This is a genomic window from Acidimicrobiia bacterium (assembly GCA_040902765.1).
GTDB lineage: Bacteria > Actinomycetota > Acidimicrobiia > Spongiisociales > UBA11373 > DATKBG01.
The window spans coordinates 1-43,544 of the sequence record JBBDWO010000005.1 but is presented as its reverse complement, the minus strand read 5'-3'; the positions used below and the strand labels follow the sequence as shown (position 1 = coordinate 43,544).

The 43,544-nt window shown below is 68.7% G+C and carries 43 protein-coding genes; 13 read left to right on the top strand and 30 right to left on the bottom strand.

Annotated features, from left to right (window positions below; translation table 11 throughout):
- Window positions 1-55: 55 nt before the first annotated feature.
- Window positions 56-298, bottom strand: coding sequence for a hypothetical protein (locus WEA29_02040; protein MEX2322536.1), 243 nt, complete (start codon window positions 296-298; stop codon window positions 56-58).
- An 85-nt stretch (window positions 299-383) separates the two neighbouring features.
- On the opposite strand from WEA29_02040, the gene WEA29_02035 reads away from it, so the two are divergent.
- Window positions 384-1,919, top strand: coding sequence for an LCP family protein (locus WEA29_02035; GenBank protein ID MEX2322535.1), 1,536 nt, complete (start codon window positions 384-386; stop codon window positions 1,917-1,919).
- Between the two features lie 102 nt (window positions 1,920-2,021).
- Here the strand turns inward: WEA29_02035 and pepN are convergent, their stop codons facing one another.
- The 9 genes from pepN to WEA29_01990 all read right to left on the bottom strand — a co-directional run bounded on the left by pepN (window position 2,022) and on the right by WEA29_01990 (window position 12,673).
- Complete coding sequence (pepN, locus tag WEA29_02030) at window positions 2,022-4,541, bottom strand: aminopeptidase N (GenBank protein MEX2322534.1); 2,520 nt, start codon at window positions 4,539-4,541, stop codon at window positions 2,022-2,024.
- A 126-nt stretch (window positions 4,542-4,667) separates the two neighbouring features.
- The gene (locus tag WEA29_02025) at window positions 4,668-5,645 is read right to left on the bottom strand and encodes an NAD-dependent epimerase/dehydratase family protein (protein ID MEX2322533.1); all 978 of its coding nucleotides are present in this window, start codon (window positions 5,643-5,645) and stop codon (window positions 4,668-4,670) included.
- Between the two features lie 84 nt (window positions 5,646-5,729).
- On the bottom strand, window positions 5,730-6,374 hold the full coding sequence (locus tag WEA29_02020) for an HAD family phosphatase (protein MEX2322532.1): 645 nt from the start codon (window positions 6,372-6,374) through the stop codon (window positions 5,730-5,732).
- Complete coding sequence (gene gatB / locus WEA29_02015; protein MEX2322531.1) at window positions 6,371-7,813, bottom strand: Asp-tRNA(Asn)/Glu-tRNA(Gln) amidotransferase subunit GatB; 1,443 nt, start codon at window positions 7,811-7,813, stop codon at window positions 6,371-6,373. The genes WEA29_02020 and gatB overlap by 4 nt, the downstream gene beginning before the upstream one ends.
- Entirely contained in the window at window positions 7,810-9,288 is a 1,479-nt protein-coding gene (gatA, locus tag WEA29_02010) for an Asp-tRNA(Asn)/Glu-tRNA(Gln) amidotransferase subunit GatA (GenBank protein ID MEX2322530.1), read from the bottom strand. The genes gatB and gatA overlap by 4 nt, the downstream gene beginning before the upstream one ends.
- Window positions 9,285-9,572, bottom strand: a complete 288-nt coding sequence (gatC, locus tag WEA29_02005; protein MEX2322529.1) for an Asp-tRNA(Asn)/Glu-tRNA(Gln) amidotransferase subunit GatC — start codon at window positions 9,570-9,572, stop codon at window positions 9,285-9,287. Before gatC ends, gatA begins: the two co-directional genes overlap by 4 nt.
- Window positions 9,573-9,705: 133 nt before the next feature.
- Entirely contained in the window at window positions 9,706-10,746 is a 1,041-nt protein-coding gene (dapE, locus tag WEA29_02000; GenBank protein ID MEX2322528.1) for a succinyl-diaminopimelate desuccinylase, read from the bottom strand.
- A complete protein-coding gene (locus tag WEA29_01995) occupies window positions 10,743-11,534 on the bottom strand; it encodes a 2,3,4,5-tetrahydropyridine-2,6-dicarboxylate N-succinyltransferase (GenBank protein MEX2322527.1) in 792 nt (263 codons plus the stop codon). The genes dapE and WEA29_01995 overlap by 4 nt, the downstream gene beginning before the upstream one ends.
- A complete protein-coding gene (locus tag WEA29_01990) occupies window positions 11,531-12,673 on the bottom strand; it encodes a pyridoxal phosphate-dependent aminotransferase (GenBank protein ID MEX2322526.1) in 1,143 nt (380 codons plus the stop codon). The genes WEA29_01995 and WEA29_01990 overlap by 4 nt, the downstream gene beginning before the upstream one ends.
- 232 nt (window positions 12,674-12,905) lie before the next feature.
- On the opposite strand from WEA29_01990, the gene WEA29_01985 reads away from it, so the two are divergent.
- Window positions 12,906-13,310 carry a hypothetical protein gene (locus WEA29_01985; GenBank protein MEX2322525.1) on the top strand — a complete coding sequence of 135 codons (405 nt, stop codon included), beginning with the start codon at window positions 12,906-12,908 and terminating at the stop codon, window positions 13,308-13,310.
- Here the strand turns inward: WEA29_01985 and WEA29_01980 are convergent.
- From WEA29_01980 to WEA29_01955, 6 genes are all read right to left on the bottom strand, one after another.
- Window positions 13,303-13,962, bottom strand: a complete 660-nt coding sequence (locus tag WEA29_01980) for a GNAT family protein (protein ID MEX2322524.1) — start codon at window positions 13,960-13,962, stop codon at window positions 13,303-13,305. The two genes, WEA29_01985 and WEA29_01980, sit on opposite strands and share 8 nt — an antisense overlap.
- A gap of 34 nt (window positions 13,963-13,996) precedes the next feature.
- Window positions 13,997-14,905: a CBS domain-containing protein gene (locus WEA29_01975; GenBank protein MEX2322523.1), complete on the bottom strand. Its 909-nt coding sequence runs from the start codon at window positions 14,903-14,905 to the stop codon at window positions 13,997-13,999.
- A 146-nt stretch (window positions 14,906-15,051) separates the two neighbouring features.
- Window positions 15,052-17,079: an NAD-dependent DNA ligase LigA gene (gene ligA, locus WEA29_01970; GenBank protein MEX2322522.1), complete on the bottom strand. Its 2,028-nt coding sequence runs from the start codon at window positions 17,077-17,079 to the stop codon at window positions 15,052-15,054.
- On the bottom strand, window positions 17,076-18,137 hold the full coding sequence (mnmA, locus tag WEA29_01965) for a tRNA 2-thiouridine(34) synthase MnmA (GenBank protein MEX2322521.1): 1,062 nt from the start codon (window positions 18,135-18,137) through the stop codon (window positions 17,076-17,078). The genes ligA and mnmA overlap by 4 nt, the downstream gene beginning before the upstream one ends.
- Window positions 18,134-19,270: a cysteine desulfurase family protein gene (locus tag WEA29_01960; GenBank protein ID MEX2322520.1), complete on the bottom strand. Its 1,137-nt coding sequence runs from the start codon at window positions 19,268-19,270 to the stop codon at window positions 18,134-18,136. Before WEA29_01960 ends, mnmA begins: the two co-directional genes overlap by 4 nt.
- 34 nt (window positions 19,271-19,304) lie before the next feature.
- The gene (locus tag WEA29_01955) at window positions 19,305-20,240 is read right to left on the bottom strand and encodes an alpha/beta hydrolase (GenBank protein MEX2322519.1); all 936 of its coding nucleotides are present in this window, start codon (window positions 20,238-20,240) and stop codon (window positions 19,305-19,307) included.
- Between the two features lie 59 nt (window positions 20,241-20,299).
- On the opposite strand from WEA29_01955, the gene WEA29_01950 reads away from it, so the two are divergent.
- The gene (locus tag WEA29_01950; GenBank protein ID MEX2322518.1) at window positions 20,300-20,746 is read left to right on the top strand and encodes an SRPBCC family protein; all 447 of its coding nucleotides are present in this window, start codon (window positions 20,300-20,302) and stop codon (window positions 20,744-20,746) included.
- Between the two features lie 19 nt (window positions 20,747-20,765).
- Window positions 20,766-21,536, top strand: coding sequence for an enoyl-CoA hydratase-related protein (locus tag WEA29_01945; protein ID MEX2322517.1), 771 nt, complete (start codon window positions 20,766-20,768; stop codon window positions 21,534-21,536).
- Window positions 21,537-21,547: 11 nt separating this feature from the next.
- Here the strand turns inward: WEA29_01945 and meaB are convergent, their stop codons facing one another.
- From meaB to murA, 3 genes are all read right to left on the bottom strand, one after another.
- A complete protein-coding gene (gene meaB / locus WEA29_01940) occupies window positions 21,548-22,483 on the bottom strand; it encodes a methylmalonyl Co-A mutase-associated GTPase MeaB (protein MEX2322516.1) in 936 nt (311 codons plus the stop codon).
- A gap of 241 nt (window positions 22,484-22,724) precedes the next feature.
- On the bottom strand, window positions 22,725-22,997 hold the full coding sequence (locus tag WEA29_01935) for a NifU family protein (GenBank protein ID MEX2322515.1): 273 nt from the start codon (window positions 22,995-22,997) through the stop codon (window positions 22,725-22,727).
- A gap of 140 nt (window positions 22,998-23,137) precedes the next feature.
- Window positions 23,138-24,397 (bottom strand): UDP-N-acetylglucosamine 1-carboxyvinyltransferase, encoded by a 1,260-nt coding sequence (gene murA, locus WEA29_01930; GenBank protein MEX2322514.1) that lies wholly within the window; start codon window positions 24,395-24,397, stop codon window positions 23,138-23,140.
- 103 nt (window positions 24,398-24,500) lie between these two features.
- Here murA and rpiB (WEA29_01925) point away from each other — a divergent pair, with 103 nt between their 5' ends.
- Together rpiB (WEA29_01925) and ppk1 are read left to right on the top strand one after the other, a co-directional pair.
- The gene (gene rpiB / locus WEA29_01925) at window positions 24,501-24,944 is read left to right on the top strand and encodes a ribose 5-phosphate isomerase B (protein ID MEX2322513.1); all 444 of its coding nucleotides are present in this window, start codon (window positions 24,501-24,503) and stop codon (window positions 24,942-24,944) included.
- Window positions 24,945-25,036: 92 nt separating this feature from the next.
- Window positions 25,037-27,514, top strand: a complete 2,478-nt coding sequence (gene ppk1 / locus WEA29_01920; protein MEX2322512.1) for a polyphosphate kinase 1 — start codon at window positions 25,037-25,039, stop codon at window positions 27,512-27,514.
- 70 nt (window positions 27,515-27,584) lie between these two features.
- Here ppk1 and WEA29_01915 read toward each other — a convergent pair whose 3' ends face one another.
- The gene (locus WEA29_01915; protein ID MEX2322511.1) at window positions 27,585-28,220 is read right to left on the bottom strand and encodes an alpha/beta family hydrolase; all 636 of its coding nucleotides are present in this window, start codon (window positions 28,218-28,220) and stop codon (window positions 27,585-27,587) included.
- A 165-nt stretch (window positions 28,221-28,385) separates the two neighbouring features.
- On the opposite strand from WEA29_01915, the gene pgl reads away from it, so the two are divergent.
- Window positions 28,386-29,078: a 6-phosphogluconolactonase gene (gene pgl, locus WEA29_01910; GenBank protein MEX2322510.1), complete on the top strand. Its 693-nt coding sequence runs from the start codon at window positions 28,386-28,388 to the stop codon at window positions 29,076-29,078.
- A 79-nt stretch (window positions 29,079-29,157) separates the two neighbouring features.
- Here the strand turns inward: pgl and WEA29_01905 are convergent, their stop codons facing one another.
- The 10 genes from WEA29_01905 to rpiB (WEA29_01860) form a co-directional block, all read right to left on the bottom strand.
- Window positions 29,158-29,550: a hypothetical protein gene (locus WEA29_01905; protein MEX2322509.1), complete on the bottom strand. Its 393-nt coding sequence runs from the start codon at window positions 29,548-29,550 to the stop codon at window positions 29,158-29,160.
- A gap of 42 nt (window positions 29,551-29,592) precedes the next feature.
- Complete coding sequence (locus WEA29_01900) at window positions 29,593-29,883, bottom strand: EutN/CcmL family microcompartment protein (protein MEX2322508.1); 291 nt, start codon at window positions 29,881-29,883, stop codon at window positions 29,593-29,595.
- Window positions 29,880-30,149: a EutN/CcmL family microcompartment protein gene (locus tag WEA29_01895; GenBank protein ID MEX2322507.1), complete on the bottom strand. Its 270-nt coding sequence runs from the start codon at window positions 30,147-30,149 to the stop codon at window positions 29,880-29,882. The genes WEA29_01900 and WEA29_01895 overlap by 4 nt, the downstream gene beginning before the upstream one ends.
- Window positions 30,136-30,726, bottom strand: a complete 591-nt coding sequence (locus WEA29_01890; protein MEX2322506.1) for a BMC domain-containing protein — start codon at window positions 30,724-30,726, stop codon at window positions 30,136-30,138. Before WEA29_01890 ends, WEA29_01895 begins: the two co-directional genes overlap by 14 nt.
- Window positions 30,727-30,805: 79 nt before the next feature.
- The gene (locus tag WEA29_01885) at window positions 30,806-32,263 is read right to left on the bottom strand and encodes an aldehyde dehydrogenase family protein (protein ID MEX2322505.1); all 1,458 of its coding nucleotides are present in this window, start codon (window positions 32,261-32,263) and stop codon (window positions 30,806-30,808) included.
- Complete coding sequence (locus WEA29_01880; protein MEX2322504.1) at window positions 32,260-32,547, bottom strand: EutN/CcmL family microcompartment protein; 288 nt, start codon at window positions 32,545-32,547, stop codon at window positions 32,260-32,262. The genes WEA29_01885 and WEA29_01880 overlap by 4 nt, the downstream gene beginning before the upstream one ends.
- A gap of 19 nt (window positions 32,548-32,566) precedes the next feature.
- A complete protein-coding gene (locus WEA29_01875; protein ID MEX2322503.1) occupies window positions 32,567-32,869 on the bottom strand; it encodes a BMC domain-containing protein in 303 nt (100 codons plus the stop codon).
- 51 nt (window positions 32,870-32,920) lie between these two features.
- Window positions 32,921-33,547, bottom strand: a complete 627-nt coding sequence (locus tag WEA29_01870; GenBank protein ID MEX2322502.1) for a hypothetical protein — start codon at window positions 33,545-33,547, stop codon at window positions 32,921-32,923.
- Entirely contained in the window at window positions 33,534-34,391 is an 858-nt protein-coding gene (gene deoC, locus WEA29_01865; GenBank protein ID MEX2322501.1) for a deoxyribose-phosphate aldolase, read from the bottom strand. The genes WEA29_01870 and deoC overlap by 14 nt, the downstream gene beginning before the upstream one ends.
- Entirely contained in the window at window positions 34,388-34,990 is a 603-nt protein-coding gene (gene rpiB / locus WEA29_01860; protein ID MEX2322500.1) for a ribose 5-phosphate isomerase B, read from the bottom strand. The genes deoC and rpiB (WEA29_01860) overlap by 4 nt, the downstream gene beginning before the upstream one ends.
- A gap of 186 nt (window positions 34,991-35,176) precedes the next feature.
- Here rpiB (WEA29_01860) and WEA29_01855 point away from each other — a divergent pair, with 186 nt between their 5' ends.
- The 6 genes from WEA29_01855 to WEA29_01830 all read left to right on the top strand — a co-directional run bounded on the left by WEA29_01855 (window position 35,177) and on the right by WEA29_01830 (window position 43,076).
- Window positions 35,177-35,827 (top strand): helix-turn-helix domain-containing protein, encoded by a 651-nt coding sequence (locus WEA29_01855; GenBank protein MEX2322499.1) that lies wholly within the window; start codon window positions 35,177-35,179, stop codon window positions 35,825-35,827.
- A gap of 205 nt (window positions 35,828-36,032) precedes the next feature.
- Window positions 36,033-37,598, top strand: coding sequence for a murein biosynthesis integral membrane protein MurJ (gene murJ / locus WEA29_01850; GenBank protein MEX2322498.1), 1,566 nt, complete (start codon window positions 36,033-36,035; stop codon window positions 37,596-37,598).
- A gap of 43 nt (window positions 37,599-37,641) precedes the next feature.
- Window positions 37,642-38,727 (top strand): DUF3048 domain-containing protein, encoded by a 1,086-nt coding sequence (locus tag WEA29_01845; protein MEX2322497.1) that lies wholly within the window; start codon window positions 37,642-37,644, stop codon window positions 38,725-38,727.
- Entirely contained in the window at window positions 38,724-40,070 is a 1,347-nt protein-coding gene (locus WEA29_01840) for an amidase (protein MEX2322496.1), read from the top strand. The genes WEA29_01845 and WEA29_01840 overlap by 4 nt, the downstream gene beginning before the upstream one ends.
- A 133-nt stretch (window positions 40,071-40,203) precedes the next feature.
- Window positions 40,204-42,069, top strand: a complete 1,866-nt coding sequence (locus WEA29_01835) for a 2-oxoacid:acceptor oxidoreductase subunit alpha (GenBank protein MEX2322495.1) — start codon at window positions 40,204-40,206, stop codon at window positions 42,067-42,069.
- Complete coding sequence (locus tag WEA29_01830; protein ID MEX2322494.1) at window positions 42,066-43,076, top strand: 2-oxoacid:ferredoxin oxidoreductase subunit beta; 1,011 nt, start codon at window positions 42,066-42,068, stop codon at window positions 43,074-43,076. Before WEA29_01835 ends, WEA29_01830 begins: the two co-directional genes overlap by 4 nt.
- Window positions 43,077-43,544 lie beyond the last annotated feature (468 nt).

Below are 43,544 nucleotides of genomic sequence, written 5' to 3'. Positions count from 1 at the left end.
CTTGCCACAAGCCGAAACCTGATCCCGGGGCGAGCCTATTCGCGCACCCCCTGAGTCAGCGGATGTTGAAGTACCAGAGCCAGACCACGACACACAGGATCCCGCCGATCACCGCCGCCCTGACGGCGTGCCTGAGGATGCCGAACACGAAGATGGCGGCGGTGACGACTCCGACACCGATCAGGAGTCGCTGGAGTTCCGGGTTGGCCCGTACCTGATCGGTGATCTCCCCGGCGCGCGACAACCCGGCGACGAGGAGTCCCGAGCCGGCTCCGATGGCGAGACGAATGGCGAGCACCGGCGCAGGCTAGGGCCGAGGCACCCGATTCGAGGGACTTTCGACCCTCATGCACAGTCCTGGCTCGACCGTATGCTGACCGGCGATGACCTCCCGCCTGGCACGGTTCGATCCGCCGCCGGCACGGCCAACCCCCCGCCCCCTCGTCGCCGCCATCCTCTCTGCCCTCATCCCCGGTGCGGGCCAGTGGTACGCAGGACACCGACGACGGGCATGGGGCTACCTGGCCGTGACCGCCCTGGTCGCCGTACCCGCCACCATCCTGCTCCTCCTCATCTTCTTCGTGGGCGGTCTCGGCCTCGCCCTCGACCTGTCGCGACCGTTCTTCCGCAGCCCGGACCTGCTGCTTGTACTCCTCGTCGTCAACATCGTGCTCCTCATGTTCCGAGCAGCGGCGGTGGTGGATGCGTACGTGCTGGCCCGCGAGCAGACACCTCGCCGCCCCGGAACCGCCAGCAGCGCGCTGATGGCCGGGGCCCTGGCCGCGATCCTGGTCCTCACCACGGTGCCGCACGCCTGGGCGGGCCAGCGCAACCTCGCGCTCCACGACCTGCTGACCTACGACTTTGTCACAGATCCCGATCAGCCGACGACCACATCGACGGCGCCTCCGACCACGGTTCCGGGAGCCTCGACCACGTCGACCACCCTCCCACCCGACACGACAACGACCCTGCCCGGCCCCTTCGCCGGGAAAGAACGAGTCAACATCCTGCTGCTGGGGAGCGACGCCGGCCTCGGCCGACGGGGCGATCGCACCGACACGATGATCGTGGTGTCGGTCGACCCCCAAACCGGCCACGCCGCCATGTTCGGGATCCCGCGCAACATCATCCACATCCCGATCCCCCCGGAGCACGCGGCAGCCTCGCAGTGGCCCGGTGGCCTGTTCGGTAACCCCAACTACCTGGTGTGGGCCGTCTACGCCTGGGGTAGGGACAACCCGGAGCTGTTCGACGCTCCGAACGCCGGGGGCGAGGCGTCGAAGGTGATCCTGGGGAACCTGCTCGGGCTCGAGATCGACTACTTCGCCTTCGTCAACCTGCAGGGGTTCGTCGACATCATCGATGCCCTCGGGGGCGTCGACATCACCGTCACCCGATCCATGCGCGACGAGCAGTACCCCCACCCGGACGGCACCTACGTCACCCTGGTCTTCAACCCAGGCACCTATCACATGGACGGACGGGAGGCGCTCGCCTTCGCCAGGACCCGCCGGGGATCGGACGACTACGACCGCATGGCCCGGCAGCGGTGCGTGCTCGAGGCGCTGGCTCGCACCGCCGACCCGGTGTCACTGCTGCGGGCGTTCCCGTCACTGGTTCCTGCCATCCAGCGGAGCGTCCTCACCGACATCCCGATGGCGATGATCCCCGACTTCATCGAGCTGGTGGGCAAGGTCGACACCTCCCGAATGGCCGCCCTCCGGATCATGCCCGGTGCGCCGGACCTGGCCGGCACGGGCCTGTCCTACATCTCACACACCATCGAGGGATACGGCGTTCCCAACGTCGAACTCATCCGAGCGCGAGTCGACATAGCGATCAATCAGCCCCCAGAGGTCTCGTTGCCGCTGCTCGGCCTGGATCCCCTGTCGAGTGTGTGTGGAGTCCAGGAGTAGCGATTCGCAATTCGCTATTCGCAATTCGCCCAGACAGCCAAGAAGCCCTACCGAGGTGATCGGCCCCCCCAGCCCATCTTGCGAATCGCGAATCGCGAATTGCTAATTGCGCTTGGCAAACTCCCGGCACTTGAGCGCCCGCGCCAGCTCGTCATCGGCCTCGGTGAGCATGCGCCGCAGCATCGATCCGAGATCGTGCCGACCCAGGACGCCGGCGATCAGGTCCCGCATGCCGTCGTCGACCCGGTGGCCGGGAAAAGTGGTCCGGAAGTAGGCGCGAGCTGCTTCGGGCTCCCGCTCGGCAATGACGCCGGGCAGGCCCTCGAAGAAGGGGCCCACGAACTCCTCGAGCAACTCGCGCTGCGAACGCTGCCAGAAGCCTCCCGCCGCGGCGCTCGCCAGCTGCAGCGAGGCGTATCCGTCACCGTGAAGCCGCTGCCAGACATCCGCCTTCACTCCAGCATCGGGCCGGGCCGCTTCCGCGGCAGCCATCGCCCGGTCACCGCGGTCCGACGGATCCCTCTCGCGCTCCGCGGCGAGGCGTTCGGCAGCGCCGGCGAGCCCCAAAGCCGACCAGCGCACCGCCACGGCCCATCGCATCTCCTGGTCGATGCTCAGCCCCTTCGGGGGGTCGTCCACGATCTCGGCGGCCCGACGGGCGTCAGCCTCCGAGTGCGCCAGCGAGATGAGGGCGCGTGCCCACAGAACGGCGCGGTCGGTGCCGAGGGAGTGCTGCATGGCATCGTCGGCAAAGGCCACGAACCGGGCAGCAGCCACATCGATCCGATCCTCGGGCAAGAACCGCCCGATCGTCGCCGCGGCCGTCGCCGTCACCATCTGCACGATGGCGAGCGACTCCTCGTCGCCGAGATGCTCGGTGATCAGATCCACGTAGTCGAGTGAGGACAACCGCTGGTCCCGCACGGAACCCCACAGCGTGGCCCACAGCTGATGCCGGAGCAGAGGCCTGTCGAACCCGCTCAGGTGTTCCTTGGCGTAGTCGATCGTCAGCGGGTCGAGCTGAAGACGGGCGTACGCGTGGTCGTCGGCGTTCGGGTAGGCGAAGACGGGTGTTGGCAGGCCGACGGCTTCGGCGATGTCGGCGGTCGGCCCGTCGATCTGGACGCGCAGGACGCGCTGGTTCCCGGCGGCGTCGATGAGCAGCAGCCCGGTGGTGTGGGGACGCAGGGTGGGATGGTCGTCCGGCGCCTCCTGGGTCATCATCATCGACGTGACGACCCCGTCCTCCTCCTCCCACGACACCGACAGCGTGTTCAGCGACGGAGTACGCAGCCAGGGCTCCGACCACGCCAGGAGATCCACACCACTCCCCTCCTGGAGGGCTCGCAGGAAGTCGGCGAGCGTGGCGTTGCCGAACCGGTGGCGGGCGAAGTAGGTGCGTAGCCCGTCGCGGAATGCGTCCTCCCCGATGGTGTAGACCAGCTGCCGGAGCACCGAGGCGCCCTTGCCGTAGGTGATTCCGTCGAAGTTGAGAAAGGTCTCATCGGTGGACGGCACGTCGTCGGCGATCCGATGGGTGGTGGGCAGGTGATCCTCGCGATACGCCCACACCTTCATCCGGAAGTTGAAGTCCAGCCAGATCGTCGAGTACTGCCCGTCGAACGAGTCGAGGGCCAGGTAAGCGACGTAAGAAGCGAACGACTCGTTGAGCCACAGGTCGTTCCACCACTTGAGGGTCACCAGGTCGCCGAACCACATGTGAGCGAGCTCGTGCATGAAGTACTCGGCACGACGCACCAGCTGGTCGTCGGTAGGCGGGTCACGGAACACTACGGTGTCGGTGTAGGTGATGTTGGCCACGTTCTCCATGCCGCCCCAGTTGAACTCGGGAACGAACACCTGGTCGTACTTGCCGAAGGGATAGGGCTCGGCGAACAACTCACCGAAGAAGTCGATGCCCCGCTTGCTCAGGGCGAACAGCGGATCCGAGTCGAGATGGGGCATCAGCGACTTGCGGGCGTGCAGACCGAGCTGGATGCCATCGTGCTCGTCGTACACCGACCCGTAATCGCCGGCCACCACCGAAAGCAGGTACGTCGAGAAGGGCACGGTCCGCTCGAACACGCGACGCGAGCGACCGTCGGGCATCGCCTCGCGCCCCAGCTCCTTGCCGGCGGTGGTCACCAGCCAGGCCGCGGGTGCGGTCACGGTCAGCTCGTAAGTGGCCTTGAGGTCGGGCTGGTCGAAGCACGGCAGGAGGCGATGAGCCGAGTAGGGCTCGAACTGCGTGTACAGGTACTCGGACCCGTCGGCGGGGTCGACGAACTGGTGGAATCCCTCGCCGGTGTGGTCGTAGGCCCGCTGGTAGGAGATGCGGAGGGTGGTGTCCTCCTGGAGGGCCGCCGCGGGAAGGGCGATCCGGGAGCCGTCCCAGTCGGGCTCTACCGGCTTCCCGTTGATCTCCATGAGATCGATCGTGCCGCCGACCCACTCGAGGAAGGTGTCGCCGCCGTGGTGACGAAAGGAGATGGTGACGTCACCGCGGAAGGTCTTCGCCCCGGCCTCGAGGTCGAGATCGAGCACGTAGGCGATGTTAGAGACCGTACCGGCGCGAGCTTCGTCCTCGGCCTGGGTGAGACGGTCGGGTGCGGCGTCAGACAACGATCCTCCAGGAGAACTAGCGGCTCGTCTTTTTACCAGAGAAGCGCAATTCGCAATTCGCAATTCGCAATCCAGATCTGGGTCGAGTCTCGCGAATCGCGAATTGCGCACCGCGAAGCGCGCCTCTCACGCCTCCACCATGTCGCGCAGCAGCGACTCCATCGCTTCGGGGAGGCCATCCTCGAGAGAGCGGGGATCCCACCCCAGTTCGCGCCGCGCCTTCTCGTCGCTTCCGAGGTAGGTGACGCCGGTTGCCAGCCGTATGCGCTCGGCGGTGGGTCGGAGGCGGGGAATCACCCGGGATAGCCCCCCGAGCACCGCTGCGGGCACCCGCGACACCCAGGCAGGGACCGACATCGGCGCACCGATCCGACCCACCAGCGCGCCGGCGAGGGCGAGGACGTCACGAACGCTCCGAGGCTCACCGCCCACGATGTAACTCTGCCCCGGGGTTGCCCGCTCCATGGCCACCACATGGATTCGCGCCATGTCCTCCACATGGGCCCAGCAGTAGGCGGTGTCCCCGTTGACAAACCGCACCCGGCCACGCAGGTAGCGACCCAGGACCGATGCCATGCGGCTCGAGTCACGCGGGCCGTAGACCGCTCCGGCGAGGAGCGCGATGACCGGCGCCCCCGACTCCATCTCCGGCCGCACCACCTCGTCGAAGGTGCGTGCCTTGATGCGGTCGTAGACAGTGAGGTGTCTCCCCGTGTGCCGGTACGCCTCGTCGACGAGGACTCCCCTCGTGTCGGAGAACACGGCGAGCGTGCCCGTGTAGACGACGCGGGGGACCCCCGCCCAGCGCGCGGCCGAGAGCACGTTTCGGGTGCCATCCACGTTGATCGTCTCGGCGGTGCGTCGGTCGTGGAATCCGATGCGGTGACCGGCGACATGGAACACACCATCGACACCGTGCATCGCCCGGCGCAACGAAGCCTCATCGGTGACCGACCCGATGGCCGGCCAGACGCCCATCGCCGCCAGTTCTACGGCATCCGACCGAGTCGGCACCAGGGCGGTCACATCGTGACCCAGCCGAAGGAGGTCGGCGGTCACGTACCCGCCCAGGTAGCCGGTCACTCCCGTGACGAGGTAGTGCATGTGGCGAGGTTACCGGTCACCGGCTACCGGCTACCGGCTACCGGCTTGCCGGGGCACTGCCCGGCGAGGGGCGAGGACAAGGCCTTAGAGTCCAACGGCCTCGCTCGTGACGCGGTCGACCACTACCGCTCCGGAGGACTCGAGCGCGTCGCGCAGAGCCTCGTCGCGGACGACGGCGACGACGCGGGCACCGGCGGCGAGTCCGGCGGCTACTCCCGTCGGGCTGTCCTCGACCACCACGCATGCTGCGGGGTCGACCCCGAGTCCTTCGGCGGCAAGTACGTAGGCGTCGGACGCCGGCTTGCCGTGCTGCACGTCGTCGCCGGAGACCAACACCGCGAACACTCCGTCGAGTCCGACATGCCGGAGGGTCAGATCGAGACGCTGGCGGGGACTCGCCGACACGACGGCGACGGGCACCGACTCGGCCAGGCACCGATTGAGCACGGCCGCAGCGTCGGGGAAGCGGTCGAGCCCGGGATCGATGAACCTCGCCTCGAGCGCCGCGATCAGCAGAGCCCACACCTCGGCCCGCGACGGGAGCGGTACGAGGTCGCTGAGGCGCTCCCAGGTCGGGCCGAATCCCAGACCGGTGCACGCCTCGACGTCCGACTCGGTCCCGGGATGTCCGAGGGCTCGGAGGACCACCAGCCAGGCGGCCACCGAGTGGGGTTCGGAGTCGGCGAGGACCCCGTCGCAGTCGAAGACGACCGCGGCTGGCCCGGTCACGACGCGGCGAATCGGCGGATCAGCTCGGAGGCGAGGGCCGGGTCAGCCTTCCCCCCCGAGGCCGCCATAACCTTGCCGACGAGGAACCCGACCAGCCGGTCCTCGCCGTCCCGCAGCCGAGCCACCTCCTCGGCGTGCTCGGCCAGGACCGCCTCCACCACCGCGCCGAGCGCTGCCTCATCGGACACCTGCATCAGGTCGCGCGCTTCGGCCACGGCACGCGGAGACCCCTCTCCGGCGAACACCCCGGCCAGCACCTCCTTGGCGGCGGTGGCCGAAAGCTCTGCGGCGGCGACCATGGCACACAGTTCGGCGAGGCCGGGCCCGTCGAGATGGAGCAACGTCGCATCGCCACCGTGCCGGTTGAGGTGGGCGATCACCTCGCCGGCGAGCCAGATGCCGGCGGCACGGGCATCGGCGCCGGCAGCGACCGCGTCGTCGAGGAGCCCGGTCAGGTCGCCGGACACGATGGTCTGCGCCGAGGCCGGATCCACCCCGAGTTCGGTGAGTCGGCCCCTACGGACGGTCGGGAGCTCCGGGAGGGCGCCCACCAATCCGTCGATCATCTCGTCCGGGATCTCGAGCGGGAGGAGGTCGGGCTCCTGGAAGTAGCGGTAGTCGCTCGACTCCTCTTTGCTGCGCCCCGGGTCGGTGCGGCCGTTGGCTTCGTCCCAGTGCCGGGTCTCCTGGGCGACACTCCCCCCGCTGTCGAGCAGCTTCGTCTGTCGGTCGATCTCATAGGCGAGGGCTCGCTGCAACGAGCGCATCGAGTTCATGTTCTTGACCTCGACCTTGGTCCCGAGGGCTTCGGCTCCTTGCGGCCGCAGCGACACGTTGGCGTCGAATCGCATGCTGCCCTCCTCCAGACGGGCGTCGGAAACGCCGAGGGCGATCACGATCGACTGCAACTCCTGGGCGTAGGCCCGCGCCACCTCCGGGGATCGGATGTCGGGCTCGCTCACCACCTCCATGAGGGGGATGCCACTGCGGTTGAAGTCGATACGGACCGCATCGGCGCCGTGAATGCGGCCGTCACCGCCGAGGTGGCTGCTCTTACCGGTGTCCTCCTCCAGATGCACCCGGGTGATCCCCACGCGGGCAGTGGTGCCGTCCACGTCGACATCCAGATGTCCTCCGACGCACAAGGGGACGTCGTACTGCGAGATCTGATAGTTCTTCGGCAGGTCGGCGTAGAAGTAGTTCTTGCGGTGGAACACCGAGTTGGTGGCGATGGTGGCACCGAGGGCGCTGCCCAGAGCGATTGTCCACTCGATTGCCTGGCGGTTCGGTACCGGCAGCGCGCCGGGAAGGCCCAGGCACACTGGGCACACGTTGGTGTTCGGCTCGGCTCCGAAGTCGACGGGGCACCGACAGAACATCTTCGAGCGGGTACGCAGTTCGACGTGCGTCTCGATCCCGATGACGGCCTCGTAGGTCACACCGCCCCCTCCGACGTCGCCAACGCGGGACGGGCTGCGAATCCGACCAGCGACTCGACGGTGCGCGCCACCCGAAACACCGTGTCGTCACCGAGCGCTGGCCCGAGCACCTGGAACCCGATGGGCAGACCAGACTCGTCGAGGCCCACCGGAACCGAGATGGCCGGGTCGCCAGAGAGGTTGGAGGGGATGGTGCACACGTCGCTCAGGTACATCGCCAGCGGGTCGTCGGCCCGGGCACCAACGGGAAAGGCGGTCGTCGGACTGGTCGGCGTCACCAGCGCGTCGAAGCGCTCGTAGGCAGCGGCGAACTCACGCACCACCAGCGTCCGCACCCGCTGCGCCTGCCCGTAGAAGGCGTCGTAGTAGCCGGCCGACAGCGCATAGGTGCCGAGCAGGATCCGTCGGGTCACTTCGGGGCCGAAGCCGTCGCGACGGGTCGCCGCCATCATCTGCTCCACATTGGGACCGTCGATACGGGGGCCGTAGCGCACGCCGTCGAAGCGAGCCAGGTTGGCGGAGCACTCGGCGGGAGCGATCAGGTAGTACGCGCTCAACGCGTGCTTGGTGGTCGGCAGCGACACCTCCTCGATGGTGGCCCCGGCGGCGCCGAGACGGTCGAGGGTGTCGTGGAAGGCGGCGGCGACCGAAGGCTCGACGCCCTCGCTCGCCAGCTCGGAGAGTACGCCGATGCGCAGACCGTCGACCCCTCCGTCGAGAGAGGCGCGAACCGCCGGGACCGGTCCGGGACTCGACGTGGCGTCGAACGGGTCGTACCCGGTGATGGCTTCGAACAGCATGGCCGCGTCCTCGACGGTTCGACCGAGTGGTCCGATCTGGTCGAGCGACGAGGCGAAGGCGATCAGCCCGTAGCGACTCACCAATCCGTAGGTGGGCTTCATCCCGACCACCCCGCACAGCGCGGCCGGCTGCCGGATCGAGCCGCCGGTGTCGGACCCGAGGGCGCCGAACGCCGACCCGACGGCGACGGCGGCCGCCGACCCGCCGCTGCTCCCTCCCGGAACGCGGTCCGGATCCCACGGGTTGCGGCTGGTCCCGTAAGCCGAGTTCTCGGTGGAGGACCCCATGGCGAACTCGTCCAGGTTGGTCTTGCCGTAAATCACGGCGCCCGCGGCCCGGAGCCGCTGGACCACGGTGGCGTCGTAGGGCGGCACCCACCCGGCGAGGATCCGCGACGACGCCGTCGTCTCCACCCCCCTGGTGACCATGTTGTCCTTCAACGCCACCGGGATGCCGTGCAGCGGGCCACGATCCTCGCCCCTCGCCAGCGCGGCGTCGGCCTCGGCGGCCGCCTCCGAGGCCCCGGCGTGGTCGATGGTCAGATAGGCGTGGAGGATCGCCTCGGTCATCGACGCCCGCCGACGAACGGCGTCGAGCAGGTCGACGGCGGTCAGCTCGCCAGCACGCAGGCGCGCCCCGGCGTCGGCGATAGTGAGATCGGCGGGATCGGTCATTCGTCGAGAAACGGCGGGACACGGAAGTACCCGTCCTCGTGGTCGGGAGCGGCGGCGAGCACCTCGTCGCGGTCCAGGGTCGCTCCGGGCTCGTCGTCGCGCCACCCGTTGACCATGCCCAGCGGGTGGGCGGTGGGTTCCACGCCCTCAGTGGGCAGACCCTGGACGGTGGAGGCATGCTCGAGGATCCCGGTCAGCTGAGCGCCGTAGTGCTCGAGTTCCTCGTCGGTGAGGGCGATCCGCGCCAGGCGCGCCACACGGGCGATGTCGATCTCGACGGGCATAGGGGGAGGTTACCTGTTGCCCGTTACCCGTTACCCGACTCTGATGAGCAATTGGCAATTGGCGATTAGCGATTAGCGATTAGCCAGACCGAAGAACTGCCAGACCCTCTGGCCAATGGCTAAGAGCCAATAGCTAATAGCTGAGGAACTGTCTCATCACCTCAAAGGCCTCATCCAGGGCGCCCACCGCAACCGACTCCTCCGCGGTGTGAGCGAGGGCTACCTCGCCGGGGCCGTAGTTGACCGCCGGTATGCCTCGTTCGGTGAGGCGGGCTACATCGGTCCAGGCGGTCTTTGCGGCGACCACATCCACCAGCCCCCGCAGCCGATCGAGATGCGGATTGCCGGCGGGGATCCCAGCGGCCGGAGCGCGGTCCATGATGGTCACCTCGTCGGCGCCGGCACACACGTCGAGCAGTCGCGCCTCGGCCTCGGCCATGGTGCGGTCGGGCGGGAATCGGTGGTTGACGTTGACTGCAAACCGGGCGGGCAGGACGTTGTTGGCGACGCCGCCCTCGGCCATGGTCACCGCATAGGTCTCGTTGAACTGCAGACCCTCGACCTCGACCGGCTGGTGCTGGAGCTCATGCATCGCCTCCAACCACGCCCCCGCCTTGGAGATGGCGTTCTCCCCCAGCCACGGGCGGGCGCTGTGAGCGGCACGGCCGTGGAACTCGACGCGTGCGTTGAGCATCCCCTGGCACCCGAGCTGCAGCTCGCCGTCCGTCGGTTCCATGACGACGGCGAATTCGGAGGTACTCAGGTCGTCCACCGCATCGAGGACCGCCTCCAGCCCGTTGCCGTCGGCGGGGCCTTCTTCGCCGTCGTAGAAGACACCGATCACGTCGAACGGTCCGCTCTGCACCTCGGGGTCCTCGAGCAGGGCCACCATCACCACCAGGCCCGCCTTCATGTCAGAGGCGCCCAGGCCGAACACCCGGTCCCCTTCGATCCGGGCCGGCAGATTGCCCTGGGCGGGGACCGTGTCGAGGTGCCCGTAGAGCGAGACAACAGGCTTGCCGCTCGCCGCCCCGACCACCACCGAACGCCCGATCGGTCGCACCGGCAGGTCCCCCGCTCCGAGTCGGTTGGCGATGGCGTCGCGAAGAGCGTCCTCGTGTCCGGTGGGCGACGAGATGTCGATGAGCCGGACGAGGTCGTCGGCGAGGCTCACACCGGTACCTCGAACACCCTCAGTGCGTCGTTGAGGCTGGTCTTCAGGTCGGTCGACTTGGACCGCTGGCCGATGATCAGAGCACACGGCAATTCGTAGGTCCCGGCCGGGAATGCCTTGGGGCGGGTTCCCGGGATGACCACCGACCTCGCCGGGACCCTGCCCCGGTACTCCACGGGCTCGGACCCGGTGACGTCGATGATGGGCGTGGACGCGGTGATCGTGGTGTTGGCCCCGAGTACCGCTCCCTCCTCGATGAGCACGCCTTCGACCAGGATCGACCTGCTGCCGATGAAGGCGCCGTCCTCCACGATCACGGGCCGCGCCGACGGCGGCTCGAGCACCCCGCCGATGCCGACGCCACCGGACAGGTGGACGTCCTTGCCGATCTGGGCGCACGATCCGACCGTCGCCCAGGTGTCGACCAGCGTGCCCGACCCGACACGAGCACCGATGTTGACGTAGCCGGGCATGACGACGACGCCCGGCTCGCAGAAGGCGCCGTACCGGACCGTCCCGGGCGGTACCACCCGTACTCCGGCCGCAGCGAGGCCGCTCTTGAGCGGGACCTTGTCGTGGAACTCGAACGGCCCCACCTGCCAGGTCTCGAGCCCGGCGACTCTGAAGTAAAGGAGGATCGCCCGTTTCACCCACTCGTTGACCGCCCACCCGTCGGGGCCCTTCTCGGCGACGCGCACCTCGCCACGGTCGAGGGCGGCGATGGTCGAGCGAACCGCCTCGGTCGCTTCACCGAGCCGATCGAGGTCGTCGAAGGCGGCGTCGATCAGCGCGCGGGCATCAGACACGACACCACCACCTTCGCAGCCTTGGCGCACTCGTCGGCCCCCGGCACCAGGGCGAACCGGAGGTAGCCCTCCCCACCTGGGCCAAACGCCCGACCGGGCGACACCAGGATGCCCGCTTCGAGCAGCTGCTTGGCGGCCACCTCGTCGTCCTCGACCCGAACCCACAGATAGATACCGGCCTCCGACCCGACGACCTCGATACCCGCGGCTTCGAGCGGCTCCCGGAGCGCTCGCCGCTTTGCATCGAAGATCGCCCGGCGTTCGGCGACGTGCCCGTCGTCGGACCACGCCGCGGTCGCCGCCGCCTGGATGAACTCCGCCGACCCGACACCGACCGACGACCGCATGACGGCGACAGCGGCGATCGCTTCGGCGTCGCCGACGATGGCCCCACTCCGATACCCGGTCATCCCCGACCGCTTGCTACACGAAAAGAAGGAGAGCACCCCTGGAGTGCCCGGACCGGTCACCTCAAGCATCGAATGGGGTACGTCGTCCCCGTATATGTCGGTGTACGGCTCGTCGGACAGCACCAGCACGCCGCGCTGGCGGCACGCCTCGTAGAGCGCCCGCAGGTCATCGAGACCGGCGACGGCGCCCGTGGGGTTGTGCGGTGAGCACGTCCACAGGAGCCGCATCCGATCCCATGTGGGCACGTCTCCGGGCCGCAGGACGAAATCGCCGGACAGCTCGATGCCGATGGGAACGGCTCCGGCGAACCGGAGGCCGCGGTCGTGGATCGGATAGCCCGGCGTCGCATACCCACCGGCATCACCGGCATCGCGGTCGATGAAGGCGAGGGGCGTCGTAAAGATCGCCTCCTTCGAGCCCGACGTCGGGATCACCTGGGTGTTCGGATCGATCTCGACACCAAAGCGACGCCCGACGTAGTCGGCGATCGCCGTTCGCAACGAGGCGAGACCGCGCACGGTCGGGTACTGGGACACCTCGGGAATGGCGGCTCGCGCCGTCTCCCTGATGAACTCGGGGGTCGGCTCGGTGGGATCCCCTATCGAGAAGTCGATGAGGGGCTCGCCTGCCTCCCGCATCTTCCGGGCGAGCGACTGCAACTCGGCGATCGGATAAGCACCGAGCGCGACCAGCACCGGGTTGGTGTGCATGGGGAGACGTTACCGGGCGCGCGGCGTGGGGAGTGCAGCGGTCGCGGTGGTGCGCGTCCAGCAAACGCCTAACGCTCAACGCAAGACCCGCACCGCACTTTCGCGTTGGGCGTGGAGCGTGCCGCAGACGTTCAACGCTTAACGCTCAACGCAAGACCGGCTCGATCCTTCTGGCGTTGAGCGTTGAGCGTTGAGCGTTAAGCGTCGCCCACAAACCAACTACCTTCCCCCTGTGTCTCCGGCTGCTTTTCGTCGCCTCATGATCGGGCTCGGCCTGGCGCTGGCCGCGCTGGTGGTGACGCTCGCCGTCCTCGACACCGACGGCGACCCGTTAGAACTGCCCGGTGCCCTGCGATCGGTGTATCCGCATCCGAACGACATGGTGTTGAGCCAGGTGGGACTCGAGATCAACCTGCCGGTCGGATACGAGATCACCCTCACCGTCGACGGCGTGGGGATTCCCGAGAGCGAGATCAGCGTCACTCCGGAGATCGGCCAATTCCGATGGCGGCCGGCCCCGGGGCGGGTCATCGAGGGGTGGGAGCCCGGCGAGCACACGATCGAGATCACCTGGGATCGGGTCGCAGGAGGACCGCCGGACCCGGGCGGGTTCTCGTGGGAATTCCGGGTCAGCTGAGCGAGGCGCGAACCTCGGCCAGCGACCGCGTCTGACGGCCGCGACGGTCCCGAGGCTCCTCGTAGAGCCACAGGCGCATTGCCTGCTCCACCCGTGGCCACTCGGCATCCGTGATCGAGTACCAGGCCGTGTCACGGTTTCGGCCCTTCACGATCATGTGATTCCGGAAGACTCCTTCGAAAGTGAACCCCAGGCGTTCGGCCGCCACGCGTGACGGCTCGTTGAGCGCGTCACACTTCCACTCGAGTCTCCGACATCCGAGCGTGGCGAAGGCGTGGGTGCCCATGAGCAGGATCGCCTCCGTGTTGGCGTGGGTCCGCTGCGCCGTCGGCGCGTACCAGATGTGGCCCACCTCGACCCGACGGTCGGGCTCACTGCGGTTGAGGAAGGCCGCCATCCCCAGCGGTTCGGTGGTCTCGCCGGTGATCGTGTACCACCACGGGTTGGTCGACGTCCGGCATCGGTCCATCCAGGCGGTCATCGCCTCCACCGTGGGCCAGGGGCCATAGCCCAGGTAGGTCCAGGTGGCCTCGGCCTCCGGTGAGCCGTGCGTCAGCGGATGGAGAGTGAGCGCGTCGATACCCGGGGTGGGTCTACGCAGCGTCGTCGTCGGCCCCACCAGCACCTCGGTGGGCGAGCCGGTGGCTGTCACCGAAGGGACCGGATCACCTACGGGCTGCGCCACCTCAGATCAGACCGACGAGTCTTCCGTCGTGGTCCACGACCGGGACCGGGCCATGATCGAGATGTTCGATCATCTCCGCGACTGCATCCACCGGATCGTCGACCGCCACGAACACCGGATCCTCCACGAGAGGGCCTACCGGTGACGCCGGATCGGCGCCGATGAGGGCGCGCTTGCGAACCACGCCGATCAGCACCCCATCGTCGACGACCGGCACAGAGGCAGCGGTCATCACCCCGAGGACGTCGCGCACCAGCATGTGAACCCCTACCGCCTCCGGCTCCGACATCCGCTGGAAGCACCGATCCGGTGCACTGCGGGCCACCACAGCCCCGCCGGGCGCTCCCACCACCAGTTGCTTCCCCGGCCCGAAGAACTGGCGTTGCAGCCACGACCCACCAGCGGCACCCACGACGACCAGCGCGGTCGGCGGCAGCGATGCCACCAGCGCCCGGGCCGACTCGACGCGCTCGACCCGGCCGGGGAGGTGGGGGACGACCAGGCCGAGGCCGGCGAGGGTCCGCTCGGCGGCGCCGTCACGGTCGTCGGTGGCCGACCCGTAGACCAGGGACCCGGGCACGTCGAGGACGGCGGCGAGCCGTTCGGCGATCCGCGCCGCGAACGCCGAGTGGGGGCCACCGCCCACCGCGGCGACCACCTCGGTGGCCCGCGTCGGGTCGAAGTCGACGGGTACCGCGGTGCCGACCAGGTCGAACGACGTCAGCCTCTTCGCCACCAGCAGGTCGGCTCGGGCACGGATGCACGCGTCCCGGAGATCCGAGTCGGCGGCCTTCGGCTCACCGGCGGCGAGGAGTTCCGCCAGTTCGGCGCACCCGTCCCCGCGGGTCCACACCACCGACCATCCGGTCGTCACGGCGCGGGGTCCGCGCCACCCGTCGGTCAGAGCCATGCGCGCCCGATCGGCGTCGCCCCAACTGTTGCTTCGAGCATCGCTCTCCTGCAGAAAACCTCCGGCAACGGTACACGCGTAGAGCCGAGATTGGGGGTGATGCGGTGAGTTCCACGCTCAACGCCAGAGCGTTCCTGCGTTGAGCGTTATGCGTTGAGCGTGGAAGGTCCCTCGTCCAGTAGCCGCCTCAGCCCGGCCTCGTCGATCACCGGCACACCGAGTTCTTCGGCCTTCGCCAGCTTCGAGCCGGGCGACTCCCCGGCCACGACCACCGTGGTCCGCGACGACACCGACCCGGTCACCTTGCCGCCACGATCCTCGATCGCCGCCTTCGCCTCGTCCCGACTGATACCGGGCAACGTGCCGGTCAGGACCGCCGTGACGCCGGCCAGCAACCCGGTGTCCACTCCTTCGGGCTCCGGGTCCTCCAGCCTCACCCCGGCTGCCGTCAGCTTCTCCACCAGCTGCCGGTTGGCGTCGTCGGCGAACCACTCGGTCAGCGATCGGACGATCTCCGGGCCGATCCCCTCCATATCGGCGAGTTCCTCGGGTCCGGCGCTCATCAACCGCTTGATCGAACGGAAGCGACGGGCAAGGACCCGGGCCACGGTTCCACCGACCAGCGGGATCCCGAGCGCGGTCAACACCCGCCCCAGCGGGCGGTCCCGGGCGGCGTCGATGGACCGCATCAGGTTGCCCACCGAAGTCTCCCCCCAACCCTCCCGGCCGAGGAGGGCGTCGGGTTCGAGGACGAACAGATCGGCAGCATCGGACACCAGGTCCTCGGTCAACAGGAGGTCGATGGTCATGAAGCCGAGACCCTCGATGTCCATCCCACTGCGACCGGCGAAATGGGCGAGATGCTCGCGGAGTCGGCTCGGACAGGAGAAGCCGCCGGTGCACCGGGCGACCGCCTGGCCGTCCTCTCGGACGATCGGATTCCGACAGAACGGACAGATGCTCGGCATCGACCACTTCTTCTCCCTGCCGGTCCGCACCGAGACCACCGGAGCCACCACCTCGGGGATGACGTCTCCGGCGCGCCGAACCACTACCAGATCCCCGACCCGCAGGTCCTTGCGGGCCACCTCGTCCTGGTTGTGCAGGGTGGCGTTGGTGACGGTGGCTCCCCCGACGAACACGGGCTCCATCACCGCATAGGGAGTGACCGCCCCGGTCCGCCCGACGTTGACCTCGATGCGCAGCAGCCGCGTGGTGCGCTCTTCCGGTGGGAACTTGTAGGCGATCGCCCAGCGTGGACTCCTCGCGGTGAACCCCAGCTCGGCCTGCTCGGCCAGAGCATCCACCTTCACGACGACGCCGTCGGTCTGGTAACCGAGGTCATGACGACCCGCCTCCGCTGCTTGCAGGTATTGGCGAACCTCGTCGAGCGACCCGACCGCCCGCGACTCTGGATTGACGGGGAATCCGTGCTCGGCCAACCAGGCGAGGCTGGCCGAGTGGGTCTCGGCGGCGGCGACACCGTCGACCAGTGCCAGCTGATACACCCACATCGACAGCTGGCGCGAGGCGGTGACCGCAGGGTCCTTCTGCCGGAGCGAACCGGCGGCGGCATTGCGCGGGTTCACGTAGAGGCGATCGCCGGCATCGGCCTGAGCGCGGTTGAGAGCGTCGAAGGCCTCCTGGGGCATATACACCTCGCCCCGGACCTCGAGGACCGAGGGGACGTCAGAGCCGGTGAGTCGGCGGGGCACGGCCCCTACGGTCTCGAGGTTGGCAGTGATCTCCTCGCCCACCACACCGTCACCGCGGGTCGCGCCACGCACGAACTCGCCGTCCTCGTAGGTGAGGTTGACCGCCAGCCCGTCCACCTTGAGCTCACAGGCGTACCCCGAGGCTGGACGGCCCAGCTGGCGCACCAGGCGGCTCTCCCAGGCCTCTACCTTCTCGATGGCGTCGGCGTTGTCCAGCGAGAACATGCGTACCCGATGCTCGACCGGGGCGAAGAGCGCCGACGGCGCCGCGCCGATGGCCAGGGAGGGTGAGTCGGCGACCGCCAGGTCCGGGTATTGCTCCTCGAGCGCCATGAGCTCGGCTACCAGGGCGTCGTAGTCGGCATCCGAGATCTCGGGCTCATCACGGGTGTGATAGGACTCGGCATGTCGGCTGATCTCCCGTCGCAGCTCGGCGATCCTCTCAGCCGGTCCGCTCATGCCGCTTCCTCGATGGTCCCGCCGCCGAGGACCTCGTCGCCGTCGTAGAACACCGCGGCCTGCCCGGGAGCGATGGCCAGCTGCGGCTGGTCGAAGCGGACCACCCAACCGTCACCGTCGCGCCGCAGTGTTGCCGGGGCAGCCGGCGATCGGTACCGCACCTTGACACCAGCAGTCGTGCCGTCGCCGGGTTCGCGGCCGGCCACGAAGGTGACGCCGCTCACCCTCGCCTCGACCGCCTCCAGGGAGCGGCGGGGGCCGATGGTCACCGTCGAGGTCGAAGGATCGGTCGCCACCACGTAGCGCGGCTCGCCGGCAGCGACGCCGAGCCCGCGACGCTGGCCGATGGTGAAGTCGGCGATACCGCGGTGCTCACCAACGACGGTTCCGTCGAGGTCGACGATGGCGCCGGGGCGAGCGGCACCCGGAAAGTGTGTCCGGAGGAAGTCGCGGTAGTCACCGCCGACGAAGCACAGGTCCTGGCTGTCCGGCTTGGCCGCCGTGCGCAGACCCAGGCGATCGGCATGCGCTCGGACCTCGGCCTTGGTGAGCTCGCCGATGGGGAGGCGGATCGATGCCAGCTCCGCCTGTCCGAGCATGTGAAGCACGTACGACTGGTCCTTGGCACCATCGCGACCACGCATCAGGGCGAATCGACCGTCGCGTTCGACGACGCGAGCGTGATGGCCGGTGGCGAGGAGGTCGCATCCGAGCTGTTCGACGCGATCGAGCAGGGCACCGAACCGCACCCGACGATTGCACTCGATGCACGGGTTCGGAGTCCTTCCCTCCAGGTAGGCGCGCCCGAACTCGTCGACCACCCGCTCGCGGAACACGTCGACGTAGTCGAGGACGTAGTACGGGATGTCCAGCAGCGAGGCAACCCGCCGGGCGTCCTCGGCGTCGCCGACGGTGCAGCACCCGGAGGTCGGGAGGCTCCCGTCCGCCTCCTCCCACTGCTTGAGGGTGACACCGACGACGTCGTGGCCGGCTTTGATCATCAGGGCGGCGGCGACGCTGGAGTCGACCCCACCCGACATCGCCACCAGGACCTTCATCGCAGCGCCTCGACCGCTTCGGCGACGACCGCAGCGGCGCGCCCACCGTCCCCGTCGGCGGTCGTGTGGCCGAACGTGAACCGGACGCACTGGCGCGCCGCCGGCTCCGACATACCCAGGGCCGTCAGCACGTGCGACGGCTTGGTCGCTCCGCTCTGACACGCCGAGCCGGACGAAGCAGCCACTCCGGAGGCATCGAGGCGGATGAGCAGGGTCTCTGCTGGAACCCCGGGAAAGCGCACATGACTGTGCTGGATGAGGCGCTCGGCGCCGACGCCGGTCACCTCGGCGTCGGGCACCCGCCCGGACAGGGCATGCTCGAATCGATCCCGCTCCGCCCCGATCCGACGACGAAACTCCGCGGCATCGGCGACGGCAGCGGCGAGGGCGGCGGCCAGACCAACGATGCCGGCCACGTGGTGGGTCCCCGATCGTCGGCCCAATTCCTGACCGCCGCCGTGGATGATGGGTCCCAATGTCACCCGGCGGGGCGCGATCAGCACCCCCACCCCCTTGGGTCCGCCGATCTTGTGGCCGGAGAGCGAGAGCATGTCCACCCCGAGCGACGCCAGATCCGCCTGAACGCCGACCACCGCCTGAACCGCATCGGTGTGAAGGAGCACGTTCTCGCGGACCGACCGCACGGCTTCGGCGATCTTCGCCACCGGCTGCACCACCCCGGTCTCGTTGTTCGCGGCCATCACCGACACGACCACGGTCCGAGAGTCCACCCCCGTCGCCACCTCCGAGGGCTCCACGACGCCGGGCCAGTCGACGCCGACCACCGTCGCTTCGAAGCCGAGGCGACGCATGGGACCGATTCCGGCGAGTACGGCCTCGTGCTCGATGGCGCTGGTGACCAGTCGATGGCCGGGGCCGGCGGCGAGCAGCGGCCCCCAGACGCCGAGGTTGACCGACTCGGTGCCGCCACCGGTGAAGACGACGTCGAGGGGATGCTCCGCGCCCAGGAGGTCCGCCACCTGCTCCCGAGCTGCCTCGACGGCGTCCTTGGCCCGCCGGCTGACGCCGTGGATCCCCGACGGGTTGCCGAAATCGGCGTCGAGGTACGGCTCCATCGCCCCGCGTGCTTCAGCACGCAGGGGGGTCGCCGCAGCATGGTCGAGGTACAGCATCACCCGCAGAGTATGGCGGTGGCGCGACCGGTGGTCACGGCTCGGAACCCGACGGAAGATCGCGCACGAACGCTCGCACCGTCGACTCATAGCCGAACCGACCCACGTTCCAGGCTTCGCCGTGCCCAGCCCCGTCCACGATGTGCAGTACCGCGTCGGGGAGAGCGTCGGCGAGAAGGCGGGTCGACGCGACCGGATGGCGATCGTCGGCCTCCCCGTGGATCAGAAGTACCGGCATGGTCAGGTGGTCGATGCGACCCAGCAGACTCGAGGAGGCGAGATCCACGCCGAATCGGAACGTCACCATGGCTCGAGCCCAGCGTGCCAGCAACGCTGGAACCCGGCGGCGGGCGGAGACCGCCAGAGCAGCGTCCGTGGCATCGACCAACGGACCATCGAACACAACCCCGGAGACCACACCGAGAGGGTCGTTGGCCAAGTAGGCGCCGATCACGGACGCCCCGGCTCCGAAGCCGTAGAGGACGACGTCGCCAGCGCCGTTCGCCACGGCGAACGACACCGCCAGATCGAGGTCCCGCCATTCGGTCGCACCGAGGGTGTGACGACCGCTGCCGTCGACGGGACCGTCGCCGTCGTTGCGATAGGACACGACCAGCGCGGGATGCCCCGCACCGACCAGCGATGGAAGGACTCGCAGCGCTTCGCGACGGTCACCGTCCAGCCCGTGGACGAACACCACCCACCGGTCGGACACGCCCTCGATCAACCAGGTCGGGTAGTCGCCGGCGGGGCCGCCCAGGATGATCTCGGTGTAGGCCACGTCGACCTCGCCGGGGGTCGCAGCGGGCCCGAACCGCTCCGGGGCGCCGTGGCCCGCGGGCAGTCGAAGCACCGACCGTTCGATCTCCCCGGCGTGGTACCAGACCCCGCCTCCGACGAGGGCGACGAGCACGAGGACGGCGACGACAGCCCCCCGGGAGATCCAGGTCCGTCCGCGCTTGGTGACCATTGGATCGGGATCGTACCGATGCGAGCGGCATGCGCCCGGCGGGCCCGTACCCTGAGCCCGTGCCCCGCATCACCCTCTCCATCGACCTCGCCCAGCCGCGTGATCGGGTGTGGCGGGAACTCGAAGCGGTGGAACGCCACGTCGAGTGGATGGCCGATGCCGAGTCGGCAGAGTTCACCGGCACCAGGACCCGCGGTGTTGGCACCATTCTCGCCGTCGCCACCCGGGTCGGACCGTTCCGCACCCGCGACGTGATCGAGTTCACGCAGTGGGATCCGCCACGACTCATGGGGGTCGCCCATCGCGGTCTGTTCACCGGAACCGGATCGTTTCGGCTCGAAGAGCACGAGGGCGGTACCAGGATGGTGTGGTCCGAGTCGATCAGGTTCCCCTGGTATCTCGGAGGTCCAATCGGCGTCATCGTCGCCGGCCCGGTGCTGCGGGCCATCTGGCGAGGCAACCTGCGACGCTTCCAGCAGAGCCTCGCCGGGGGCGGCGACGACTAGCCGGCGTACCATGGCCGCCATGACGCTCGCATCACTCGCACGCCATGACGCCGTCGCCGTCATCACCCTGGAACGCCCCCCGGTCAATGCCCTCTCCGGGGAGCTGATCGAAGACCTCCACACTGCGGTCGCCGAGGCGGCGGCGCCCGACGTGCGCGCCGTCGTGATCACCGGAGCGCCGCACTTCGCCGCCGGCGCCGACATCACCGCCTTCAAAGCGGCCATGGACGGCGGTGGATCGGCCGCCGACCTCGGGACCCACCTCTCCCGCCTCACCGTCGAGATCGAGTCGCTTCCCAAGCCGGTGATCGCCGCGGTGCGCGGCTTTGCCCTCGGTGGGGGCCTGGAGCTTGCTCTGGCCTGCGACTTCCGGTTCCTCGCCGACGATGCCAGGGTCGGCCAACCCGAGATCAAGCTGGGGATCATCCCCGGAGCGGGCGGGACGCAACGGCTCCCGCGCCTCATCGGGCTGGGGAAGGCGCGCGACCTCAACTACTCGGGCCGGATGGTCGAGGCCGACGAGGCCCTCGCCATCGGTTTGGCCGACCGCGTGGTGCCGGCAGCAGCCCTCCTCGAGGAGGCGTTGGCAGCGGCGGCGGCCTGGGCCGAGGGACCGACCCGTGCCCTCGGGATGGCCAAGCGGGTCATGAACGGGGGACTGGGCCTCCCGATCGCCGATGCTCTCGCCCTGGAGGCCGATGGATTCGCCGAGGTATTCGCCACCGAAGACGCCGCCGAGGGGGTCGCCGCCTTCCTCGAGAAGCGCCAGGCCCGCTTCTCCGGTTCGTAGCCTGCGCTCGATCAGTCGGCGGCGAGCAGACGGCGGGCGGCCGTCCACGGGTCCATCCGACCGGCTTCGACGTCGGCGACCACGTCCCCACCGGCGTCGATCATCGCCGCCGCCCGCTGCCTGAAGCCCTCGACGACGGCAGTGCTCAACTCCGCACGACGACGAGCGGAACGGCGCTCCTCCAGCCCTGCCTCACCGAGATGGTCCCGATGCGCCATGACCGCTTCCCACACTTCGACGACTCCGGTCCCCTCCGTGGCGACGGTCGTCACCACGGGTGGCACCCAGTCGCCACGGTGGCCCATCGCCAGCATCGCCTTGATGTCGGAGACGGTTTCGGCGGCGCCCGGACGGTCGGCCTTGTTGACCGCGAACACATCGCCGATCTCGAGGACCCCGGCCTTGGCCGCCTGAACGCCGTCGCCCCAGCCGGGTGTGAGCACCACGATCACAGTGTCGGCCTGGGCGGCGACCTCCACCTCATCCTGTCCGACACCCACCGTTTCCACCAGGATCGGGTCGAATCCCGCTGCCTCCAGGGCCACCAACGCCTGGGGAGCCGCCAGGGAGAGGCCACCGAGGTGGCCACGGCTCGCCATCGAACGCACGAACACTCCCTCGTCGAGCACATGGCGCTGCATGCGCACCCGGTCACCGAGGATGGCACCACCGCTGAACGGGCTGGTCGGGTCGACGGCGAGCACACCGACGTTCTTGCCCCGCCTCCTGGTTTCGGCCACCAGGGCGTCGGTCAGCGTGCTCTTGCCGGCCCCCGGGGCACCCGTGATCCCTATCCGGTGCGCCGGCACCGCGACGGCGAATGCCTCTGCGACGAGGCTGTCGACCCCCTCGCGTCGGTCCTCGAAAATGCTCAGCACCCGAGCCAGCGCACGCCGATCCCCGGAAACAACGGCAGGGATCAAATCAGCGCGGTCCGGTGAAGTCACGAGGGCGAGGATAGAACCAACGCTCAACGCTCAACGCATAACGCCAGAGGAAGTCGGTCCTGCGCTGAGCGTCAAGCGTTTGAGCGTCATCAGACCGCGGGAACGCATAACGCATAACGCATAACGCCAGAGGAAGTCGGTCCTGCGTTGAGCGTCATCAGACCGCGGGAACGCTTAACGCTTAACGCTCAACGCCAGAGATCCGCCCGTCTTGCGTTGAGCGTTGAGCGTTGTCGCGTTTCTATACCGCGTTCACCGCGGTGATGCCGGGGACCCGGTCGATCAGGATCCGTTCGATGCCGGCGGTGAGCGTCATCGTGGACATCGGGCATCCGCCGCAGGCCCCGACCAGCTGGAGGTTCACGGTGCCGTCGTCGACGCCGAGGAGCACGAGGTCGCCGCCATCTGCCTGGAGCGCCGGGCGGATGTACTCGAGCGTCTCGTTGAGCAGCGTGAGATCGACCTCGGCCGCAGCCGTGTCGTCGATCGTCGTGGTCGTGCTGTCGTCACTCATCGCTGATTGAAACCCCATCAGCTCGCGAAACCATTCCCGAGTGTAGAAGCCAGCCACCAGCCACCAGCCACCAGCTACCAGCCAGAACTGCGTCTGGCTGTGAGCTGTTAGCTGTTAGCTGTTAGCAGTGGCGGTGAGCTTCAGCTCACAGCCACTCTTTCGATCTTCGCCCCGAGCGACGCGAGTCTGCCCTCGAAGTCGGTGTAGCCGCGGTCGATGTGCCCCACTTCGGTCACGGTGGTCTCGCCGTCGGCGGCCAGGCCGGCCAGCACCAGGGCGGCACCGGCACGAATGTCACACGCATCCACCGGGCACCCACTGAGACGTTCGACGCCCCGAATGATCACGTGCTGACCCTCCAACTGGATGTCGGCACCCATCCGAACCAGCTCCCCCACATAACGGAACCGAGCGGCGTAGATGTTCTCGGTCATCACGGAGATCCCCGCCGCCAGCGACAGCAGCGCCACCATCTGAGGATGCATGTCGGTGTGGAATCCGGGGTACGGCAGCGTGGCGAAGTCGACGGCCGCGGGACGCTCGGGTCCGACCAGCCTGATCCAGTCCTTGCCCGTCTCGATCTCGCACCCGGCCTCTCCCAGCTTGCGCAGCTCCATCCGGAGATGCTCGGGGACACAATCGGTCACGGTCACGTCGCCCCCGGTGATGGCTCCGGCAACCAGGAACGTCCCGGCTTCCAGACGATCCGGGACGACACGATGCCGGCTCGGCCGCAGCTGTGCCACGCCGTCTATCTCGAGGGTGGAGGTGCCGGCCCCGCGGATCACCGCACCCATGGCGACGAGCGCCTCTGCCAGGTCACGGATCTCGGGCTCGCGGGCTGCGTTGATGATGGTCGTGGTTCCGCGGGCGAGAACTGCCGCCAGGAGCACGTTTTCGGTAGCACCCACGCTCGGGAAGTCGAGGCTGACCTCGGCGCCGACCAGGCCCCCCGGCGCCGAGGCGACGAGAACGCCGTGCTCCAATTCGAACGACGCCCCCATGGACCGCAGCCCGTCCAGGTGCATGTCGATGGGCCGCGACCCGAAGTCGTCACCGCCGGGGAAGGCAACCCGTGCCTCCCCACACCGAGCGAGCAGGGCACCGAGCACCAGGATGGAGGCTCGCATCTGACGCACCAGGTCGATGGGGGCCTCGGGCGTCAAGGATTCGGGCACGATCACCCGCACCGATGACCCTTCGGTGACGACCTCGGCGCCGATGTGACCAACGACCCGCGCCATCAAGCGGACGTCGACGATGGGTGGGACGTTGTCGAGGCGATGCTCCCCGGGCGCGAGCAGCGTCGCCACCAGGTGCTTGAGGGCTGCGTTCTTGGCACCGAACACGCCCACCGACCCTTCGAGGGGCGTCCCGCCGCTGACGAGGAACTGGTCCATCGTGCGTCGAGTGTAAGGCGGGCGTCGCGATCCGAAGCCACACGGCACCGCTCCCGAGGCTCCAGGCTCCAGGGCCGGTGGGCGGTCCCGCTAGCCTCGTGTCATGCGCGTCGCCATCGCCGCCGACCATGCCGGCTACGAGATGAAAGAGTTCCTGGCTCAGTTCGTCGCAGCCGCCGGCCATGCAGTGACCGATCTGGGAACCCACTCGACCGAGCCTGTCGACTACCCGGACTACGCCGCGGCGATTGGCAAGGCGATCGCTTCAGGCAAAGCCGAACGCGGCATCATCGTGTGCGGGTCCGGAGCGGGTGCCGCCATCGCCGCCAACAAGCTCGCCGGCATCCGATGCGCCCAGGCGCACGACACCTACACCGCCCACCAGGCGGTCGAGCACGATGACGCCAACGCCATCGCCTTGGGGAGTCGGGTGATCGGCACCCACCTGGCTCGCGAGATCGTCACCGCATTCTTAGAGGCAAGGTTCTCGGGCGACGAGCGCCACCGCAGGCGCGTCGCCAAGATCACCGCCCTCGAGAACCCCTAAAGCGGTCCGTCTGGGGCCTGGTGCCGGGCGGCTGGCCCCCGGCACCCGCATCTTCTATTGACTCCACACCCGTTCGCGCCGACCATCTAGTCGTGGCCCAGCGTCTCACCAACCGTGAGCTGTCGATCCTCGACTTCCAGCATCGGGTTCTCGCCGTGGCCGAGGACCCGAACGTGCCCCTGCTCGAGCGCGTCCGCTTCCTGGCGATCGTGGCCTCCAACCTGGACGAGTTCTTCCAGGTACGGGTCGCCAGCCTTCTCGACAAGGCGGCGGCGGGCGTGCCCCTCGTGACCGACGACGGGCTCGGAGTGGACGAGCAACAACTGATCGCCCGCGGGCGGGTCCAGGCGCTCGAGGCCCGCATGCAACGACTGTTCGACGCCGAGCTCAGGCCGGGGTTGCGGGCCCACGGCATCGTCATCGCCGACTGGGAGGAACTCGACGACGATGCCACCAAGGCGCTCGTGGAGACCTTCGAGACGTCGATCTACCCCATGCTCACGCCGCTCGCCGTGGACCCGTCCCACCCGTTCCCGTACATTTCAAACCTATCCCTCAACCTGGCCGTGACGGTCCTCGACTCCGCCGGCCGCAGCCCCCGGTTCGCCCGGGTGAAGGTTCCACCGCTGCTCCCCCGATATCTGCCCATCGACGACGGTTCCACGTTCGTGCCCACCGAACAGGTGATCGCTTCCCAGGTGGCCAGCCTGTTCCCGGGACGCACCGTGCTCAGCGCGCACCCGTTCCGCGTCACCCGGAGCGCCGAGCAGGCGATCGCCGAGACCGACGACCTGGTCTCGGCCATGGAGGAGCTGCTCGAGACCCGCCATCGGTTCAGCAACGTGGTCCGCCTCGAGGTCGACCCGACGATGCCCGAGCACGTCATCGAGTTGCTGCGCAGCGAGATGCGTATCCGCGACCAGGACGTGTACCTCACCGACGGGCAGCTTGCGCTGTCCGGTCTGGTGACCATCGCGGCGCTGCGCCGTCCCGACCTCCGCCACGAGCCTTCGGTGGCGGCCACCCAGCCGATCCTGATGCCGCGCCCCGACGAGACGATCTTCGATCGCATCCGCCAACGCGACATCCTGGTCCACCTCCCGTACGACTCCTTCGCCAACGCGGTGGGCGCCTTCATCGCTGCCGCCGCCCGCGATCCCGACGTCGTAGCCATCAAACAGACCCTCTATCGAACCTCGGACCCCGATGACCCTGCGCTCGGTGGCGAGCAGTCGATCGTGCACTCGCTCGTCTCCGCGGCGCGGGCCGGCAAACAGGTGGTGGTCATCGTCGAGCTGAAGGCACGGTTCGACGAGGAGGCCAACATCGCCTGGGCACGCATCCTGGAGGAGGCGGGTGCTCACGTGGTGTACGGCATGGTGGGACTCAAGACCCACGCCAAGGTGGCCCTCGTCGTCCGTCGGGAGGGCGACCGGCTGGTTCGGTACTCGCACATCGGGACCGGCAACTACAACCCGAAGACGGCGCGCCTCTATGAGGATCTGGGGCTGCTGACCGCCGACCAGGACATCGGGTCCGACCTCACCGAGCTCTTCAACGTTCTCACCGGACTAGGCCGCCGGGAGTCGTACCGGCGGTTACTGGTGGCTCCGGTCACTCTGCGGCACGAGATCGTCGAACGCATCCGCGCCCAGGCGGCGCTCGGTGCCGACGGGCACATCACGATGAAAGTCAACCACCTGGTGGATTCGGCAGTGATCGAAGAGCTGTACGCCGCATCTGCCGCCGGTACCCCGGTCGATCTCATCGTGCGGGGGACCTGCTGTCTGCGCCCGCAGGTGGCCGGAATGTCCGACACCATCACCGTCAGATCCATCATTGGTCGATACCTAGAGCACTCCCGCGCCTTCCGATTCGGCGTCGGTGACGCCGCCGAGTACCTGATCGGGTCCGCAGACATGATGCATCGGAACCTGGACGCACGGGTGGAAGCCCTCGTTCCCATCCAGCACCCACGGCTGCGGCGGCGGCTCGACGAGATACTGCGCGTCTACCTGGCGGACGATCGCCTCGCCTGGACCCTGGAGGGTGACCGGTGGACCAAGGTGCCGACCACAGTGGGGGTCGACTCCCACCGTCGATTCCAGACTCTCGCCGAAGCCCGGGCACACGGCGCGTACCCTGACCCCGACCATGCAGCCTCGAGCCCCAACGTGATCGTCGCCGCCGGAGGCATCGTGACCCGTACCTCGTTCGACGGGGTTCGTGAGGTGCTCGTCGTCCACCGACCCCACTACGACGATTGGTCGTTCCCGAAGGGCAAGACCGATCCCGATGAGACCGAAGCCGAAGCGGCGCTGCGCGAGGTGCGTGAAGAGACCGGCTACCTGTGCAGCCTCGGCGCATCCGTGGGAACCGTCGAGTACCGCATGTCGGCCGGACTCCCGAAGGTCGTGACCTACTGGGCGATGACCCCCGACGGTGGAGAGTTCGAGCCCAACGACGAGGTCGACCGGATCGAGTGGCTCCCGTTTCCGGCGGCCATCGACCGCCTCACCTACGAACGGGACCGGTCACTCCTGCGAACCCTCGCCGCCAACACCGAATAGCCGGAGGCGACAGAGCACCGCGCACCTGGCTCCTGACTCTTGCGAATCGCGAATTGCGAATTGCGAATTGCTACTGCCCTATCCACTCACTCGTCACCAAGACCAGCTCGTCGAGGACGTCCCCCTCGGTGCGACCGGTCCTCTTGGGAACCTTGAACGAGTGATCGGCATCGGGAACCACGTGTAGCGCGGCGCCGAGGCGCTCCACGACGGGCCGCAGCAGGTCGAGCGGAGCCATGCGATCACGCTCACCCTGGACGAACAGCAAAGCCCCGGTGAGTCGATCCAGGTGAGTCGTATCGCGTGGCTCGGTTTTGCCCAGCGCGACCAGGGGATACCCGTAGAAGAGGCGTGGCCACCGATCGAACCCAGACAGGTGGGATCCCACTCGACCGCCCATCGACTTGCCGGCGATCACCGCCCGATCGACCAGACCCTCCATGTGAGTCGCCGCGGCCTCATGGGCGGCGACCAAGGTCGGCAGACGATCGGGCGCCTTCCGCCCCACCGCCATGTACGGGTAGTCGAAGGCGACGACGAGGAAACCCGCCGCGGCGAGCCGTGAGCGCAACCCCTCCATGTAGGGATGGCTCCTGCCGGCCCCGGCGCCATGCGCAAGGAGTATTCCGATCGAGGCACCGTCCGGCCCATCCACACTGGCGGGCACCTCCCCACCGCTCCACTCGATCACGACCTGACGTGCCATGGGAAGAGGCTACGACACGGACCCAACGCTCGACACTCAACGCTCAACGCAGGCCCGTCGACGGCTGCACGCTGCACACTGCTGGCAGCCGGTAGCTGGCAGCCGGTAGCTGGCAGCCGGTAGCTGGCCCCTCGCCCCTCGCCCCTCGCTACTGTCCCCCGCCGCATGCATGTTCGCATCTTCAGCACCCTGGAGGCTCTCGCCGAGGCGGCGGCCGACGAAGTGGAGGGGTGGCTCGGCCTCGATGGCAACGGCCACACTCTCGGACTCGCCGGCGGCACCACCCCACGGCGCGCCTACGAGCTGCTCGCCGACCGCGATCTCCCGTGGCAGGAAGTCGCCGCCTGGATGACCGACGAGCGGCATGTCCCGACCGACCATCCCGACAGCAACGCCGGCATGGCCCGACGGGCGCTGTTCGATCGGATACCGGCGCGGCTACTCGAGGTTCCGTGGCGTGAAGACGCCAGCGAAGCAGCCGACGAATACGAGACGATGCTCGGCAGCGTCCTGAGGAGTGTCGGCGGACGGCTCGAACCGGGCATGGTGATCCTCGGCATGGGATCCGACGGTCACACGGCGTCGCTGTTCCCGGGGAGCGACGCCCTCGACGTCACCGACCGTGACTTCGTCGCCACACTGGTACCCGACAAGGGCTGGCGTCTCACCGCCACCCTCGGTCTCCTCACCCGAGCGCGACGGACCCTGTTCCTCGCCGCCGGAGAGGAGAAGGCATCAGCGGTCGCCGAAGTCCTGAGCGGTGGGAGCGACCTCCCCGCCGCAAGGGTGACCGCGCGAGCTCGCGACGTGGTGTGGCTCATAGACACGGGGGCCGCCCGGCTGCTGGACAACGCTTAACGCTCAACGCAAGAAATTGGCCCGCTCCTGCGTTAAGCGTTAAGCGTTAAGCGTTAAGCGTTCTCCCCCTCGCCTCTCGCTACTCCCCACTCCCCTGGCCGAGCCACTCGAGCAGGTACGCCGCGAGCCCGCTCTCGGGGTCGAGTCGGGCGCGGGCGAACGCCTCCGCTTGGATCCGGGCCGGATCGCAGCGCATTCGGTCGGCCCGGGTATCGAGAAGATCACCCTGCTCCTTGAGAGCGAGGAGCGACTCCGTCCAGGCCTCCCGGTCCCTGAAGTCGTCGAGTGGGGTCTCGTCAAGGACCGCCACGACGAGTTCGAGGTAGCGCGCAGTGTCGGTGGCCAGCCGGTCGCAGGTGTCGTTGGCCAGCGTGGTGGTCGTCCCCGACGGGTCCATCGTGGTGAGCGTGGGCGTCGATGGGTCGCAGGCGGCGAGGGCGACCACGCATACGGCGACGAGGAGGGATCTCACCGTGCCGAGGCTACCCCCGACGCGTCGTTCCGCCGGCCGCGATCAGGTGACGTCGAAGTCGGTCCCGTCCACCCGGACCTCGTCGACGATCCCGACCACGATGGCCCTCACCGGAGCGTTGGCGTCGGCCATGACTTGTCGCGCCGAGGAGCCCTCGTCGAGCACCAGAACGGTCTGACCGTGGCTGGCGCCGATCGCGTCGACGGCGATCACATACCCGCCGGTCGGAACACCCGATACGTCGAGGAGATCGACCACGCGCAGCTGATGTCCGTCGAGGGTCGGATGCTGGATGGTGGACACCACGGTCCCGCTGATGCGTCCGAGCTTCACCGGATCTCCACCTCGTCGACGATGCCGACCACGGCGTGGTCGACGGGAACGAACTGCTCGGGCAGCGCCACCGCGGCCTCCCGGCTCGACACGAAGTACACCCGTTCGCCGACCCCGGCGGTGAACAGGGCATCGGCGGCCACCACCGGATCGCCGCTCGGCTCCCCAGATCGGTCCAGGGGCTGGAGGATCAGGAATCGAACCCCCTCCAAGCCCTCGGACTTCTCCGTCGCCACCACGGTCCCGATGACGTCAGCCAGTTGCATCCGACTCCCCGATCCGGTCGACAAACCGCGCCGCCGACCACAGATTGTCCCCCATCTCGGAGGCGAGCATCGGGACCACCACCTGCTGCAGCACCCTGCCGGGTCCGACGGCGGCACCCCCCGCCTCCACGGCCACTTCCACGTCGCCGACCGATCCCGAGAACAGCGCGTACGCCTTACCCCCGAGGTCGTCGGCGAGATGGAGCTCCATGAGCACCACCGCCGCCGCCTTCACCCCTGCATCGGCCACAGCGACCGCGGACGAGACCGTTGCCGTCTCCAGGATGCCCAGGGCTTCGCCGGATGGTTCGCCGCGGACACTCCCGATCGCGGCCACCACGGCCGGGTGGACGTCAGGAAGGAACACCTCGTCGACGATCAACGCCGCCCCCCGCGCCCGCCCCGCGATCAGTGCCTCCTCGACCGACGCCACATCCCCGGTGACCTGGACCAGATATCTGCCCGGGTGGATGGTCCCGGCGGTGATCGAAGCCACCGGCGACGCCTTGACCATCGCGTCCCCGGCGAGGATCCCCACCGCCACCGACTCGAACTCGAGCACCCCCAACGCGGTCATGGCGCAGCCCCGCGCCTGTGATCTCCCGAGATTCCGGCCGGAGGCAGGTAGCCGGAAGCTGGAAGCTGGCAAAGCCGTCTCACACGATCCGCAATGCGCCGACCACGGCGATCCGCCGCTCCCGCGTGAAGGTGATGGGGCGGGTCATCCCGTCCCCGCTCGGGCTGGCGATCGAGAACGAGGTAAACCCCTCTCCTCCCTGGCCCAATCCGGCGTAGTTGGGTCCGTTGGCGATGAAGATGCTCACGTTGATCGACCGGGCCATTCGCGTGATGGTGGCCACGTTGTTCGAGTGGATCGAGGCGGTGTGACGGAACCCATGCTCCGATTTGATGGCGAGGTCGATGGCGCTATCGACGTCAGGGACAGAGGTCACCGGGAGCACCGGCATCATCTGTTCGGTCCACACCAGGCTGTGCTCGTTGGGGACCTCGGCGACGAGCAGCCGTGGATCGCCCTCGACGTCGACCCCGGCGGCGGCGGCGATGTCGCGGGCGTTCTTCCCGATCCACGAGCGGTTGATCACACCGGGCTTCCCGGGCGGCCCCATGGTCTCGAAGATCACTCGCTCCACCTTGCGCAGCTCGTGTTCCTTGAGCACATGGGCGCCATTACGCCCCATCGCTCGCACCAGGTTGTCGGCGATGGAGCGCAGGGCGATGACCGTCTTCTCGTCGGTACAGATCACGTTGTTGTCGAACGACGCGCCGGCGACGATGTCGCGCGCCGCCCGCTCGACGTCGGCCGTTTCGTCCACCACGGCCGGCGGGTTGCCGGGTCCGGCGGTGATCGCCCGCTTGTCGGTGTTCAGCGCCTCACGGACGACTCCGGGACCGCCGGTGACGAGCAGAACCGCGACGCCGGCATGGTGCATGAGCGCCTGGGCGCTCTCGATGGTCGGGACGGCGACCGCGGTGACCAGGTCGGCCGGTCCTCCTGCCGCCATGATCGCCTGGTTGAGGAGCCGGACGTTGTGGGCCGAGACTCCCTTGGCGTTGGGGTGGGCGTTGAACACGACGGCGTTGCCGCCGCTCACGATGGCGATCGTGTTGTTGATGATCGTGGACGTCGGGTTCGTGGTCGGCGTGATCGCTCCGACGATCCCGAACGGGGCGTGCTCGGTGAGCATCATCCCGTCGGTACCCGTCTCGATGAGGGGTTCGAGATCCTCCGGTCCGGGAGTCCGGGTCGCTACCAGGATGTTCTTGCGGACCTTGTCTTCCGGTCGTCCTAGCCCGGTCTCCTCGTGAGCCATGTCGGCAAGGCTCTGCGCATGCTCCAGCATCGAGGAGCGGATGGAGGCGACCACGGCCTCGCGCAGGTCGGTGCCCCCGCGGTCGTATGCCGCCTGGGCTCGCTGGGCGGCGGCGACCGCCTCGTCGACGGTGGCGAACACCCCCAACCCGAGCTCGGCTTCCGGCACGTCGACCGGGACCCGGGGATGCGCCGGTGCCGACTCGGCGGTACCACCGAGCCGCTGGCGAACGCGGGCGATCACCTCCTGGACCTCGGCCTCGGAGAAGGAACGGGGCGTCACTTCGTGTACTTCACGTCGCCGCCGACCTCCCAGGTGTCGACGATCGCCATGATCACCGCGTCACAGGGCCGGTCGCGGGTCACTCCCGTCTGCCGGGCAGACGATCCAGAGGCGTACATGACGATCTCGCCGACCCCGGCGCCGACCGCATCCACGGCGACCACGTACCCCGAGGCGTCGTTGCCCTCGACGTCGATCTGCCGGACCACGAGGAACGCGAGGCCCTCCATGGTCGGCTCCTTGTCGGATGCGACCAGCGTCCCGGCGACGCGTCCCAGCTGCACCGGCGTCTCCCCCGGTCGCCTAGGACGACTCGGCGGCGGCCTCGTCGGCCCTGCCGAGCGGCAGGACGAGGTCGACGTTGGTGTGCGGGCGGGCGATGACGTGCGTCGACACGACCTCGCCAACCTTCTCGGCGCCGCGGGTCCCGGCATCGATGGCGGCCTTGACCGCCGCCACGTCGCCGCGGATCACCGCGGTCACATAGCCGCCGCCGGTCTTCTCATACGCCACCAGTTCCACCTTCGCCGCCTTCACCATCGCGTCGGCGGCCTCCACCATCGCGGTGAACCCGCGGGTTTCGATCATCCCGAGTGCTTCAGCCATTGGCCCTCGCTCTCCCTCTGTGTTCGATTGCTACGCCGAGCGTATGCCCGGTCACGTCATCTCTCTGCCTTCGAGGCCTTCCAGAGCCGCCACCGCGGCCCGCCACCCCACGTCGATGTCGCTCTCCTCACCACCGAGATAGACCCGGCCGAGCGACCCGAACGACCTGACCTCGAGGACACTGATGTTGGCCGCCTTCTCTGCCTCGTTGGCGGCGAGCGGGGCATAACTGGCCGGTTCCATCTCGAGGAGGTACAGGGTCTGCCCGGGGATGATCATCTGGCCGTGGCGCATCCGGTTGATCAGTTGCGCCTGGTGATCGTCGATCCGGCGGATGATCTGACTGGAGGCGATGCGGGGCTTGATCCGGTCGGTCTCCTTGACGCCGATCTCGGCGAGGATCGCCTCACCGGCGGCGCGGGTCTCCGCCTGTGACGGCGAGTGGACCTCCAGGAGTCCGAAGTAGCGCTCGACGATCTGCATCGCCGGCTTCACCTGGGTTGCCTTGAGGGCGACGTCGGTGAGGCGGTTGATCTCGATGCCCGGTGAGATCTCGACGTACAGCGAGGCGTCGCCGGCGAGCGGCAGGAATCCCTGGGCCACGGTCCCCAGGAACGCTGCGTACTGGGGCTGCAGGCTGTCGAGGAACGCATAGCCCCTCAGGTCAATACCGCTCACTGGAACTCCCTCCGGTCACGATCTCCACTCCCGCCGAGGCGCCGATTCTCGTCGCCCCGGCCGCGATCATCTGTCGCACGTCGTCGGCGCTGCGGATGCCACCCGACGCCTTCACCCCCATCTTGGGTCCGACGGCCTCGCGCATCAACGCCACGTCGTAGACCGTCGCTCCGCCCGGACCGAACCCGGTCGACGTCTTGACGAAGTCGGCCTTGCCGTCCGACGCCAGCCGAGAGGCGATCACCTTCTCCTCGTCGGTGAGCAGGGCGGTCTCGAGGATCACCTTGCACACGGCGCCGACCTCCCGACACGCTTCGGAAACCCCGGCGACGTCCCGCAGGACCAGGTCGTGGTCTCCCGACTTGAGCGCACCCACATTCAACACCATGTCTATCTCGCGTGCCCCGTCACGGAGCGCCCGGCGCGCCTCCATGGCCTTGATCTCTGGCATGGTGGCGCCGAGCGGGAACCCGACGACCACGCAGGTGACCACCGGACTGCCCCGCAGCGCCTCGGCGACCCGTTTCGTCCAGGTGGGGTTGACGCACACCGACGCGAACCCGTACTCGATCGCCTCGGCACACATGCGGTCGATCTCGGTGGCGGTGGCGTCGGGTCGGAGAAGGGTGTGGTCGATGAACCCGGCGAGGTCGGTGGGGACGTCGGCACCGGACCCCACATACGACACTCGGGTCGCCCCGGCGGCGAGCACGTCGCGAACCTTGGACGCCGAGTGGGCGACGCAGTCGCCGAAACAGGTGAGACAGTCGTCGAGGGCGTCGCCGGCGAGGGCGGCGAGGACTTCGCGGGTCACCGCCTCGATGAGGGCGTCACGGTCGGTCACGACGGCGTCCCCGCGTGCTGCCGGTCTCGGTCCAGGGCGTCGATCATCGCCACCCGGCGGGCGTGCCGACCCTCCCCCCACGGGGTGGCCAGCCACTCCTCGACGATCTGCCAGGCGAGTCCGTCGCCGATGAGCCCGGCCCCGAGTGTGAGGACATTGGCGTGATTGTGCTCACGGCTGTTGCGCGCTGACGACAGGTCGTAGCACAGCGCCGCTCGCACGCCCGGGACCTTGTTGGCGACCATGCACGATCCGATGCCGGCGCCGTCGATCGCGATGCCCACGACGCACTCGCCCGATGCCACCTTCTCGGCGACCGCCCGTGCGAAATCGGGGTAGTCGACGGCTTCGGTGGAGTCGGTGCCACAGTCCACCACCGTGCGACCCGCTTCACGGAGACGAAAGCCGAGGCGCTCTTTGAGGGGGAAGCCGCCATGGTCGGCGCCGATGGCCACGGCCCCACCCTCACATCCGCAGCCACAGCCGTCCTTGGCGGTTGGCTCGGCAGGCGAGACCGAAGGGGCCGAACCGACCCCGTCGATCACCCGCTCAACGAGCATCCGAATGTCATCGGCACTGGGTAGGTCTCGAGGGGCCATCGGGGGAAGTATCGCAGGGCCAGCCGCGGACGGCTGCATGCCAGCTACCAGCTACCAGCTACCAGCCAGACCCGGAGGACGGATGACGGGCGACGGGCGACGGGCGACCGGCAACCAGCAACCGGCAACCGGCAAGCGGGAACGGGCAACAGGCAACCGGCAACCGGCAACAGGTAACGTTCCCTCATGTCCGACGACCCGGCGTTCGTTTGGGACCGGAACGCGGTGGGGCGCCCGCCCCGGCGAACCGGAGAGCCGTCGACGGCCCCACCGGCCGCATCCCAGGCCGTCGAGTTCGGGGATCGGATCACCATCAAAGATGCGGAACAGCGCTTTGGTGTGTCGGTAGAGCGACTCCGCGCGTGGGCACGCGGCGGTTCGATCAACGCCGTGATGGGGCCTGGACCGAGGGGCGGGCGCATGTGGCTGGTGACCGCCGAGTCGATAGCACGCCACCTGGCCGACGAACGGCGGGTGGCCGCACCAGCCCCGGCACCGGCGCCCCAGGCGGCATCGACCTCCACGCCCCCCGCCCGGACCGGGCCGACCGAGGACGGGACCGGCATGCTGGTGCCGAGGGACGCCTGGGATCGCCTCATGGACCAGCTGGGCAACCTCCACGATGCCGGCGTCCAACTCGCCGAGGCCCGCGAACGGGCCGCCCGCGCCGAAACCGAGGCCGCCTTCCTGCGCGAACGGCTCACCGAGCTCCGCACCGAGCGCGACGACTACAAATCGAAGGCCGAACGCAGCCCGACATCCTCCACTCCCGCCGGCGAGCCCGAGCCCTTCGGCGAGCGCTTCAAGGCAGCCATACGGAGACTCCTGGGCGACTGAGCCACGGCGCCGTCACCCGTCGCCCGCCCCCCGTCACCCGTCTGGCTGGTAGCTGGTAGCTGGTGCCGTCGCCAAGGCACTGGTGCTGGCGGTGCTCGCCATCGCCGCCTCCGCGTGGCTGCTGCGGCGCAGCGACGCCACCGTCGAGTAGCCACCGGCGCGACGGTCCGTCCCGGGACCCGCTGCGGCGAGTACCTTGCCGCCCGTGACGGTACCCGAGCAGCCCGACCCTCCCGGTCGCTCTCTCTACCGCCGGATGGGGATCGCCGCGGCGATCGTCGGCGGCGGCGTGCTGCTGTCGCGCATCCTCGGGCTGGTTCGACAGGTGGTTTTCGCCGCCATCATCGGGCCGGGAGCCGAGGGCGACGCCTACTTCGTCGCCTTCTTGATCCCCGACCTCCTCAACTACCTGCTCGCCGGTGCCTACATGGCGATCACGCTCATCCCGATCCTGACCCGCCGGTTCGCCGTCGGGAACGACGAGGATGCTTGGCGGGCCTTCTGGGCGGTGACCCGGCCCTTGGCCATCGGGATGACCGCCCTCGTCGTCGTCGCCATGCCGCTGGTGCCGGCCGTACTGCGCCTGGTGGAGCCCGGCTTCGACGAAGCCCAGATAGCCGAAGCGACCCGTCTGACCCGGATCGTCCTGCCCGCCCAGGTGTTCTTCATCCTCGGGCAGCTGTTCACCGCCGTCCAGTTCGCCCGTGAGCGGTTCCTGATCCCGGCTCTGGGACCGATCGTCTACAACCTCGCCATCATCGGCGGCGGTCTCGTCGGTGCCCTGGGCAGCAGTCGACCGACAGCCGACGGGTTCGCCTGGGGTGCCGTCGTGGGCGCCTTCCTCGGCATCTTCGTACTCCAGGTGTGGGGGGCGCGTCGGGTCGGTCTCAGGTTCCCCGCTGGCGGCATCCGCCGGCACCCGGCGGTACGGCGCTACTTCGCCCTGGCCATCCCCCTCATGCTCGGCCAGTCGTTGGTGGTACTCGACGAGCAGTTCGGGCGGGCCTTTGGGTCGCTCCACGGCGACGGCGGCGTGTCGTGGCTCTCGTTCGGCCGTCAGACGATGCTGGTCCCGGTCGGGGTGATCGCCCAGGCGGCAGGGGTCGCCGCCTATCCGTTCCTCGCCCGGCTCGCCGCAGAAGGCAAGCATCGCGAGCTCGCCGCTGCCGTGGGGCGGGCGATCCGGTACGTGGTGGTATTCAGCCTGGCCTCCGCCGCAGCGCTCATCGCCCTGTCGGAGCCGGTGGTGCGGGTGCTCTACGAGCGGGGGTCGTTCGGGCCCTCCGACACCATCGCCACCGCCGCCACCGTGGTCCTCTTCGGCATCGGGGTGCCGATGTGGGGGATCCAGCAGATCCTCGCCCGCGGCTTCTTCGCCCGTGAGCAGATGTGGCCGCCGGTGATCCTGGGCACCGTCGCCACCATCGTCGCCCTCCCGGTCTACTGGTGGCTGAACCGGTCCATGGGGCTGAGTGGTCTGGCGCTGGCGTCGAGCATCGCCATCACCGTGTACACCGCGCTGCTCGCCGTCGAGTGGTACCGCCGGACCGGCACCGAAGAACTCCGGCCGGTGATGCGGACCACCCTGCGAAACCTTCCCCTGGCAGCGGTTGCCGGCCTCCTGACCTGGGTGACCGCGTCGGCGATCCTGTCATCGCTCGGTTCGGAGGGGTTCTGGCAGAGTGCGGCGGCCGTGGTGGGCGGTGGACTCGTCACCGGGGCGATCACCCTCCTCCCGCCGCCGGTGCGGCGCGACCTCCACAACGGGTGACCGGGAACGCACAGCCGGGCGCCGAAACTACGCTCCACCATCGATGACCCGCGCTCCCGCCACGCTCGCCGCTGTCCTGGCGCTCGTCCTCGCCGCCTGCGGGGGAACCCCCGATGGCTCCAAGGACCGCACCTCACCGGGACCGGCCACCACGACCACCTCCGCCGGGGCGACGACGTCGACCACCGGGCCGGGCGACCTGACCACCGTCACCACCTACCCGCCCGAATACGCCTCACCGCTCAATGGGCTGCCTGCCGACGATCCCGACGATCTCGACCGGGGAGCGATCGCGGTCAAGGTGGACAACCATCCACTGGCGAGGCCGCAGGGTGAGGTCGGGAACGCCGATGCGATGATCGAGACGATCGTCGAAGGGGGATTCACCCGGTTCATCGCGGTGTTCCACGACAACGAGAGCGACTTCATCGGTCCCATCCGGTCGTTGCGTCCTACCGACACCGCGCTCGCCGCCGCCATGGGCACCCCGATTGCCATCTCGGGAGGCCAGCCGTGGATCCAGTCGATCGCGGTCAGCCGGAGCGTGCGGTTGGTGGGTGAGTCGCAGGGCTTCTTCCGGGCGTCGGGACGCAGTGCCCCCCACAACCTGTTCGCCGACACGATGTCGATCCGGTCGACGGCCGTCGCCCGCGGCTGGTCGAACGAGCGACCGACTGCCCTGTTCGAGATCGGCGTGTGGGGCATACCGGACGACACCGCCACCGAGATCGAGATGCACTGGGCCGACGGCACCACCGTCAGGTGGGTGTGGGACCCGACGGAAGTGGCGTACACCCGCTGGATCGGTGACGCCCCCCAGGAGTGGGCCCGCCAGGACGGCACGCGTGAACAAATCAGGGCCCAGGTGCTCATCATCGTCGAAGGCACCCAGTACCTGGAGCGTAACCCGTCAGGCACGGGGAGCAACGTCCCGGCCATCGAAACCCTCGGCTCGGGTCCGGCGTGGGTCTTCGCCGTCGGTCGGGTCTGGCAGGGATCGTGGCAGCGGGACGCCTACGACCATTCCTTCACCCTGCTCGACGCCGACGGCACGCCGACGGTGGTTCCCACTGGCATCCCCTGGATCTCGGTGTTCCCCCAGCAGCGGACCATCGACTACTTCGAGTGAGGGCCACCGACGTCGTCGTCTCGGTGACCTCAGGAGCACGGCGGGCTGTCGACGTGGTCGACGAGGCGCTGGCACGAGCCGAGGCCGCCACCGAACTGAACGCCTTCACGCTGATCGATCACGACGGGGCGCGGGCGGCCGCGTCGCGGGTCGACGAGGCGGTCCGCGTCGGTCGCGATCCGGGACCGCTCGCCGGAGTCCCGGTGGCCGTCAAGGACCTCATCGATCAGCGCGGCCTTCCGACCACCTGCGGGTCCTCCTTCTATCGTGAGGTGCCGAACCGCTCGGCAACGGTGGTGGAACGGCTCGAGGCGGCGGGTGCCGTGATCGTCGGCCGCACCCTGCTCCACGAGTTCGCCTACGGCTTCTCGTCAGAGAACGCCTGGTTCGGACCGGTCCGAAACCCCATCGACCCGACGACCTCGGCCGGGGGCTCGTCCGGCGGCTCGGCGGCCGCGGTCGCCGCCGACATCGTCCCGATCGGCATCGGCACCGACACCGGCGGGTCGGTTCGGGTGCCGGCGGCCCTGTGCGGGCTGGTCGGCCTGAAAGTCACCCACGGCCGGATCCCGCTCACCGGCGTGTTCCCGCTGGAGCCGTCGGTCGACACGGTTGGACCGATCACCGCCTCCGTCGGCGACGCCGCTCTCGCCTACGCCGCCATGGCGGGACACCACCGGGGCGACCCGTGGTCGGCCGACCACCCGGTCGAACCTCCCGAGACCAGAACCGATCTCGTCGGTGTCACCGTCGGTGTGCCGCACCCGTGGGTCGAGCGGCCGCTCGAAGCGGGCGTCGCCGAGGGCTGGCGACGGGCGCGCACCGCTCTCACGGGCCTCGGTGCCACGGTTCGCGAAATCGACGCACCCGACTTCGACGGGAGCCCGATCCCGCTCGGTGTCTGGGCGGGCGCCGCCGATGTGCACCGGGCATGGTTCGAGGCCGACCCGTCGGCCTATGGGACCGAGGTGCGCCAGCGGCTCGAGCCGATCATGACGCTGACCGACGCCGATCGGGCCGTCGCCCGCGACTGGCGGGCACGCATGCGTCGGGCCGCCACCGCCTGCTTCGACGAGGTGGACCTGCTGGCCACGCCGACGACCGCCACTCGACGCAAGGTGATCGGCAACCCAATGGTCGACGCCGGCGGCGAGCCCGAGCCGTACCGGCTCGCTCTGTCGTGGTTCTGCTCACTGGTCAACCAGATCGGGGTACCGGCTCTGGCTCTCCCCGTCGGCGTTGACGGAGTGCCGCCGTCGTCGCTCCAGTTGATCGCTCCGTGGTGGCATGAGTCGAGGCTGCTCGGTGTTGGAATGATCGTGGAGCGAGCGCTGGCGCCGTGAAGAACCGGAGGCTCACCGTGTCGAATACAATGACCTACCGCGATTTCGGAGGACGTCTCACTATCACGCCCCCGGCCCACGGTCGGGAGCACCAATTGTCCGCCAAACCCTGACCCGTAGGAGTGACCGGACCGTGTCCGAAGCGTCCACCATCGACACATCGACCGAGACCGAGAACGTCAGCGCCGTCGCCATCCGCTTCGCCGGCGACTCCGGTGACGGCATGCAGCTGGCGGGAGCCCGCTTCACCGACGCCTCGGCGATCTTCGGCAACGACCTGAGCACCTTCCCCAACTTTCCCGCCGAGATCCGCGCCCCTGCCGGCACCCTTCCCGGGGTCTCGTCGTTCCAGATCCAGATAGCCGATCGCGACATCCTCACCCCCGGCGACCAGCCGGACGTACTCGTCGTGATGAACCCGGCCGCGTTGAAGGCGAACCTCGGCGATCTGCGGCCATCCGGCATGCTGATCATCAACTCGGATGCGTTCGAAGAACGGAACCTGACCAAGGCAGGCTACGCCACGAACCCCCTGGACGACGGCAGCCTCGACTCCTACCGGGTGCTGCAGGTCCCGATGGAGGAGCTCACCCAGAAGGCGGTGGAGCCATCCGGCATCCGCGGTCGCGGCGTGTTGCGTTCGAAGAACTTCTTCGCCGTCGGGCTCATGGCCTGGATCTTCAACCGACCCCTCGAGCCGACTCTCGAGTGGATCGACAAGAAGTTCGCCCGCGAAGAGGAAGTACGTGAGGCCAACCGCCTCGCCTTCAAGGCCGGGTTCAACCTCGGTGAGACGACGGAGATGTTCCGCCACACCTACGAGGTGCGACCGGCCGACATGGCCCCCGGGGTCTACACCAACCTCACCGGCAACCAGGGCATGGCGTGGGGTCTGGTGGCTGCCGCCCAGTCGGCCAAACTTCCCCTCTTCTACGCCTCGTACCCGATCACCCCGGCATCCGACATCCTCCACGACCTATCCCGTCTGCGGAACTTCGGGGTGCGGACCTTCCAGGCCGAGGACGAGATCGCCGCAGCCGGAGCCGCGTTGGGCGCCGCTTTCGGCGGCCACCTCGGGGTCACCGGCACCAGCGGCCCGGGCCTCGCCCTCAAGAGCGAGACGATCTCGCTGGCGATAATGATGGAGCTGCCGATGATCATCGTCAACGTGCAGCGCGGCGGGCCCTCCACGGGCCTGCCCACCAAGACCGAACAGGCCGACCTGCTCATGGCCCTCTACGGGCGGCACGGTGAGGCGCCGCTCCCCGTGGTGTCGGCGTCCACGCCGGCCGATGCCTTCCACGCAGCCATCGAGGCAACCCGGATCGCCGTCAAGTACATGACCCCAGTGATCCTGCTCTCCGACGGCTACATCGGCACCAGCTCTGAGCCGTGGCTGCTCCCCGACCTCGACACCCTCCCCGACATCAGCCTCCCGTTCGCCCCACCGCAGGAAGGCGAGGGCCCGTTCCTCCCCTACCTCCGGGACGAGACCACGCTCGCCCGACCGTGGGCAGTCCCCGGCACGGACGGACTCGAGCACCGCCTGGGCGGTTTGGAGAAGGAGGACGGCACCGGCAACGTCTCCTACGACCCGAAGAACCACGAGAAGATGGTGCTGCTGCGTGAACAGAAGGTGAAGCGCATCGCCGACGACATACCGTTGATCGAGGTCACCCAGGACGAGGACGCCGACATCGTGGTCCTCGGCTGGGGGTCCACCTACGGGGCGGTGCTCGCCGGCATCCGCCGAGTGCGCGCCAAGGGGTACAAGGTGGCCCACGTCCACCTGCGCCACATGAACCCCTTCCCGAAGAACCTCGGCGAGGTGCTCGCCCGATACGACAGGATCCTCATTCCCGAGCTCAACCGCGGCCACCTGTGGCGCCTCATCCGGGCCGAGTACCTGCTCGACCCGATCCAGTACAGCAAGGTTCAGGGCCAGCCGTTCAAGGCTGCGGAAATCGAAGCCAAGCTCATGGAGTTGATCGGAACATGACCGACACCGCGTACAGCCGCCAGGACTTTCAGACGGACCAGGAGGTCCGCTGGTGCCCGGGCTGCGGCGACTACACGATCCTCGCCTCCATGCAGAGCTTCATGGCCGGCCTGGGGGTGGATCCCAAGGATGTTGTCTTCGTGTCCGGGATCGGCTGCGCCGCTCGATTCCCGTATTACATGAACACCTACGGGCTGCATGGCATCCATGGCCGTGCCCCTGCCATCGCCAGCGGTCTGGCCGTCTCCCGCCCCGACCTGTCGGTATGGGTCGTCGGCGGCGACGGCGACATGCTCTCCATCGGTGGCAACCACCTCATCCACGCCCTGCGTCGCAACATCAATCTGAAGTTGCTCCTGTTCAACAACCAGATCTACGGGCTGACCAAGGGCCAGTACTCGCCGACCTCAGAAGTCGGCAAGCGCACCAAGTCGAGCCCGTGGGGATCGGTCGACTATCCGTTCAACCCGATCAGTGTCGCCCTCGGCTCGGAGGCCACCTTCGTCGCCCGCACCGTCGACATGGACCGTGACCACACCCAGCAGGTCCTCAAGGCGGCCTACGAGCACAAGGGGGCCGCCTTCGTGGAGATCCTCCAGAACTGCAACGTGTTCAACGACAAGGCGTTCATCCGCCTCACCTCGAAGGAAGAGCGCGACATCAACCGCATCAACCTCGAACACGGCAAGCCGGTGGTGTTCGGACCCGACGACGAGTGGGGCGTGGTGATCGAAGGCGGCACGGCCCGCCTGGTCGACGTCTCCGAGGTCGGCATCGACGCCATCCACGTCCACGACGCCCAGGCCGACAGCCCGGCGGCGGCATTCGCCATCAGCAGGCTCAGCCACGGCCCCACCGGCCCCACACCGTTCGGCATCTTCCGCAGCGTCGAACGCGCCGTCTACGAGACTGAGCTGCAACAGCAGATCCACCACGCCCAGGAGTCACGGGGCCCCGGCGACCTGGCCAAGCTCATCGCCTCCGGCGGCACCTGGACGGTTGAGTAGCTGCGCAGCAATTAGCAATTAGCAATTAGCAATTAGCAATTAGCCAGACCCGGTTCGCAGGCCTCGCGACGCGTCAGCCCTCCCCCTCCGTCAGCGGCCTTCAGCCGCTGCCACCTCCCCCTTCGGGGGAGGAGAGTCCGGGACCCCTCTCTCCCCCCGAAGGGGGGAGTAGCGCCGAAGGTGGGGAGGGGGGAGGGCGATCACTACGTGGGCCCCGCGACGCGTCAGCCTTCCCCCTCCGTCAGCGGCCTTCAGCCGCTGCCACCTCCCCCTTCAGGGGAGGAGAGTCCGGGACCCCTCCCTCCCCCCGAAGGGGGGAGTACCGCCGAAGGCGGGGAGGGGGGAGGGCGACCACTACGCAGGCCCCGCGACGCGTCAGCCCTCCCCCTCCGTCAGCGGCCTTCAGCCGCTGACACCTCCCCCTTCGGGGGAGGAGAGTCCGGGACCCCTCTCTCCCCCCGAAGGGGG

What these genes read in the sequence shown, in the direction of transcription:
- WEA29_02035 (MEX2322535.1), top strand. Translation starts at nt 384, where the DNA reads ATGACCTCCCGCCTGGCACGGTTCGATCCGCCGCCGGCACGGCCAACC.
- WEA29_02025 (MEX2322533.1), bottom strand. Translation starts at nt 5,645, where the DNA reads ATGCACTACCTCGTCACGGGAGTGACCGGCTACCTGGGCGGGTACGTG.
- gatA (MEX2322530.1), bottom strand. Translation starts at nt 9,288, where the DNA reads ATGACCGATCCCGCCGATCTCACTATCGCCGACGCCGGGGCGCGCCTG.
- gatC (MEX2322529.1), bottom strand. Translation starts at nt 9,572, where the DNA reads ATGCCCGTCGAGATCGACATCGCCCGTGTGGCGCGCCTGGCGCGGATC.
- WEA29_01990 (MEX2322526.1), bottom strand. Translation starts at nt 12,673, where the DNA reads ATGCACACCAACCCGGTGCTGGTCGCGCTCGGTGCTTATCCGATCGCC.
- WEA29_01975 (MEX2322523.1), bottom strand. Translation starts at nt 14,905, where the DNA reads ATGGCTCTGACCGACGGGTGGCGCGGACCCCGCGCCGTGACGACCGGA.
- ligA (MEX2322522.1), bottom strand. Translation starts at nt 17,079, where the DNA reads ATGAGCGGACCGGCTGAGAGGATCGCCGAGCTGCGACGGGAGATCAGC.
- mnmA (MEX2322521.1), bottom strand. Translation starts at nt 18,137, where the DNA reads ATGAAGGTCCTGGTGGCGATGTCGGGTGGGGTCGACTCCAGCGTCGCC.
- WEA29_01960 (MEX2322520.1), bottom strand. Translation starts at nt 19,270, where the DNA reads ATGCTGTACCTCGACCATGCTGCGGCGACCCCCCTGCGTGCTGAAGCA.
- WEA29_01955 (MEX2322519.1), bottom strand. Translation starts at nt 20,240, where the DNA reads ATGGTCACCAAGCGCGGACGGACCTGGATCTCCCGGGGGGCTGTCGTC.
- WEA29_01945 (MEX2322517.1), top strand. Translation starts at nt 20,766, where the DNA reads ATGACGCTCGCATCACTCGCACGCCATGACGCCGTCGCCGTCATCACC.
- WEA29_01935 (MEX2322515.1), bottom strand. Translation starts at nt 22,997, where the DNA reads ATGAGTGACGACAGCACGACCACGACGATCGACGACACGGCTGCGGCC.
- murA (MEX2322514.1), bottom strand. Translation starts at nt 24,397, where the DNA reads ATGGACCAGTTCCTCGTCAGCGGCGGGACGCCCCTCGAAGGGTCGGTG.
- rpiB (MEX2322513.1), top strand. Translation starts at nt 24,501, where the DNA reads ATGCGCGTCGCCATCGCCGCCGACCATGCCGGCTACGAGATGAAAGAG.
- WEA29_01915 (MEX2322511.1), bottom strand. Translation starts at nt 28,220, where the DNA reads ATGGCACGTCAGGTCGTGATCGAGTGGAGCGGTGGGGAGGTGCCCGCC.
- pgl (MEX2322510.1), top strand. Translation starts at nt 28,386, where the DNA reads ATGCATGTTCGCATCTTCAGCACCCTGGAGGCTCTCGCCGAGGCGGCG.
- WEA29_01895 (MEX2322507.1), bottom strand. Translation starts at nt 30,149, where the DNA reads ATGCAACTGGCTGACGTCATCGGGACCGTGGTGGCGACGGAGAAGTCC.
- WEA29_01890 (MEX2322506.1), bottom strand. Translation starts at nt 30,726, where the DNA reads ATGACCGCGTTGGGGGTGCTCGAGTTCGAGTCGGTGGCGGTGGGGATC.
- WEA29_01875 (MEX2322503.1), bottom strand. Translation starts at nt 32,869, where the DNA reads ATGGCTGAAGCACTCGGGATGATCGAAACCCGCGGGTTCACCGCGATG.
- rpiB (MEX2322500.1), bottom strand. Translation starts at nt 34,990, where the DNA reads ATGGCCCCTCGAGACCTACCCAGTGCCGATGACATTCGGATGCTCGTT.
- WEA29_01855 (MEX2322499.1), top strand. Translation starts at nt 35,177, where the DNA reads ATGTCCGACGACCCGGCGTTCGTTTGGGACCGGAACGCGGTGGGGCGC.
- WEA29_01845 (MEX2322497.1), top strand. Translation starts at nt 37,642, where the DNA reads ATGACCCGCGCTCCCGCCACGCTCGCCGCTGTCCTGGCGCTCGTCCTC.
- WEA29_01830 (MEX2322494.1), top strand. Translation starts at nt 42,066, where the DNA reads ATGACCGACACCGCGTACAGCCGCCAGGACTTTCAGACGGACCAGGAG.